The sequence below is a fragment of the Pseudomonas sp. 2822-17 genome (genome assembly GCF_002742485.1).
GTDB classification, from domain to species: domain Bacteria; phylum Pseudomonadota; class Gammaproteobacteria; order Pseudomonadales; family Pseudomonadaceae; genus Aquipseudomonas; species Aquipseudomonas cyclaminis.
The window spans coordinates 1-57,671 of sequence record NZ_LJRZ01000361.1; the positions used below are offsets into that span (position 1 = coordinate 1).

General features: G+C 58.7%; 39 protein-coding genes (1 of these 39 running past the window's edge). 29 read left to right on the forward strand and 10 right to left on the reverse strand.

Going from position 1 to position 57,671, the window contains the following annotated elements:
* The 14 genes from AOA60_RS09320 to AOA60_RS09385 form a co-directional block, all read left to right on the forward strand.
* Nucleotides 1-567, forward strand: a 567-nt coding sequence (locus AOA60_RS09320; RefSeq protein ID WP_178075340.1) for an ATPase, T2SS/T4P/T4SS family, incomplete at its 5' end; no start/stop codon positions are given.
* Complete coding sequence (gspF, locus tag AOA60_RS09325; RefSeq protein ID WP_099584169.1) at nucleotides 567-1,778, forward strand: type II secretion system inner membrane protein GspF; 1,212 nt, start codon at nucleotides 567-569, stop codon at nucleotides 1,776-1,778. The genes AOA60_RS09320 and gspF, both read left to right, overlap by 1 nt.
* Nucleotides 1,779-2,251: 473 nt before the next feature.
* Complete coding sequence (locus AOA60_RS09330) at nucleotides 2,252-3,433, forward strand: substrate-binding domain-containing protein (RefSeq protein WP_099584170.1); 1,182 nt, start codon at nucleotides 2,252-2,254, stop codon at nucleotides 3,431-3,433.
* 183 nt (nucleotides 3,434-3,616) lie between these two features.
* A complete protein-coding gene (locus tag AOA60_RS09335) occupies nucleotides 3,617-16,135 on the forward strand; it encodes a filamentous haemagglutinin family protein (RefSeq protein WP_099584171.1) in 12,519 nt (4,172 codons plus the stop codon).
* A gap of 548 nt (nucleotides 16,136-16,683) precedes the next feature.
* Nucleotides 16,684-17,277 (forward strand): transposase, encoded by a 594-nt coding sequence (locus AOA60_RS09340; protein ID WP_099584172.1) that lies wholly within the window; start codon nucleotides 16,684-16,686, stop codon nucleotides 17,275-17,277.
* A 59-nt stretch (nucleotides 17,278-17,336) separates the two neighbouring features.
* Nucleotides 17,337-18,920, forward strand: coding sequence for a ShlB/FhaC/HecB family hemolysin secretion/activation protein (locus tag AOA60_RS09345; RefSeq protein ID WP_099584173.1), 1,584 nt, complete (start codon nucleotides 17,337-17,339; stop codon nucleotides 18,918-18,920).
* Nucleotides 18,921-18,944: 24 nt separating this feature from the next.
* The gene (locus AOA60_RS09350; RefSeq protein ID WP_099584174.1) at nucleotides 18,945-20,744 is read left to right on the forward strand and encodes a DUF2341 domain-containing protein; all 1,800 of its coding nucleotides are present in this window, start codon (nucleotides 18,945-18,947) and stop codon (nucleotides 20,742-20,744) included.
* An 11-nt stretch (nucleotides 20,745-20,755) separates the two neighbouring features.
* Entirely contained in the window at nucleotides 20,756-21,181 is a 426-nt protein-coding gene (locus tag AOA60_RS09355; RefSeq protein WP_016980095.1) for a biopolymer transporter ExbD, read from the forward strand.
* 3 nt (nucleotides 21,182-21,184) lie between these two features.
* Nucleotides 21,185-21,889, forward strand: coding sequence for an energy transducer TonB (locus AOA60_RS09360; protein WP_099584175.1), 705 nt, complete (start codon nucleotides 21,185-21,187; stop codon nucleotides 21,887-21,889).
* Between the two features lie 42 nt (nucleotides 21,890-21,931).
* Complete coding sequence (locus AOA60_RS09365) at nucleotides 21,932-23,632, forward strand: putative porin (protein WP_099584176.1); 1,701 nt, start codon at nucleotides 21,932-21,934, stop codon at nucleotides 23,630-23,632.
* Nucleotides 23,633-23,650: 18 nt separating this feature from the next.
* Nucleotides 23,651-24,277: a DNA repair protein gene (locus AOA60_RS09370; RefSeq protein ID WP_099584177.1), complete on the forward strand. Its 627-nt coding sequence runs from the start codon at nucleotides 23,651-23,653 to the stop codon at nucleotides 24,275-24,277.
* 20 nt (nucleotides 24,278-24,297) lie between these two features.
* Nucleotides 24,298-24,759 carry a YbjN domain-containing protein gene (locus AOA60_RS09375; protein WP_099584178.1) on the forward strand — a complete coding sequence of 154 codons (462 nt, stop codon included), beginning with the start codon at nucleotides 24,298-24,300 and terminating at the stop codon, nucleotides 24,757-24,759.
* Nucleotides 24,756-25,697: a peptidylprolyl isomerase gene (locus tag AOA60_RS09380; RefSeq protein WP_099584179.1), complete on the forward strand. Its 942-nt coding sequence runs from the start codon at nucleotides 24,756-24,758 to the stop codon at nucleotides 25,695-25,697. Before AOA60_RS09375 ends, AOA60_RS09380 begins: the two co-directional genes overlap by 4 nt.
* A 51-nt stretch (nucleotides 25,698-25,748) precedes the next feature.
* On the forward strand, nucleotides 25,749-26,726 hold the full coding sequence (locus tag AOA60_RS09385; protein ID WP_099584180.1) for a LysR family transcriptional regulator: 978 nt from the start codon (nucleotides 25,749-25,751) through the stop codon (nucleotides 26,724-26,726).
* A gap of 17 nt (nucleotides 26,727-26,743) precedes the next feature.
* Here the strand turns inward: AOA60_RS09385 and AOA60_RS09390 are convergent, their stop codons facing one another.
* Entirely contained in the window at nucleotides 26,744-31,174 is a 4,431-nt protein-coding gene (locus tag AOA60_RS09390; protein WP_099584181.1) for a DUF6543 domain-containing protein, read from the reverse strand.
* Between the two features lie 347 nt (nucleotides 31,175-31,521).
* On the opposite strand from AOA60_RS09390, the gene AOA60_RS09395 reads away from it, so the two are divergent.
* From AOA60_RS09395 to AOA60_RS09405, 3 genes are read left to right on the forward strand one after another with little or no spacing between them, the layout of a single operon-like run.
* Nucleotides 31,522-32,112 carry a histidine phosphatase family protein gene (locus AOA60_RS09395; RefSeq protein WP_099584182.1) on the forward strand — a complete coding sequence of 197 codons (591 nt, stop codon included), beginning with the start codon at nucleotides 31,522-31,524 and terminating at the stop codon, nucleotides 32,110-32,112.
* Nucleotides 32,113-32,121: 9 nt separating this feature from the next.
* Complete coding sequence (cobF, locus tag AOA60_RS09400; protein ID WP_099584183.1) at nucleotides 32,122-32,877, forward strand: precorrin-6A synthase (deacetylating); 756 nt, start codon at nucleotides 32,122-32,124, stop codon at nucleotides 32,875-32,877.
* Between the two features lie 11 nt (nucleotides 32,878-32,888).
* A complete protein-coding gene (locus AOA60_RS09405; protein ID WP_099584184.1) occupies nucleotides 32,889-33,608 on the forward strand; it encodes an alpha/beta hydrolase in 720 nt (239 codons plus the stop codon).
* A 183-nt stretch (nucleotides 33,609-33,791) separates the two neighbouring features.
* On the opposite strand, the gene AOA60_RS09410 is transcribed toward AOA60_RS09405, so the two are convergent.
* Entirely contained in the window at nucleotides 33,792-34,346 is a 555-nt protein-coding gene (locus AOA60_RS09410) for a hypothetical protein (RefSeq protein ID WP_099584185.1), read from the reverse strand.
* 72 nt (nucleotides 34,347-34,418) lie between these two features.
* A complete protein-coding gene (locus tag AOA60_RS09415) occupies nucleotides 34,419-36,227 on the reverse strand; it encodes a monovalent cation:proton antiporter-2 (CPA2) family protein (RefSeq protein WP_099584186.1) in 1,809 nt (602 codons plus the stop codon).
* Between the two features lie 491 nt (nucleotides 36,228-36,718).
* Here AOA60_RS09415 and AOA60_RS09420 point away from each other — a divergent pair, with 491 nt between their 5' ends.
* Nucleotides 36,719-37,711, forward strand: coding sequence for a glycosyltransferase family 2 protein (locus tag AOA60_RS09420; protein WP_256592819.1), 993 nt, complete (start codon nucleotides 36,719-36,721; stop codon nucleotides 37,709-37,711).
* 45 nt (nucleotides 37,712-37,756) lie between these two features.
* Here AOA60_RS09420 and AOA60_RS09425 read toward each other — a convergent pair whose 3' ends face one another.
* From AOA60_RS09425 to AOA60_RS09455, 7 genes are all read right to left on the reverse strand, one after another.
* Nucleotides 37,757-39,460 (reverse strand): hypothetical protein, encoded by a 1,704-nt coding sequence (locus tag AOA60_RS09425; RefSeq protein ID WP_099584188.1) that lies wholly within the window; start codon nucleotides 39,458-39,460, stop codon nucleotides 37,757-37,759.
* Nucleotides 39,461-39,463: 3 nt separating this feature from the next.
* Nucleotides 39,464-40,618, reverse strand: coding sequence for a hypothetical protein (locus AOA60_RS09430; RefSeq protein ID WP_143522412.1), 1,155 nt, complete (start codon nucleotides 40,616-40,618; stop codon nucleotides 39,464-39,466).
* A gap of 54 nt (nucleotides 40,619-40,672) precedes the next feature.
* On the reverse strand, nucleotides 40,673-42,073 hold the full coding sequence (locus AOA60_RS09435) for an ABC transporter ATP-binding protein (protein WP_099584190.1): 1,401 nt from the start codon (nucleotides 42,071-42,073) through the stop codon (nucleotides 40,673-40,675).
* Nucleotides 42,070-42,921: an ABC transporter permease gene (locus AOA60_RS09440; RefSeq protein ID WP_099584191.1), complete on the reverse strand. Its 852-nt coding sequence runs from the start codon at nucleotides 42,919-42,921 to the stop codon at nucleotides 42,070-42,072. The genes AOA60_RS09435 and AOA60_RS09440 overlap by 4 nt, the downstream gene beginning before the upstream one ends.
* A 5-nt stretch (nucleotides 42,922-42,926) precedes the next feature.
* Nucleotides 42,927-44,480, reverse strand: a complete 1,554-nt coding sequence (locus AOA60_RS09445; RefSeq protein ID WP_099584192.1) for a hypothetical protein — start codon at nucleotides 44,478-44,480, stop codon at nucleotides 42,927-42,929.
* Nucleotides 44,481-44,696: 216 nt separating this feature from the next.
* Entirely contained in the window at nucleotides 44,697-45,182 is a 486-nt protein-coding gene (locus AOA60_RS09450; protein ID WP_143522413.1) for a hypothetical protein, read from the reverse strand.
* Nucleotides 45,139-46,206: a nucleotidyltransferase family protein gene (locus tag AOA60_RS09455; protein ID WP_099584194.1), complete on the reverse strand. Its 1,068-nt coding sequence runs from the start codon at nucleotides 46,204-46,206 to the stop codon at nucleotides 45,139-45,141. Before AOA60_RS09455 ends, AOA60_RS09450 begins: the two co-directional genes overlap by 44 nt.
* A 685-nt stretch (nucleotides 46,207-46,891) precedes the next feature.
* Here AOA60_RS09455 and AOA60_RS09460 point away from each other — a divergent pair.
* From AOA60_RS09460 to cysC, 11 genes are all read left to right on the forward strand, one after another.
* Nucleotides 46,892-47,872 (forward strand): NAD-dependent 4,6-dehydratase LegB, encoded by a 981-nt coding sequence (locus AOA60_RS09460; protein ID WP_099584244.1) that lies wholly within the window; start codon nucleotides 46,892-46,894, stop codon nucleotides 47,870-47,872.
* Between the two features lie 8 nt (nucleotides 47,873-47,880).
* Nucleotides 47,881-49,032 carry a LegC family aminotransferase gene (locus AOA60_RS09465; RefSeq protein WP_099584195.1) on the forward strand — a complete coding sequence of 384 codons (1,152 nt, stop codon included), beginning with the start codon at nucleotides 47,881-47,883 and terminating at the stop codon, nucleotides 49,030-49,032.
* A complete protein-coding gene (gene neuC / locus AOA60_RS09470) occupies nucleotides 49,029-50,183 on the forward strand; it encodes a UDP-N-acetylglucosamine 2-epimerase (protein ID WP_099584196.1) in 1,155 nt (384 codons plus the stop codon). Before AOA60_RS09465 ends, neuC begins: the two co-directional genes overlap by 4 nt.
* 3 nt (nucleotides 50,184-50,186) lie before the next feature.
* Complete coding sequence (gene neuB / locus AOA60_RS09475) at nucleotides 50,187-51,272, forward strand: N-acetylneuraminate synthase (RefSeq protein ID WP_099584197.1); 1,086 nt, start codon at nucleotides 50,187-50,189, stop codon at nucleotides 51,270-51,272.
* On the forward strand, nucleotides 51,269-51,961 hold the full coding sequence (locus AOA60_RS09480; protein ID WP_099584198.1) for an acetyltransferase: 693 nt from the start codon (nucleotides 51,269-51,271) through the stop codon (nucleotides 51,959-51,961). Before neuB ends, AOA60_RS09480 begins: the two co-directional genes overlap by 4 nt.
* A 460-nt stretch (nucleotides 51,962-52,421) precedes the next feature.
* The gene (locus tag AOA60_RS09485; protein ID WP_256592820.1) at nucleotides 52,422-53,675 is read left to right on the forward strand and encodes an N-acetyl sugar amidotransferase; all 1,254 of its coding nucleotides are present in this window, start codon (nucleotides 52,422-52,424) and stop codon (nucleotides 53,673-53,675) included.
* Nucleotides 53,672-54,433, forward strand: a complete 762-nt coding sequence (hisF, locus tag AOA60_RS09490; RefSeq protein WP_099584200.1) for an imidazole glycerol phosphate synthase subunit HisF — start codon at nucleotides 53,672-53,674, stop codon at nucleotides 54,431-54,433. Before AOA60_RS09485 ends, hisF begins: the two co-directional genes overlap by 4 nt.
* Entirely contained in the window at nucleotides 54,426-55,076 is a 651-nt protein-coding gene (gene hisH, locus AOA60_RS09495; RefSeq protein WP_099584201.1) for an imidazole glycerol phosphate synthase subunit HisH, read from the forward strand. The genes hisF and hisH overlap by 8 nt, the downstream gene beginning before the upstream one ends.
* A complete protein-coding gene (locus AOA60_RS09500; RefSeq protein ID WP_099584202.1) occupies nucleotides 55,073-55,780 on the forward strand; it encodes an acylneuraminate cytidylyltransferase family protein in 708 nt (235 codons plus the stop codon). Before hisH ends, AOA60_RS09500 begins: the two co-directional genes overlap by 4 nt.
* A gap of 421 nt (nucleotides 55,781-56,201) precedes the next feature.
* A complete protein-coding gene (locus AOA60_RS09505) occupies nucleotides 56,202-57,158 on the forward strand; it encodes a hypothetical protein (protein WP_099584203.1) in 957 nt (318 codons plus the stop codon).
* Between the two features lie 118 nt (nucleotides 57,159-57,276).
* A protein-coding gene (cysC, locus tag AOA60_RS09510) for an adenylyl-sulfate kinase (RefSeq protein ID WP_099584204.1) crosses the window boundary here: on the forward strand, nucleotides 57,277-57,671 show its 5' portion. It continues 226 nt past the right edge of the window; the window shows 395 of its 621 coding nt (coding positions 1-395); its start codon is at nucleotides 57,277-57,279; its stop codon lies off the right edge, out of view.

Consider the following 57,671-nt stretch of genomic DNA (forward strand, 5'->3'; position numbering starts at 1 on the left):
AGCCAGATCCAGGTCAACGCCAAGATCGACATGACCTTCGCGCTGGCATTGCGGGCGATCCTGCGCCAGGACCCGGACATCATCATGATCGGCGAAATTCGCGACCTGGAAACCGCGCAGATCGCCGTGCAGGCCTCGCTCACCGGGCACTTGGTGCTGGCCACCTTGCACACCAACGACGCGGTGTCGGCGGTCAATCGCTTGATCGATATGGGCGTCGAGCCGTTCCTGTTGGCATCGTCATTGCTGGGAGTATTGGCCCAGCGGTTGGTGCGGCGCCTGTGCCCCCATTGCAAGCAGGAGGACCCGGCCGCGCCGGGCACCTGGCGTCCGGTGGGATGTTCACATTGCAACCAGGTCGGTTACAGCGGCCGCACCGGTATCCATGAGTTGTTTTGCGTAGACGACGATGTGCGCAGCCTGATCCACCAGGGCGCCGGCGAGCAGGATTTGCGCCTCGCCGCGCGCCGGGCCGGGATGTTCAGCATGCGTGAGGACGGTGAGCGCTGGGTACGCAGCGGCGCCACCGCCCCCGAAGAAATCCTGCGCGTGACACGGGACACCTGATGAATCGCTATCGCTATGAAGCCGCCGACGCCAACGGCAACGTCGAGGCCGGGCACCTGGAGGCCGACAGCCAGAGCGGGGCGTTTGCCGTGCTGCGCAGCCGTGGCCTGACCGCGCTGCTGGTGCAGGTCGAAGGCCATCAGCAAACCACCGCCGGCAGCAGCCTGTTCGCCGCCAAGCTGTCGGACAACGACCTGGCCTGGGCCACGCGGCAACTGGCGAGCCTGCTCGGTGCCAGCCTGCCGCTGGAGGCGGCGCTGAGTGCCACGGTGGAGCAGGCCGAGAAAAAGCACATCGCCCAGACGTTGGCGGCCGTGCGTGGCGACGTGCGCGGCGGCATGCGCCTGGCGGATGCGCTGGCGGCGCGGCCACGGGATTTCCCGTCGATCTACCGCGCGTTGATCGCGGCGGGGGAGGAATCCGGTGACCTCGCCCAGGTGATGGAGCGCCTGGCCGACTACATCGAGGAACGCAACAACCTGCGCGGCAAAATCCTCACTGCATTTATCTACCCCGGTGTGGTGGGGCTGGTGTCCATCGGCATTGTGATTTTTTTGCTGAGTTACGTGGTGCCCCAGGTGGTCAGCGCGTTTTCCCAGGCGCGCCAGGACCTGCCGGGCCTGACCCTGGCGATGCTCAACGCCAGCGACTTTATCCGCGCCTGGGGCTGGCTGTGTTTTGCCGGGATCGTCGGCGGTTTCTGGAGCTGGCGCCTGTACCTGCGCAACCCGGTGGCGCGCTTGAATTGGCACAGCCGCGTGCTGCGCCTGCCGCTGATCGGGCGCTTTGTGCTGGGCCTGAACACGGCGCGGTTTGCCTCGACCCTGGCAATCCTCGGCGGTGCCGGCGTGCCGTTGTTGCGGGCGCTGGAGGCGGCGCGGCAGACCTTGTCCAACGAGCGCCTGAGCCAGTGCGTCAACGATGCCACCGCCAAGGTGCGTGAAGGCGTCAACCTGGCGCCGGCGCTGGCGGTGGAGAAAGTCTTTCCGCCGGTGCTGATCCACCTGATTGCCAGCGGCGAAAAAACCGGCTCGCTGCCGCCGATGCTGGAGCGTGCGGCGCAAACCCTGTCGCGGGATATCGAGCGGCGCGCCATGGGCATGACCGCGTTGCTGGAGCCGCTGATGATCGTGGTCATGGGCGCCGTGGTGCTGGTGATTGTGATGGCGGTGCTGTTGCCGATCATCGAGATCAACCAACTCGTCACCTGACGACACGCTGTAAAAAATGTGGGAGGGGGGCTTTGGTGAAAACATAACCTTAGCAAACGAGGCTCTTGTGGTGAGCGGGCTTGCCACAGAAGCCCCCTCCCACATTGGACCTTTTCTGTTCAGTTGATTTTTGGGCCGGGCCAATATCGCCAGACCCCAACCTCGGGTTCCTCATTCCGTCATATCCACGCCCCTTGTCACAGCCCGTGCAGCCTTGACGAAACCCACGCTGAAACCTCGCTGTCATCTGCCGCCAAACCGCTCAAAACCATGACCAAAACACCCGAGAATCTTTTTAAAATCAAGTGCTTCCTCCCGAGGTTTTTTCCTACATCTGTCATCGGAAACTGCGACTTTCTCTCCATGGTTTTCACCCCCGGCCACCCCCGCATCACGGCCTTGGGACCGAAGCCATGGCGTCATGCAAGAGCCATCTACCCCAAACGTACAAACACGACGAAAGGAGATTCTTCATGTTTAAGCGCAACGTTCTCGCGGTATCCATGACCCTCGCTGCACTGTGCTCGGCCCAGGCTGCAATGGCTGACATCAACGGCGGCGGCGCAACCCTGCCACAGCCGCTTTACCAGACCTCCGGCGTGCTCACCACTGGCTTCGCCGCCTACATCGGCGTGGGCAGCGGCAACGGCAAGTCGGCGTTCCTGAACAACGACTACACCAAGTTCGTGGCTGGCGTGACCAACAAGAACGTGCACTGGGCAGGCAGCGATTCCAAGCTGACGGCGGCCGAACTGTTGGCTTACAAAACCAACAAGCAACCGACCTGGGGCAAATTGATCCAGGCGCCTTCGGTGGCCACTTCGGTTGCCATTCCGTTCAACAAGGCCGGTGCCAACGCGGTTGATCTGAGCGTGAACCAGCTGTGCGGCGTGTTTTCGGGCCGCTTGACCGACTGGAGCCAGATCACGGGTTCGGGTCGCACCGGCGCGATCAAAGTGATCTACCGCAGCGAGTCCAGCGGTACCACCGAGCTGTTCACCCGCTTCCTCAACGCCAAGTGCGCTGAGACGCAGCCGTTCGCCGTGACCACCACCTTTTCGTCCAGCTACGGTGCAGGCTTGCCTGCTGGCGCAGTGGCAGCCACCGGCAGCCAAGGCGTAATGACCGCGCTGAACGCGCAAGATGGCGCGATCACCTACATGAGCCCGGACTACGCGGCGACCACCCTGGCCGGTCTGGATGACGCCACCAAAGTTGCCAAAGTGGGCGGTGTTTCGCCTGCGCCTGCCAACGTTTCCACCGCCATCAGCCAGATCCCTGCGCCAACCGAAGCCCGTGCTGATGGTTCGTTCATCGACGCGACCAACCAGGACAACTGGGTACCGGTCTTCGCGGCTACCGCCAGCGGCCCGGCGACTTTCGCTTACCCGTCCAGCGGCTACCCGATCCTGGGCTTCACTAACGTGATCTTCAGCCAGTGCTACGCCGACGCCACCCAGACCACCCAGGTCCGTGCGTTCTTCAACCGCCACTACGGCAACCTGATCAACAACGACACCGCCATCAACAACAACCGCTTCGTGCCGTTGCCAGCCAACTGGAAAAAAGCCGTGCGTGACACCTTCGCCACCGCTTCCAGCGCTCAAGGCATCGGTAACACCAGCGTCTGCAACGCCATCGGTCGTCCGCTGTAACCCAGGCTTTCAACGACCCGCAACACCGATCAGCAACGGCCCGTGCCGTTGCTGATTTTTTTGCGTTAGCAGCCCTTTATGAACTTTGCATGACAGAAGTTCAGTCCCGCCCCTCGCCAACCGCCTAACCCTCATACGTGAGCCTGTCTTGCGCCTGGCGATTACAAAGAAGGAAGATTCCCGATGGTCCGCTGCACACCCACGCTCAAGCTGAATGCCCAGGGCTCGCACGCCCAGACTGTGTTGCGCCTCAAGCCTCTGGCCCAGGTCATTGCCTTGTTGGTGGTGGCGGGCAATGCCCATGCGGCGACGGCGTTCAGCCCGGCCTGGTTCGCGGCCAAGGGGGCGACCCAGGCGACGACGGCGGCGCGGATCAATGCGGGGCAGATGCCGTCGGTACCGACGCTGAACCAGCAGGCGCGGGTCAACCAGCAGTTGGCGCGCTCCATCAGCACGCTCAACACCACGGTCGCGGCTATTGCGGCGCAACAGGCGGCGCAGGCGGCGGGTCGGCAGGCGGCGTTCGGTCAGGTTTCGACGATTCCCGATGGCCTCGGCAAGGGCGGCCTGCAGGTGGATAACAGCCTGACCCAGGGCTGGACCAACGCCAAGGCACCGACCCAGACCCAGGCGGGCGGCAAGACCACGGTGAGCATCGAGCAGACCGCCGACAAGGCGATCCTCAATTGGGAGACCTTCAACGTCGGGCGCAACACCACCGTGGATTTCCAGCAGCAGTCGACCTGGGCGGTGCTCAACCGCGTCAATGATCCTGATTCACGGCCCAGCGAGATCCAGGGCCAGATCAAGGGCGCCGGCACGGTGATGATCATGAACCGTAACGGCGTGGTCTTCAGCGGCACCAGCCAGGTCAATGTGCGCAACCTGGTGGCGGCGGCCGCGACGATCACCGATGACCAGTTCACCCAGCGCGGTCTCTATGTCGACACCAATGGCACACAACCGACGTTCACCGATGCGGCGGGCAAGGTCGAGGTACAGCGCGGTGCGTTGATCCAGACCCACAACGCCGCCACCTCCACCGACGCGGGCGGCTATGCCTTGCTGCTCGGCAGCGAAGTGGAAAACGCCGGCACGATCATCACCGCCAAGGGCCAGACCACCCTGGCCGCCGGCGACAGTTTCTACATCCGCAAAGGCGTGGGCACGGCGGGCAACGAGCGTTCCACCACCCGTGGCAATGAGGTCGCCGCCAGCCTGAAAACCGGCAGCACGGCGGGAACGGTGATCAACAACGGCCTGATCATGGCTGCCACCGGCGACGTCACCCTGACCGGGCACAATGTGCAGCAAAACGGCGTGGCCCTGGCCAGCACCTCGGTGGACACCCGTGGCTCCATTCACTTGCTCAATTCGGCCAGCGACACCACGGGCAGCATCACCCTGGGCGAGGGCAGCACCACTGCGATCCTGCTGGACGCCAGCGGCAGCACCGCCCTCAACAGCCAGAAAGACAACGGCCTGATCAAGCTCGACGGTACGCCCGCCAACCTGATCGGTGGGCAGTTCAACCACCTCAGCGCCGTGGCCGACCGCACTGACCAGTCGCGGATCGAGATCGTCAGCGGCGGCACCGTGGACTTCCAGAAAGGCTCGATCACCCTCGCCACCGGCGGCCAGGTGGCGGTCAGCGCGGGCCAGCGCAGCCTGGTGCGCGATGGCGCGATGATCGACGTGTCAGGCGCCGTGGGCGTCAAGGTGTCGATGGAAGCCAATAACATCAAGATCAATGTGCAGGGCAACGAGCAGCGGGATGCGCCGGTCAACCGCGACAATGGGCAACTGATCAACAACGACGTGTGGGTGGACTTGCGCGACCTGGTGTTTGTCCCGGCCGGTACCAATGGCTATGCCACCGACCGTTGGTACACCGCTGGCGGTCTGCTGGAAGTCGGCGGCTACCTTGGCACCCAGGGCCATTCGGTGGGTGAATGGATGGCCCAGGGCGGTACCGTGACGTTTACCGGCAAGGATGTGGTGACCCAGCAGGGCGCGCAGATCAACCTGTCGGGCGGCACCGTGGATGTGCAAGGCGGCTATATCCGGCAAACCTGGCTCAAGGGCCCGGATCGACGCTTGTACGAGTTGTCCAGGGCGCCGGGTGACATCCTTTATTCGGGTATCTACAAGGGCTATGAAGACACCAGCGTTCGCTGGGGCCAGACCGAGTACTACTACAACCCGATGATTGCTCCGCAAGGCCGTAACGAGGCCGGTTATATCGTGGGGCGTGACGCCGGCAAGCTGGTGGTGAGCACCGCCAGCGCGGTGCTGGAAGGCCAGATGATCAGCGCGGTGTTCCAGGGGGATCGCCAGACCCAGGCGCCAAACATCAACCTCGACGGTTACCAGCAATCCCAGAAGGCCATGGCCCAGCTTGCGCAGTTGATCATTGGCCAATACACGCCGATCTACAACAAGACCACCGGCACCTTGCGCTATGCCTTGGGGGCGAACGCCGACGAGGTGTCGCTCGACGGCAACCTGGCAAACATCGCCGATGGCCTGGACCTCGCCACCGCCTTGCCCCAGGAGCGCCAGGGCAAGATCCTGCTCGACAGCGGGCAGCTCAGTGGCAACCCGTTGGGCGCGATCAAGGTCGCGGCCCGGCAGCAGGCGACGGTCAATGGCGCGCTCAGCGTGGCGGATGGGGGCGACATCACCCTGTTCGGGCCGAGGGTTGATATCAACGCGAATCTGACGGCCCTGGGTGGCAGCATCAATGCCGGCAACATCCTCAGCCAGGTCAACCCACTCAAGGCCGGCGCGGTCGAAGACACGACCCTGGCCGGGGGTTCGAGTGTGAATGTCGCGGCCGGCGTCAAGCTCGATGCCCGTGGTCGCTGGAACAACCTGCTGCTTGACCCGGCCAACAGCACCGGCGTGGCGTATGTCAATGGCGGCAAGGTCTCGTTGCGCAGCTCGAACAACGTCAACCTGGCGGCGGGCAGTGAGGTGGACGTGTCTTCCGGCGCGACCCTTGGCGTAGACGGCAAGCTCATCGGCGGCAAGGGTGGCAGCGTGACGCTGGGCGCGCTCGGTGCCCTGGGCCTGGATGGCGACGTGCGCGGCTACGGCGTGAACGGCGGCGGCACCCTGGCGTTGCAGGCTCGCAAGGTGCAGATCGGCGACAGCGCGGGTGCGGTGGACAGCGACACGCTGCGACTGGCCGGCGACTTTTTCAATAAGGGGTTCTCGGCCTACGACATCACGGGCAACGAAGGGCTGATCGTCACCGACGGCACCCAAGTGGATGTCAGCGTGCCGACCTATCGCTTGGGTACGCAAGCGTCCACAGTGCCGACCGGCAGCGATGCCGCCACGGCCCTGGAGCAATGGACGCCGCCGCTGTACCAGGAGGACGCCACCAAGGGCGTGCTGACCCAGCGCCGAGGCGCCGGCTTGAGCCTCACCGCCGGCACGGTCTTCGCCGGCGCTGCGCAGATGGCGAGCACAGCCCTGACGGTGGGCCACGGCGCGGTGATCAACGTCGACCCCGGCCAAGCCATCCAGCTGCGCAGCATCGGGCAATTGACCCTGGACGGCACGCTCAATGCCTGGGGCGGCAGCGTCACCTTGGGTGGCTTGACCACTGGCGCGTCGGAGGCAGTGAACGCCAGCGGCCATGACCGCTCGATCTGGATTGGCGAACAGGCATTGATCGACGTGGCGGCGCGGGCGGCCACGGCAGTGGACTTCCGGGGGCGCACCTACGGCGTGGTACGCGACGGCGGCACGATCAACATTGGCGGCACCCTTGACCTGAACACCGGCCTGACCACGGCCAGCGACTTGTTCGTGGTGGTACGTGAGGGTGCGCGCCTGGACGCGTCCGGCACCCAGGCCTTGCTGAATGTTCCAGGGCAGGGCGCGGTGGCGGTCGCCAGCAACGGCGGCAGCATCAGCCTGGCCTCGAACAACGGCCTGTACCTGGACGGCAGCCTGGTCGCCAAAGCCGGTGGTGTTGGCGCGGCAGGCGGTAGTCTCAACCTGGTGCTGGAGAGCCCGTATTACCAGAAAGCCGGGCTCACCGACCGGGTGCTCAAGGTCCGTGACCTGGTCGTGAGCCAGGTGCATCAACCGACTGCGCTGGGCGACAGCCTGGAGTACGGGCATGGCCGCCTGGGCGTGGATCAAGTCACTGCTGGCGGCTTCGATAACCTCGCGCTGCTGAGCAATGGCCTGCTGAGCTTTGACGGCGATGTGAGCCTGGACATGGGCCAGAGCCTGCGCCTTTACAGCCGGGGTTATGGGCTCAGTGAAAACGCGGCAGGCAACTCCCGTATCAACCTCAAGGCGCCGCACCTGTTGCTGGCGGGCTACCTCGCGCCGCCCGAAACCGGCAAGGATCTGTATGTGCGTCCGGTGCCGGTGCTGCCGGCGCCGTCCCAGCGCGCAACCGAGGCGCAGTTCAATGCCGACGGCGACCTGGTGGAAGTGCGCGGCAACGTGATCTTCGGTAACCGCAGCAGTTTGTATAACGCCGACAATAGCCTGGCGAGCCTTGAGCGCCGTGGCTTTGACCACGTCAACCTGACCAGCCAGGGCGATCTGCGCTTTCTGGCCGGCGCCTCCGCAAACGACATCATCACCGGGGTCAGTACCCAGTTGCTGACCCAGGGCGACATGACCCTGCGGGCGGCGCAGGTGTACCCGAGCTCAGACGTCAGTGCCCGAGTGATCGCTGGCTACCTTGGCGAATCAACCACGCTGAATCTGGGCCTGGACTTTGATCCGTTGCGCACATTGACGATTGGCCGCGTCGGCAGCACGGACGCGCCCCTGCCGTATTCGGCATTCGGGCGTCTGCAACTGGGTGCGGCCACCGTCAAGCAAGGCGGCGTGGTGCGCGCGCCCCTGGGCTTGATCGATATCGGCAGCATGGGCAGCAGCCTGGTGCAATTGTTGCCGGGCAGCGTCACCTCGGTGAGCGGCAAGGGGCTGGTATTGCCCTATGGCGGCACGCTGGACGGGCAGGTCTACACCTACAACGGCAAGACCGTGACATTCCTCGGTCAGGGCGGACTGGCCAATACCAACAGCGACTTGAGCGTCGGCGTCATTCTGGGCGGCCAGTCGGTTGCGGTGCAGCCGGATGCCATCCTGGACCTGTCGGGCGGTGGCGAGCTGCTCGGCGCCGGTTTTGTTTCCGGGCGCGGCGGTTCCACGGATGCGCGTTACAACCCGCTGGTGCAATTTGGCGCCAACGGTGGGTTTGTGCTGCCGGGGCTGTCCACCAACCCGATCTACGCGATTGTGCCGGGCGTGCAACCCGGCGCGGCGCCGGTGGCCGCCGAGGGCGGTGCCGTGGCGCCGCTGGTGGGCCAGCAGGTGACCATTGGCGCGGGTGTGCCGGGGTTGCCGGCGGGCACCTACACCTTGATGCCCTCGACGTATGCCTTGATGCCCGGCGCCTTTCGCGTGGAGATCAATGGCCTGGCCGGGCTCGGCAGCGACGCCGCGACCACCCTGATGCGCAATGGCTCGTGGTCGACGGCCGGGCAGCTGTCGATTGCCCACACCGGGATCCGCAACAGCATCGCCAGCCAGTTGATCCTGACCTCGGCGGACACCCTGCGCCGTTATTCCCAATACAACGAAACCAGTTACGCCCAGTTCGCCAAAGCCGACGCGGCCAGGCTGGGCGTGCCGCGCCCACTGCTGGAAGTCGACGCCAAGACCCTGAAACTGGCATTGCGCCCCGGCCAGGGCGCCGATGCATTCGCCTTCGACGGTATCGGACGTTTTGATGCCGCGACGGGCGGATATGGCGGCACGGTCGCGGTGGTGGACCCGAGTCGCCAGGGTATCGAAGTGGTCGCCGCCGACGCCTCGGCGACCGCCGGTTTTTCCGGCATTACCCTTAAAGCCGACACCCTCAATGCCATCGGTGCCTCAAGGCTGATGGTGGGTGGCTTGACTGCGGTGGAGTATGGCCAGTCGGGTAACTTCATCGGCCTGGCATCGGGTGTGAATGCCGCCAATAGCAACGTGACCCTGCGTGCGGGCGCCACGCTGGCTGCGCCCGAGGTGTTCCTGGTGAGCAACACCGGCGCCATCGTGGTCGAGCAGGGTGCTTCGATCAATACCCTGGGGCAGGGCGCCGCCAGCTACGATGCCCGCGATGGTTTTATCTACCAGGTTGCCAATATGCTCGCGGTGTCCAACGGGTTGCTCAACGTGGTCGGTGCCGTCCAGCCCGCTGGCGTGATCAGCGGTGGTATCAACGTGGGCGCCTGCGGCAGTAGCGCATGCCTGGGCCAGACCGGGTTGTATTCCGATGGCAGCATCGTGGCCCTGACCGACAGCAGCTTCCAACTCGGCGACCAGGTGCGCTATGGCACCCGTCACCTCAACCTGGGCGTGAGCACCATCAACCTGGGCAGCGTCGAAGCCCTCGCCGCCGCAGCCGCCGCGAACCGCTTGCCAGCCGGCCTGACCCTCAACCAGACGCTGCTCGACCGCCTGCTGCGCGGCGATACGCAACTGGGCGCACCGGCCCTGGAGACCTTGCAGCTGTCGGCGCGTGACGGTTTTAACTTCTACGGCAGCGCCAGCCTCGACACCTATGACCCGCTGACCGGCAAGTCGCTGCTGAGCAACCTGATGCTGTCCACCCCGGCCATGTATGGCGCCGGCGGTGCCAGCGATGTGGCGACCATTCACACCGCCAACCTGATCTGGCTGGGCGCGACCAACGCCCCCGGCGCGGTGGTGACGGGCGGCGCAGGCACCGGCAGCGGACGCCTGGATATCAATGCCGAACGCATCGAGTTTGGCTACGGCGACTTTGGCCAGCCAAGCAACGTGAAAAGCTTCGACCGCCTGGCCCTGGGCTTTGCCAACGTCAACCTCAATGCCAGCGAGCGCATCACCGCCAACCACAAGGGCAGCCTGTCGGTCTACCAGCGCCAGGGCGCCTATGACCCGGTCAGCGGCTTCCAGTACAGCGGCGGCAACCTGACCATCCGCACCCCGCTGATGACCGGTGAGGCCGGTTCGGTGAACACGATCAAGGCCGGCGATGCGATCGATATCGGCGCTTCGGCAGGCCCCCGTGGCAGCGCCAGCGGCCAGGGCGCCACGCTGTCCCTGCAAGGCGACAGCATCCGTGTGGCCACTGCGGTGGTGTTGCCCAGCGGCAAAGTCAGCCTCAGTGCGCGGGGCGATGTGCTGTTGACCGATGACGCGCTGATCGATGTGGCCGGTCGTGGGATCACCTTCAACGACGTGACCCAATACGGTTGGGGCGGCGACGTGCTGCTCGACAGCCGCAGCGGCAATATCCTGCAGGCGGCGGGCTCGACCATCGACCTGTCCGCCAAGCACAACCAGGCCGGCAAGTTGCGTGCGGTGGCGACGGATGCGGCAGGCGGCATCGTCGATTTGCAAGGCAAGATCCTCGGCAGCAGCAGTGGTTATTACAACGCCGGTGGCACCTCGTTGCCGCAGCCGGCCGGTACCGTGGAGATCCAGGCCCAGCGCCTGGGCAGCAGCGGCGCTCTGGACCAGCAGTTTGCCGACCTCAACCAGCGCCTGAATCAGGGCGAGGTGTTCGGCGCGCGCAGCTTCCAGCTCAAGCAGGGCGACCTGACCATCGGCAACGGGCTCAAGGCCGGCACTGTCAGCGTGTCCGTGGACAACGGCAGCCTGCGCGTAACCGGGCTGGTGGACGCCAGCGGTGAGCGCGTCGGCAGCATCACCCTGGCCGGCAAAAACGGCCTGACCCTGGACAGCACCGCAGTGCTCGACGCCCACGGCAGCAAGCTGCGGGTGGACAGCTACGGCAAGATCATCGACTCGCCGAACCGCGCCATGGTGGTGCTGGGCTCCGGCAGCGGCCAACTGACTCTCGCCGATGGCGTGCGCATCGACCTGCGCCACGGCACCGGCGCGGCTGTCGGCAATGACGGACGCAATCGCGGCACTCTGGAACTGAACGCACCCCGGTTGGGGGGCAATGACGTGGCAATCGACGCCAGCGGACGCTTGACCATTCAGGGCGCGCGCTCGATCACCCTCAACGGCATGGCGAGCTACGACGATGCACCGCAGAAAAATGATCCGACCGCCAGTGGCAGGCCGTATCAGCAGATCACTCAGGATTATCTGAATGATAAGCACAAGCTGGCCGTTGATTTCATCGATGCCGCCTTGCTCAACACACAGCTGACGCAGAACAAACTCGCCGGCCTGAACAACGCCACCTACGCCGACGCCTTCCACCTGCGCCCCGGCGTGGAAATCGTCAGCAAGACCCCTGACGGCGACCTGGTGGTGCAGGGCGACCTGGACTTGTCCGGTTATCGCTATGCCAGCCTCAATCCCAATAGCCAGAAGGACAACAATGTCTACGGCTCCGGTGAGTCCGGCAGCCTGACCCTGCGCGCCGGCGGTGACCTGAATATCTACGGCAGCATCAACGATGGCTTCGCCAAACCGCCGCTGTCCGAAGATGACAAGGGCTGGGTGCTGCTACCCGGTGTGGACTTCAGCGGCGGCACCATCGTGGTGCCGGGCAATGGTGTGACCCTGGCGGACGGCACGGCTTTCCCGGCGGGCAGTACGTTGAACTACGACCTGCCGATCAAGGGCCTGACGGTCGCCGCCGGCACCCGTTTGCCGGTGGCCGCGACATTGGGCCAGGACGTGGTGCTGCCGGCGGGCAGTGTATTGGCGGCCGACATACGCGATGCCGGGGGCAATCTGTTGTTCGCCGCCGGTACGTTGCTCGGTGAGGCGCAGACCCTGGTGGCGGGCACCCAGCTGGGCGCCGGGACACTGTTGACCCAAGGCACCCGCCTGCAAGACATGACCTGGCCCAAAGGCGTGCCGCTGCCGACGGTGCACGGTGCGAACCTGGCCAACAACAGTGTGCAACTGAGTGGCACCAAGGACTTGCCGAAGGGCGCGCTGATCCCCGCCGGCACCGATGTGAAGTTGCCCAACGGGGCGGCCTCGGTGCAGTTGCGGGTCGGCGTGTCCGGCGACGCCGGCCAGGTGTGGGCCATCTCGCCGATGCTGGCCGAAGGCACCCAGTCGTGGTCGTTGCGCCTGGTGGCCGGTGCCGACACCGAGGCGGCGGACAGCCGTTTGCTGCAAGCCCACCCGCGCAGCGGTGATATTCACTTGGCGGACAATCACTACGGCATGTATGCCAAGGAATTGCCGAGCAAGGGCGTCCAGACCTGGACCGCCGCAGCGGTGGCGGTGCTGAGCGAGGCCGGGTTGGACATCAAAGAGGGCGACCCTATCGACCAGCAATTGCTCAATGACTTGAGCCTGGGGTCGATTGAAGATTTCTGTGCCGGTGCGCCGGAGTATTGCGCGATCAAAGTCACCTACGTGTGGACGCAGCAAGCGGCCGATGATCTGTTGAACCAGTCCGGCGTGATCATTCCCGTGGGGGCGGTGATCACCAATGAGTTCCTCGCCAGCCTGCAATTGCCGACGGTGGAGGAGGTGTGCGCCATTGCTCCCGAATATTGTGCGGCCCAGAGCAAGACCGAATATGCGGCGACGCCTTCGAGTACCCGCTTCAGTGTGATCCGCACCGGCAGCGGCGACCTGGAACTGTTGAGCGCGGGCAGCTTGAGCATGGATTCGCTGTACGGCGTGTATACCGCGGGCACGTCATCGACTGGCACGTTCGCCGGCGACCCTTACAACCTGCCCAAGGCGCAGCCGTCCGGCAGCGTGCTGAACGACCCAGGCAGCTACTTTGAACAGTTCGTCAACGGCTCACCCACCAGTCTCTACCGGGCCTGGTACCCGCAAGCGGGGGGCAATGTGACCCTGAATGTCGGCGGTGACCTGACCGGCAATATCACCAGCACCACCGCCAGCCGGACGCGCCCCAACCCTCAGGATGCCGGGGTGGACTCGGCGGCGGTCGGCAACTGGCTGTGGCGCCAGGGCAGTGGTGATGTCGCTACGGGCGGGCAGGCTCAAGCTACCGCGTGGTGGATCAATTTTGGCAGCTACACCGCCACCACTGCAGCAGACAAAATGCTCGGTTTCACCGGCTTCGGCACCCTCGGCGGCGGCAATCTGGACGTGAACGTGGGCGGCAACGCCGGGGTGCTGGATACCTTGGGTTACGACCTCAATGGCTCCGGAGCCAACCCCCATAGCCAGGGCCTGGTCCTGGCCGTCGGCAGCACGGGCCGGATTGCCAGCGATGGCAGCCAGCAATTGACCGGCGGCGGCGATTTGCGCGTGCGCATCGGTGGTGCGCTGAACCCGGCCAGCGTGGCTGCGACGGCGGACCATCGCGATGGTGTGCTGGTCAACCTGCGCGGTGATGTGCAGTTGCGCAGCCTCAGTGTGGGCAGCGTCGACTTGCTGTACGGCAGCATCGCCCCCACCCAAAGCCCTGGCGAAACCCGCGCGTTCGACCCCGAGGTTGCCACGCGAAGCGTTGCCCGTGGCGGCATGACCCTGGTGCCCGGTGATGCCACCTTCAACCTGCAGACCCTGGGTGACCTGGTGGTGCAGAACGTCGAAGACCCGGGCCGCGTTCAGCTTTCGCACGTATCACCCTTTGCGCAAGGCGCGAACCCCGGCAGCGGTTCAAGCTGGTTTACGCTGTGGACCCAAGACACGGCGATTGATCTGTTTTCACTGGGCGGCAACCTCACACCGTTCAGCCGCTCCGAGGCGACGGCCGACCTGGCGGTGGTCTACCCGTCCATCCTCAGGGCGACCGCAGCGGGCGGCAGCCTGTATTACGGTAAAGCCGCGCAGGCGCAGACCAACGGTGACAACACCTACAGCTACCCCTTGCTGCTGGCGCCTGGCGAGAACGGCCAGTTGCAGTTCCTCGCCCAGGACTCGATCTACGCCGGCGGCATGCCCGTCAGCCAGTCCGGCACGGCGAACAGCGCGATGGCGACGCCGTGGAATCCCGCGTATCAAGGCCGGGTTGGCAACGCGGTGGTCGCCAGTAACCTGTCGATCACGGGTAACGCGAGCAACCTGGCGTTGTTCGCATTCGGCGCCGGCACCACGGCGGCTTCATCCTCAGGCAGTGCTGAACCCGCACGGTTTTACGCGATGGACGGCGACCTGATCGGGGTGAGCAGCGGTCGGATCATCACCTTCCAGAAGAGCGCCGGCGCAGTGCATGAAGGTGAGACCTGGTATGAAGGCAATGGCGCGGTACGGATGATGGCCGGACGGGATATCGTCAGCAGTGGCCGTACCTTTGGCACCGATGGTTTTGCTGTGGCGGCGCCAAGTGACAATCTGTTCATTCACCAAAACACCAACGACATCTCCATCGTGTCTGCGGGTCGCGACATTCTCTACAGCAACTTCCAAGTGGCCGGCCCTGGCCTGCTGGAAGTGTCGGCCGGGCGCAATATCCTGCTGACAGGCACGGGCGGCGAGCACAGTGTGACCAGCCTCGGTGCAGTGCTGCCGGGCGACAACCGCCCTGGCGCGAGCATCGTCATGCAGGCGGGTGTCGGCGCCAACGGGCCGGATTACCAGCGGTTCGTAGAGAACTACCTGAACCCGCTCAACCAGGCACAAGCGGGCGAGTCCTTGCTGGGCGGCAAGGTGGCCAAGACCTACGAGGACGAACTGGCCACCTGGCTGGCCGAGCGTTTCGGCTTTGCCGGCGACAGCGCGCAGGCCCGTGCTTACTACGCCGCATTGCCCGCCGAGCAACAACGGGTGTTTGCCCGTGACGTGTATTTTGCCGAACTCAAGGCCGCCGGCCGTGAGTACAACCAGGACGGCGGCGTGCGCGAGGGTAGTTACCTGCGTGGCCGTGCGGCGATTGCGGCGTTGTTCCCGACCAAGGACGTGGCCGGCAACCCGATCACTTACCAGGGCGACATCACCCTGTTCAACGGCTCGGGCGTGCACACCAATGCCGGCGGCTCGATCCAGATGCTCACCCCCGGCGGCGGCCAGACCTTCGGCATCGAAGGCGCGGCGCCACCGGCCACGGCGGGTGTGATCACCCAGGGTGCCGGTGACATTCAGCTGTATTCGATGGGCAGCATCCTGCTGGGGCAGAGCCGCATCATGACCACCTTTGGTGGCTCGATCATGGGCTGGACCGCCGAGGGTGACATCAACGCCGGTCGTGGCTCCAAGACCACCGTGGTGTATACGCCACCCAAGCGCGTCTACGACAACTGGGGCAACGTGGGCCTGTCACCGTCGGTGCCGAGTACCGGCGCGGGGATCGCCACGCTGAACCCGATCCCGGAAGTGCCGGCAGGGGACATCGACCTGATCGCGCCGTTGGGCACCATCGACGCGGGCGAGGCGGGGATACGGGTGTCGGGTAACGTCAACATCGCCGCGTTGCGGGTGGTGAACGCGGCGAATATCCAGACCCAGGGCAAGTCGTCCGGGGTGCCGGTGACGGCCTCGGTCAACACCGGGGCCATGAGCTCGGCCAGTGCTGCGGGTGCGGCGGCGTCCCAGGCGGCAGAAGACGCGGCGCGCAGTCAGCAGGCGGCGGCGAAGCAGGGCAGGGCTTCGATTGTGACGGTGGAGGTGCTGAGTTTTGGTTCGGAGCCTGTGCAGCGGGGGCCTGAAGACGGGCAGAAAACGTCGGGGTATAACCCCAACAGCCCGGTGCAGGTGTTGGGTGCCGGGCCGCTGAGTGAACAGGCGCGGGCGCGGTTGACGGATGAGGAGCGAAAGCAGATTAGTTTGTAGATCAAGGACCTCTCGTTGGACTTTGGGGCGATCTTTGATCGCCCCGTTTTTTTTCGATGTTCAAATGTGGGAGGGGGCTTGCCCCCGATGGCAGTGGGTCAGGCAAAGATGTATTAGCTGGCACTCCCTCATCGGGGCATAGGTATCGACACAACTTCCAGTGGATGCTGAATCTATGGCAAATGGGCTGTTGTGGTGAGCGGGCTTGTCCCGCGCTGGGCTGCGAAGCAGCCCCAATAACAAACACCGCGTAGCATCAGCAAGAACCCGATCACCTGGTTTTAGGGCGGCTTCGCCACCCAGCGCGGGTGTAGCCCGCTCACCACAGTGTTATGTGTAAGCCTTTGAGAGTTGTGTAGATACCCATGCTCATCGGGGGCAAGCCCCCGCCCACATTGGATCTCCAAACATCAGAAAAATGAAGCTTTCATGACAAAAGTTCGGTAGCCCAAGCCCATCCCCGTCTCTCCTGTGTAACGCGCTCAAGAACACCGCGCAGGTGTTTTCAAAGCCGCCAGCAGGACGCCAGGAGTGGGGCAATGGGATCTATGGAACGTTATTCAAAAGTCGGCATGCAGGAGCTCGACCAGCGCCTGTCAAAGATCGTCGAAGCCGCGCGCAAGAAGCCGGTGTCGGTCTATCGCTACGGCGCACCCTGGGTGTGGATCGTCTCCCAGGACGATTGGCAGGGCGCGTTGAAGGAAGTCTCCAGCTATATCCCCGCCGGCCATTCCCTGGTGTTGCTGCGTCCGCAGATCGACGACGTCCTCGACCAGCACCGCGACTGGCTGGTGGCCGAGCCTTCGATGTTGATCGCGCCGCAGACCGTACTGCAGATCCTGCTGCTGCAACTGCTGTACTCGGTACCCAGCGAGCAGCAACTGCATGAACAGCTGAACTACAACCTGCTGTTCCGCTGGTTCGTCGGCCTGGACCTGAACCAGAAGGTCTGGAGCATCCATGTGCTCACCCGCGACATCGCCACGCTGCTCAACAACCCGCGGGCGGTGCAGCTCATCCAGAAAATCATCGGTGACGTGTTTTGTGGCGCCTTGCTGCACATGCCGGAGTTCTCGCTGAACTTCGCCTTGCTGCATACCTGGCTGGCCCGGCACGGCAACACTTCGATCGCCAGCAATTGAGCCGGCCGGGCGCCGTGCCGGTGGCAGCGGCGATAACCATTAGAACGTCAGGGGGCGGTGTGAAGCATCTGTTCAAATCAACGCTGGTGCTGTGCTGCTTGACGCTGGGGGCCATGGTCCACCCCGCGTTGGCGGAGGACGCGGCACCGGCACGCAAAGTGGACGTCAACGAGTACTTCGTGCGCGGCAATACCGTGCTCGATGCGGCCACCATCGAGGAGGCGGTGTACCCGTTCCTGGGCCCGCAAAAGACCCTCGACGATATCGAAGGCGCCCGTGAGGCGCTGCAGAAGATCTACCAGGCACGCGGTTACCAGTCGGTGTTTGTGGAACTGCCGGAGCAGAAGGTCGATGACGGCATCGTCTACCTGCAAGTCAGCGAAACCAAGGTCGGCCGGGTGCGGGTGGTGGGTGCCAAGCACTACTCGCCGGTGGAAATCCGCGAGCAAGTGCCGGGCCTGGAAGAGGGCGCGGTGCCGGACTTTGCCAGCGTGCAAACCCAGTTGGCCGGGCTCAACCGCAGTGCCGGGCGCCAGGTTACGCCGCTGGTGCGCGAAGGCCAGCGCCCCGGCACCATGGATGTGGATTTGCAGGTGGAAGACCAGAACCCCTGGCACGCCAGTATCGGCCTGAACAACGACTACAGCGCCGACACCGAGAAGCTGCGCTCGGTCGCGACCCTGGGCTATGACAACCTGTGGCAACTGGGCCACAGCATTTCCCTGACGTACTTCACCGCGCCCCAGGACACCGACAACGCCAAGGTCTGGTCGGGCTCCTACAGCGCGCCGCTGGATGAGCGCTGGACCTTGCAGTTTTCCGGTTACCAGTCCGACAGCAACATCGCCACGATCGGTGGCAGCAACGTGCTCGGCAAGGGCCATTCCTATGGGGTGTCGGCGATCTACAACCTGCCAGCCGCCGGCAATTGGGCCAATTCCTTCTCGTTTGGTATCGACTTCAAAGACTTCGACGAGCAGATGAAATTCGGTTCCAGCAGCGACCAGGTGCCGCTCAAGTACGCGCCGTTCACCCTGGGCTACAACGGCTATCGCTACACCGAGCAATCCCAGTTGGGCCTGGGCTTGAACCTTGTGGTGGGCACCCGCGCCTTCTTTGGCTACGGCAGCGACGCCGAAGAATTCGACTACAAACGCTACAAGGCCAGCGCCAGTTTCGCCGTGCTCAAGGGCGACCTGAATTACAGCTACACCTTCGCCAACGATTGGCAGTCGGCGTCCAAGGCCGGTTTCCAATTGGCCTCGGGGCCGCTGGTGTCCAACGAGCAGTACTCGGCCGGCGGCGCCACTTCGGTGCGCGGCTACCTGGCGGCGGAGCGCACCGGGGACGAGGGCTTGCTGCTGTCCCAGGAGCTGCGCACGCCGTCCCTGGCCAAGTTCCTCGGCAGTTATGTGCAGGAGTGGCGCTTCTATGCGTTCGCTGAAGGTGCGCGCCTGCGCCTGCACGACCCGCTGCCCGAGCAAGAAGACGAATACAGCCTGGCCAGTGTCGGCCTGGGCACCCGCGCCAGTTTGAGCAAATGGTTGTCCGGCAGCCTGGATTGGGGCTACCCGCTGCTCGATGGACCGAACACCCAGAAACAGGATTCGCGACTGCACTTCAGTGTGCAGGCGACGTTCTGACTTTTTCTTCCGGAGACTTCACCCATGCAACGCCTATTTCTGAGCCTGTTGATCTGCCTGGGCTTCGCGCTCCCGGCCACCGCCCACGCCTGGTGGCAGGACGATTGGCACTACCGCAAACAGATCTCGGTAGACACCACCGCCCAAGGCGCCGCGATCAACCAGGCCTTGGGTCGCACCGCGCTGCTGGTGCGCCTGCACACCGGCAATTTCACCTTTGACGGGGTCAAGGACGACGGCAGCGATCTGCGCTTTGTGAGTGCCGATGACAAGACCGTGTTCAATCACCAGATCGAGAGCTTTGATCCGTTGATGGGCATGGCGCTGATCTGGGTCGATGTGCCCAAGGTCGAAGGTGGCCAACGCCAGGATTTGTGGATGTACTACGGCAACCAGAAGGCGCCGGCCACTGCTAACGGCCAGCTGGCATTTGACCCCAATTACACCGCGCTCTATCACTTTGACGGCGCCAATGCGACGCCGCCACGGGACACCACCGCCTACGCCAACACCGCGTTGAACGCCACCGGTGCGAGCATCGACGGCGTGATCGGTCGCGCCTTGCAGTTCGGCGGCCAGCCGCTGATGTTGCCGGCCAGCCCATCGCTGCAACATGCCGCAGGTGGTGCGTTCACCTTCAGTGCCTGGTTGCGCCTGGATCAGGCCAGTGGCGAGCAAATCGTCCTGGCCCGCCGCGACGGCGCCCACAGTCTGTTGTTGGGCTTGAATCAGGGTATGCCGTTTGTGGACATCGACGGCCAGCGCGCCGTCTCGACCCAGCCGCTGAACCCCGGCCAATGGCAGCACCTGGCGTTCACCGCCGAGGGTGAAAAAGTCGCGTTGTATGTGAACGGCCGCGAAACCGCCAGCCTTGCCGTGGCCATGCCGGCGTTCAACACGTCGTTGGCGGTGGGCGCCGACCTGCCGGAAGCGGGCAGCACGCACTTGCCGTTCGCCGGTGCCATGGATGAGCTGCGCCTGTCCAAAGTGGCGCGCCCGGCTGCGCTGTTGCTGGCCGATGCCAGTGCCCAGGGCGCCGAGTCGAAACTGGTGGCTTACGGGGTGGATGAAGAACAGTCCGGCATGGGCTTCGGCAGCCTGGGCTTTTTGCTCAACGCCGTGCCGGTGGATGCCTGGGTGATCATCCTGGTGCTGGTGGCGATGATGTTCCAGTCGTGGGTCATCATGCTGCGCAAGAACCGCCAGGTCAGCCGCGTGAGCAGTGCTAACGAGGTGTTTCGCGAGCACTTCGCGCAGATCGGCACACGTCTGGAGATGTACGCCGACGACGCGCCACTGGGTGAGCGCCTGACCCATTCCTCGCTGTGGCGCCTGTACCTGGTGGCGGTCAAGGAGATCCGCACGCGCCGCGCCCAGGGCGCCGATACCTCGTCGGTGTCGGCGGCGACCATCGAAGCGATCCGCTGCTCCATGGATGGCGTGCGCACCCGCGAGAACCAGGCACTGAGTTCCAAACTCTCGACCCTCTCCAACGCCATTGCCGGCGGCCCGTACATCGGCCTGCTCGGCACGGTGCTGGGGATCATGGTGGTGTTCCTCGGCACGGCCATGGCCGGTGACGTCAACATCAACGCCATCGCCCCCGGCATGGCGGCCGCCTTGCTGGCCACGGCCATGGGCCTGTTCGTCGCGATCCCGGCGCTGTTTGGCTACAACCGCCTGATCACGCGCAACAAGGAAGTCAGCGCCGACATGCGCGTGTTTGTCGACGAGTTCATCACCCGCCTGGCGGAGATGCACGGCGAGAGCCAGCACAGTGAAACCGCGCACCGCCGCGAGCATCACGCGTCGGTTCCGGCCTGAGGAGAATTGCCATGGCTTCCGTAAATACTTCCCACGACGATGACGATGATGCGGCCGTCGACAGTATCAACATCACGCCGCTGGTGGACGTGCTGATGGTGGTGCTGGTGATGTTCATCCTCACCGCTACGGCCCAGGTCTCGGGCATCCAGATCCATCTGCCCAAGGCCAGTGCGTCGGTGTCGTTGTCGGAGGCCAAGACCAAGGCCATCTCCGTCAACGACGGCGGCCAGGTGTTCCTCGATGCCTACCCGGTGACCCTCGGCGAATTGGAAGAACGCCTGCGCATCGAGAAAGCGCTGAACCCGGATTTCCCGGTGATCGTGCGCGGCGACGCCATGGTGCAGTACCAGAAGGTGATCGAGGTGCTCGACTTGCTGCGCCGGCTGGAGCTGTCCCAGGTCGGGCTGGTCACCGGCAAACCGAGCCAGGGCTGAGTCATGACCGCACAGATCCCGATCTCGTCGTTGCCGGTCAAGAAAACGCCACCGCTGCGCCCGCTGAAGTGGGGCGCTGGCCTGCTGCTGGCGGCCGTGGCGGCCTGGTTTTTATGGCAGTGGGCCAATGACATGAGTGGCGTACGCCGTGAAGCGCCGAAGGTGCCGACGATTATTCCGTTGCCGCCACCGCCGCCACCGCCCCCGGAAAAGCCCAAGGAACCCGAGCCTCAGGTGGAAGAGAAAGTACCGGAACCGGTGCCCACTCCCGAGCCGGAAGAGGTCAAGCCAGCCGAAGAAGCACCACCGTCACCGGCCGATGATTTGGCCAACCCGATGCAGATCGATGGCGATGCCCAGTCGGGCAACGACGGTTTCAACATCGGTGCAGGCAAGGGCGGCGGCATGGCCGGTTCCGGCGGCGGTGGCCTTGGCGCGGGTACTTACAAGCAGTACCTGGCCGGGGTGTTTCAGCGCTTGCTGCGCGAAGACCCGGAGTTACGCAAAAAGGCTTACACGGTGCAGGCGGACTTGTGGCTGAACGCCGAGGGCGAGGTCACCCGTGCGCAGTTGGCTAAGTCCAGCGGGGATGCGGACACCGACGCTCAGGTCCTGGCCGCCTTGCGTGCGCCCCATGCCACACAACGGGTGCCGACCTCGGTGACGATGCCGGTACGCCTGTCCCTTAAGGGCCGACGCCCGGATTGAACGAATTCTTTTTCAACGGTTTTTTACAGGAGTTGCGTACACATGATTTCCCCCGTGAATCGACTGACCCTGGCGGTTGGCATGGTCATCGCGACCCTGGTCGGCCAAGCGGCGGCAGCCCCGGTTGCCCCTTCGGAAAACGTCACCATCAACCTGATCCGCCTGCTGGTGCAGCAGGGCGTGCTGACCCAGGACACCGCCAACGGCTTGATTGCCCAGGCCGAAAAGGAAGCCTTGCAGGCACGCCAGGCCAATGCGGCGCCGGTGGTTGCCAGCGGCCCGGCCGCAGCGCCGGGCGATGTGCGCGTGCAGTACGTGCCGCAAGCGGTACGTGACCAGATCCGCGATCAGGTGAAGGCTGAAGTCATGGCCACCGCCAAGCAGGAAAACTGGGCGCAACCCAACACCTTCCCGGACTGGGTGTCACGGGTGAGTTTTGATGGCGATATCCGTCTGCGCGACGAGTCGCGGTACTTTTCGGGCAAGAACGACGACACCATCACCGACTACGCCAAGCTCAACGATTCGGGCCCGTATGACGTCAACCCCGGCACCAATACGCGGTTCCCGCCGTTGCTCAATACCCGCGAGGACCGCGAAAACCTGTTCCGCCTGCGCGCCCGCCTGGGCATGAAAGCGGTGATTTCGCCGGAATGGACCGCCGGTATTCGCCTGGGTACCGGTTCGGACAACAACCCGGTGTCCACCACCCAGACCCTGGGCGGTGGGTTCGGCAAGAAAGACATCTGGCTCGACCAGGGTTACCTGAGCTGGAAAGCCTCTGACGCGGTGACACTGACCGGCGGGCGCATCGGCAACCCGTTTTATTCCACCGACATGATGTATTCCAACGACCTCAACTTCGATGGTGTGGCGGCGATTTTCAATCACAGCCTCAACAGCGAGTGGGGCCTGTTCGGCACCCTTGGCGCGTTCCCGGTCGAGTACACCTCCGACACTGCCAGCAGCAACGGTGTGGACAAGCAAGACAGCGACACCAAATGGTTGTTTGGCGGGCAGATTGGTGCGGACTGGAAGATCAACCGCAGCAACACACTCAAGCTTGCCGCTGCCTACTACCAGTTCCAGGACATCGAAGGCGAGCGTTCCAGCCCTTGCGAACCGTGGAAAGGTCAGCCCGGCTGCGACACAGACGGCTCGCGCGTGGCCTTCATGCAAAAGGGCAACAGCGTGTTCAACCTGCGCAACATTACGCCCAACCCGGCCACCCCAGGCCTCACGCCGGAGCCGCAATACGTCGGCCTGGCCTCCAAATTCAACGTGCTGGACCTCAACGCCGTCTGGGACAGCGAGTTGCCCAGTGACTTGAAGCTGCGCAGCCAGGGCAACTTCATCCACAACCTGGCCTACGACAAGGGCGAAATGCTCAAGCGCAGCGAAGGCCAGATCGTCAACAACCTCAACAGCGACGGCCAGTTTGAAAGTGGCGGCAATGCCTTGATGGTCTCGTTCACCCTGGGCAGCGCGCTGGAGATGCGCAAGCGTGGCGACTGGAACGTGCTGGCCGGCTACAAGTACATCCAGCCTGACGCCTTGCCTGACGGCTTCAATGACTCCTCGTTTCACCTGGGCGGCACCAACGCCAAGGGTTACTTCATTGGCGCCAACTACGGCATCGAAAAGAACATCTACGCCAGCGCACGTTGGTTGAGCGCGTCCGAAGTGTATGGCCAGCCGTTTGAAGTGGATGTGATGCAACTGGAACTCAACACGCGCTTTTGATGCGCACGGAGATGCCACATGAACACGCGAATCTGCGGGCTGCTGTTGTTGTTTGTCGCCAGCGGCGCTTGCGCCGAAGGCATGGAGGAGCGCCTGCGTACCCAACTGCGCAGCACCACCCAGCAATTGCAGGCGTTGCAAAGCGAGCAGGCCCAGGCCAGTGCCGCACGCATCGCTGCTGAAACCCAGGCCAGGCAGGCCCAGGCACAGATCAAGCAATTGACCGCCGAGCTGGAAAAGGCCCGTGGCGTGGCCGAGCAACTGGCCGGCCAGCAACAAAACCTGCACAGCCAGGCGCAAGCTCAGGTGAATGCGAGCAACGAGCAGATCGGCAAGTTCAAGAAGGCCTATGACGAGTTGCTGGTGCTGGCCAAGGGCAAGGAGGCCGAGCGCGCCCGTTTGCAGGCGCAATTGGGCGAGCGTGACACACAAGTGCAGCAATGTTCAGTCAAGAATCAACAGATGTACGGCGTGGCCCAGCAGTTGCTCACCGCCTACGAAAAAATCGATGTGGCCCAGGTGATGAGTATCCGCCAGCCCTTCGCCAGCAGCACGCGGGTCAAGTTCGAAGAACTGGCCCAGGGTTTTGGCGACGATTTGTACAAGAGCCGTTTTGATGCGCCCCAGGCGGGCGTCACCCACTGATCGACAAGGAAGAACAGACCATGAGCGAATTGATCACCAGCGTTAGCGTCCAGAGCCTCACCGAGCTGTTGCAGGAAGCCGGTTACCGGGTCAACCAGAGCGAGCAAAATGGCATCGTGCAGTTGCTCAGCGCCAGCCAGGGCATCGGTTTTGCCGTGCGCTTCGGCAACCCGACGGCCGAACAGGGCAGCTATGTGGACTTCACGTACAGCTGCGCGTTGCGGGTCCAGGGCGAGTTGCCTGAAGGCCTGGCCCAGGTGTGGAACGCCTCGCGCCGCTTTGCACGGTTGTCGGTGCAGGGTGAATTCCTGTTGATGGAGATGGATGTGGTGGTGGCCGGCGTCGGCGCCACGCACCTGCGCAGTCAGTTGGAACTGTGGGACCGTCTGTTGCAGGAATTCATTGTTTATCTGCGTGAGTACAGCCAGCACGCGGCGCAGTTGCAGGCCGCAGCGGTTGGGGAAGAGGCGCCTGTCCTGTGAAAAAGCCGACACTGATGGTCGGCGCGGGTGCGCTGGCCGTGCTGGTGGTGGCTGTGGCGTTGAGCCTGCGACCCGGTAGCGACCCGGTGGCGGCGCAACAACCGGCGCCGGTGATCAACCCGGCGTCAACCGGGCCGGCGGTGGCGCGCCTGGGTAACCAGCAGATCGACCTGGCGGAACTGAAAAACGTGCTCGCCAGCCTGCCGGCCGAATCCCGTGAGCAATTGCGCGGCAATCGCGGCGCCCTGGAAACCTGGATCCGCTCGCGCCTGGCGCAAAAAGCCGTGCTCGAACAGGCCGACGCCCAGGGCTGGCGCGAGCGCCCGGAGGTGGAGCAACAGACCCGCGCCGCCACCGAGCAAATCGTGTTTCGCGACTACATGCTGTCGGTCAGCCAAGTCCCGGCCGATTACCCCAGCGCTGCCGAGTTGCAACAGGCCTACGACAGCGGCAAGGCGCAATGGGTGACGCCGCCGTTGTACCGGGTGAGCCAGATTTTCCTCGCGGTAAACGAGCCGCAAGCCCTCGACGCCGTGCGCCGTCAGGCCCAGGAGTTGAGCCGCAAGGCCCAGGCCGCACCGGGAGATTTCGCAGCCTTGGCCACGCAGTTTTCCCAGGACCCGGACAGCGCCGCGCGCGGTGGTGATTCGGGGATGCAGCCGTTGCAGCAACTGGTGCCGCAAGTGCGCGAGGCGGTGTCGCGACTCAAGGTCGGTGCGGTGTCGGACGTGGTGCAGAGCCCGGCGGGGTTCCATGTGCTCAAGTTGATCGGCCAACAACCGGCGCGTACGGCAACCCTTGATGAACTGCGTGAACGCTTGACCCAGGCCTTGCGTGCCCAGCGTCAGGAGCAGATCGCCAAGGCCTACCTGGAGGGCATGCTCAACACCGCGACCTTGAGCATCGACGGTACCGAGCTGAACAAAGTGTTGGAGTAACGCGCGTCAACCCGCATTGGATGCATAGACCAACAAGACAGGGAGTCTCCTATGGCATTACTGGAACCGTCCAACCTTCAGGGCCCTGCCGCCTATCGCGCAGTGGCCGAGCCGCGCAGCCATTGGCTGGCCCTGGCCCATGAAATCGACCCGCAGGTGGCGCGCTACTTTCTGGTAAGTGCGCGCTGCGGCTGCTTCATGCAGGCCGCGCGCAGCCTGAATATCAAGGCGACGCTGCTGCGCAAGCGCCTGGCGCAGCTGGAAGCACACCTGTGCCATTCGTTGTTCAGCTATCAGGGCAACGGCCTGGTGCTGAGTCGCGACGGCCAGCAATTACAAGCGCAACTGATCGCCCTGGCCCATGAGCGACGCCTGCCGGTGGTGGAACAGCCGCTGATTCGCGTGGCGGTGGCCGAGCCGATCCTGCATGACATCCTCGGCCGCGATCTGATCGCCTTGCTGCGCCGCAACGCCAGCGTGCGCCTGGAAATCATCTCCATCGACAGCCAATTGTCCCTGCAAGCGGTGGACGTGGATGTGGTGGTGTGGCTGGCGGACAGCGACAGCCCGGTGCCCGGCCCGGGCTTTGTCACCGAACCGCCAAGGGCCCTGGCGCGCTTGCACTATTTGCCGCACATCGCCAAGCGCTACTCGCGGCTGACCACACGCCCGGACAGCGTGGAAGACCTGGCTGACTACATGCTGGTGCAATGGCAACCCGACGCCCAGGTTGACGTCTTGCAGCCATGGAACCAGGTGGTGGAGCAGCGCCTGGCCGCCGTGGTGCAGGTGCATGCCTATTCATTGATGCTGGAGATGATCCGCTGCGGTGCGTGTATCGGTTTGCTGCCGCACTACATGAGCAGCTTCGACCGCGGGCTGGTGGCGTTACCGGGTTTGTTGGCCGAAAGCATGCAGCGCCAGGTATGGCTGGCGGTGAATGCCCAGGTGAGCCACCCCGAGGCGGTGCAGATGATTGTGGCGTTGATCGTCAGCACGTTCGAGGGGCGGCGGGAGTGGTTTGATTAGCGTTGCAACAGGTGGCGCTAGCCTGCGCGGGCAGCAACCGTCAGCGTATCGAGGTATTCCAGTTGGGTTTTACCGCCCTCCACCTTGTAGGTGAAGACAGGATATGCCTTGCCGTCGAATTCATTGCTCGCTCGGTTAATGGTGTTCTGGAACTGTGGCTTGGCGGCCTCCCAGGTTTGACCGTTTGATCCATAAAAGACCAGGCCGACCAGGGCATCGGGTGGCACGCCAACCGTCTGGATTTCGCTGTTTTCCAGTGCACTGTCGGGGTGCTCGCTCTGTTGGTTTTGCAGGTCGCGCAATAGACTTTTCATGCTTTCACGGGCTTTCTCCTGGCCCAGGTAATGCGTGTCGGCCTGTATGTTTCCAGAGAAGGCGTCTTTTTCATGTATGGCGGTGATGTTGTCATGGAGTTTTTCCGGCATGGCCAATATTGCCATGTTTCGCGGCAGGGCTCCGGCGTTGTCACCCATTTTGTAGTAGTTGGGCAATAAGTCCGCTTGAGCCAGGCTCCATTTGCGCAGGCCACCGTGTCCTCGGTTTGTGTCGCCTTGTGCACGAATGCTTTCAAGGTTCTCCTGGGTATTGTGAAACTCCAGGTGCGCATTCCTGAGCTGCAGAGTTCTTATCAGTAAACCGCCCGTTTGGAAGGCTTCAACAATGGTGCGATAGGGCTTTCCATCCAGTTCACCGGGCACTGTTGCCTCTGTGGATGGCAGATGGTTGTCATTCAGAGCGGTTATTGCAGGGTTGGCGGGCAAGTTTGCAGCATCGTCCGCCAGCCGTGGTGGGGGGACGCGAGTTGGTTTAGGTGCTCGTCGTGTACTTGTATGAAGCACTAACGATGCGAGGTTTAGCAGCAGATCCGCCAGGGCAGGTTCCTTGTTGCTGTTTTTCTCATCGGCCAGGGTGTTGAGATCGCCGAGGATGCCTTGAGTCTGCAACGCCAAGCCGATAAGGGCTGCTGGCCCGCGAAGGGCCGGCAGTAAGGCGTTGAGTAACAGGAAGCTGCCCTCTTTCAGGGTCGCCCAACGACTTTGCGAATCAGAGACCGTCTGGCGCTCGGCCAACGACGTCAGTGCCTTGGCATTGGCGTCGTACAGATGGTTCAGCAACTGCCCGGTTTGCAGTTTCGTCGCGAGATTGTCGACGGTATCGCCCTCCGTAGCCAGAGTGGGGGCCGCAGGCGTGGACAGTACCGAGAAGTCATCGAGTATCAACCTGTTCCGCGGTAGATGGGGTTCTCTGAAACCATCGTTCTGATAGATTTTTCGGGTCGCGTCATCAGGCAGCCAGGCAATGATGTCGTCTTGAAACGGCTGTGATCGACGCAGATCCTCCATCAACGCCTGGCGCGAAGGAAACGCCATTAAGGGCTCATCCGCTATTAAGGGGCGATAGAGAATATGCGGGCCGACTGCGCTGTCCTTGGGTTCGATCAGGTACATGTTCTCGACCACATCGGGCTTCGCACCGGGCTCGCGTACAAATGCCAATGGGCGCAGCGTGATCTCGTTGCCATTCACGTATTTACGCCCCGGTGTGGGATCAAGTATTGCCTGGAGGTAGCGGAACCCCATGGCGTTGTCGAAGCCCTCTGCGCCTTTGGCAGTCAGTTCCAGGGCCTTCATCTTCAGTTCAATCGGTACTTGTTCCGCGAAGCGCTGTTGGCGCTCGGTTTTTTTGGCGGGGTCATCAAGCAATTCGAGTTTCAGCCGCTCGGGGTAGTTTTTGCCCACGTCGATCTTTTGCACCAGTTCAATGAGGGCGCCTGGCGCTTCCAGCCGGGGGACCTTCGCCTTCGTCTGTTTGTGACGCACTTCTATGCGGCCGCCGGGCAGCCCGGCAAGGTTCTGCATGAAGACGTCGCAGAGGGACATGGTTGTGGTCTGCACGGCCCCGAACCCGAATCCGGCGCCTGTGCCGCCATACGGCGTGTGAAAGACCACTTCCACTTCATCGAGGTCATACGCAATAGGGCGCGGTGACTGCGCGTTCAATTGGTCCTGGGTATAACTGCGGATATCGGGGATACCCCCGTTATAGGTCTGTTCTTTATGGCGGTGCATATAGCTCGCCAGTTCCAGGACAAGGTCGTGCAAAATGAAACGATTGGCGTCGCAGGTACTTCCTATCCAATCGGACACCTTGTTCCGGGATGGATCTGGTTGCTGCGGGCTCAGCAGTGTTGGGGTTGTGTTCACTGCATCTGCGTTGCGCAAATTGATGACAATGGTTGCCTGCATATAGAACGCATCAGCGTCGACCTTGGTCAGGGTGGTGCTGAACGTTTCGGTGGGGTGTTGAGCTTTGAGGGTTTCGTCCCATGCCTGTTTGGCGCTAGCCAGGGAAGCATACTCAGTCACCTTGCCGCTCGGTTCGCACGCCAGGACGATTGTGCGCCCCGCGATCTTGCGTTCGATGACCAGGCTGGGAGTTGGACAATTCAAGGTGTCTGGATCGGTACTTTTAGCGCTGGCAAAGCTGTGTACGGTCACCTCGGAGTTATCCGCGAGTTTGGGGCGTGTCAGGCCATGGGGGAAGTTCACGGCCAGCTCCAGGGTTTTGCGTTGCTCGTCATCCAGCCCAGGGTGTTTCAGGCTGGCCAGGCGCAGGTTGCTGCGCACCAGATCGCGCAGCATCAACCGTCGATCCCCAGCGAAAAGGGGGGTGATATTCACTGCAGAATCGGCGTCAGACCCTGGCACCGGTTCACTGAATGGCGGCTGGCTCCAATAGTTGAGCCGGGCTGTCTGAAGCGTCTCGTCCAGCTTGTCCGGCAACTGGCTCACCGCCACCTGGAGCGCAGGTTTATCGATGGCAAGCGCTGTGCCCGCAGGGTTGCCGGTGCGTGGCAACACATCAGCCCGGGTGTCGACAAATTTGCCGTCGCTGCTGAAAACTGGCGCGTCAGCACCGGCGATATGGTTCATTGCCAGATCCATCAGGCGTGTTTCCAGGAATTGACCGGGATTGGCCGTGTCGGGGGCGACGAAGGCCAACTGCTGAACATCCACGTCCAGCGAGGGGGATGACTTGCTGATAGCGTCCTTGAGTAAACCGGCTACCACCGTCTGCATGTTCGGTTCCCCTGCAAAGAGGCTCTGGACGATGCTGTTCACTGGCCCACCGGGCGGCGGTGCCTGTATAGCCGCGTTGGGCTGGAACGGTGACTCAGGCGTTGGCAAACTTGGGGAGGGCAATTCTTCCCTACGCGCCAAGCGCTGTTTAGCTACCTGTTGGCGTTCGCATACAGTAAGGGAGAGGGCGTCGTTCGCAGGGTTGTTTTTGAGCAGGGCGGGGAAACCATCGCGGATGAGTCCTGCGTTTTGTTCGAGCCAATGCGGTGAGTCGAAATGCTCGCGGACGCCGTAAAAATCCAGGACGCCCAGCATGGGGTAGCTCTCGTGTACGTAGTTGTAGTTTCCCAACATCTGCGTATCACTACCCCTTACCTCGCGGGCCGTTTTCAAAATGTCAGATTGAACGGCCGCCCACTGTGGATGTTCAACGGGGAATTGAGCCCATTTGGCGCGGTCGACTGTGCCCGTTGCCTGGAAAAGCAAATTCCCCTTTATATCGATCAATACAGTTTTTGGATCTATATTGCTTGCTTGCATGAACCTCTTGAACGCGTTGCTGGAGAGGGCCTCTTTATAGGCTTGCACTGCCTGCACGTAGGATGAGTCTTCGGGAATGTCGAAGACTCCCATTTGAGCAACGTCGTTTTTGGGGCCTGCGGCTTGGGCTGTCACCCATCTGCTGACTTCGCGAGCAAGGGCCCGGTCGCCTTTCTCGACACGTTCCGAGGCGGGCGGCAGGTGGCTTGCGTCTGCTATGCCTGCGGTCTGGTAGTAGGTTGCCATGGCGATGGCGTGCTCTGTTTCGACGAGTGCCTGCCGTACGCGTGTGGCTTGTGGCGTGAGTGGACCGTCGAAGGGCCTCAGGGCCTTGAATTTCGCTTCTTTCTGTAAGTCACGGATGCAATCGAGCTGCCCCCCTGCGTCGACCTCTCGACCTTCGCCATAGAAGTTGCGTACCACGTCAATGGAGGCGCTGTGTTCGCCGGTGTACTGGAAGGTTTCAAGTCCATCCGGCGCCACTTCTTTTGCTGCGGCTGCAACTGCGGCGGATGCATGTGTCCAGCCAGGCGTATGGCGCGAGAAGGAATGAATTTTGCCGTTGATGCTGCATTCCATCACGTTTGAGTCGGGGAACCACCTCAGGCTGGACATATCGATGTTGTGGGTTTGGGCAAAACTTGCAAACGGCTCTTCTTTGAGTGCCTGCGTGAGGCGTCCCCAGGCTTGGCCGAAGGTGGAAAACGGTGGAATGTTTGTGACGGTGGGTGGCAGATCCCCCTTTTTACGGACAACGTTCTTCGCTCTTTCCCGTAACATCAATGCGGCGCAATACTGGCTTGCCATCTCGACGTCGCTATCCGTCACAAGCTCTTTGCTATTTTCCAGGATGTGTTGAAAGCGTGTACCCGTAGGGGTGGGCTCTGGCGAATTTACAGGCCACTGTGTGACTTTATAAACAAGGGATCGTTTGGTTCTCGGATGTTCTGATGTGTCGCTTTTCTGAGTGTTCTCCTGGGGTACCGGATGCGGCCTGAGAGAAACTGCATGGGGAGCTATCTTCATAAGGGGTCTCGAAAAAGTCAGGGAAAAGGCGACACCGTTATTGCGCTTTGATGCGTGTGGCGTGTAGGTAGTGGTTTGTTTAAACTCGGCGGTTCCGCACGTGTATATCAGGGATATACGGGTGCCACCCCGATGCAGAGTAAGCAGTGATGCAGGCCACCCGCTTGACCCTCATTTGCCATGCCGCTACACCCGCTCAAAAATACGGGCGCTTTCCCGATAACGAGTCCGTGGTAATGGATTGGCAAGCCGCGGCGCTGTCCCTAGAAGGGCGCTATAAGAAAAAACTGCGTCTGGTGTGCGCACCCGAGGTACGCGCCTGGCAGACGGCGGGGTTGTTCGGGGGCCAGGCGTCAATTGAGGAGGCTTTGCGCGATGGCAACTTTGGCGACTGGAAGGGCCAGGCCATCAGCGAGTTGGACAGCGATGTGTTGATGGACTGGATGGCCCACAGCGCCAGCTCGCCCCACGGTGGCGAGTCAGTCGATCAAGTTTGCACGCGGGTGGCGCAGTGGATGAAAACCCTCGAGAGCCAACCCGGGCACATAGTGGCTATTACCCACCCCTTTGTGATTCGCGCTGCGCTGCTGCACGCCATGCAGTTTCCGATCTCGATGTTCTACCAGATCGACGTCGAACCGCTGTCCGCCACCGAGCTGCGCTTCAACACCGTGTGGCGCCTGCGCCTGGAGACTCACGCCCAAGCGCGGGATCATGGCAAAATCCACGCCCCGCAATGAGAGCAACCCATGAAACGCATCCTGATCATCGGCATTGGCGCCGGCAACCCTGACTACATCACGATGCAGGCCGTGAAGGCGCTGAACCGCACCGACGTGTTTTTCCTGATGGACAAGGGCCAGAGCAAAGACAAGCTGATCGACCTGCGCCGCGAAATCTGCGAGACCTTTATCACCGAGCCCGGCTACCGCTTTGTCGAGGCCGACTGCCCCGAGCGTGTACGCGGTGAAATCGACTACACCACAGCGGTGCAGGACCTCAACCGTGACAAGCAGGCCACCTTCGAGCGCATGATCAATGAGGAAATGGCTGACGGCGAAGTCGGCGCGTTCCTGGCCTGGGGCGACCCGGCGTTGTACGACAGCACCATTCGTATCCTGCAGGCGATTCTGGCCAGCGGCCGTTGCGCGTTCGAATTCGAAGTGATCCCCGGCATCACCAGCGTGCAGGCCCTGGCGGCCCAGCATAAGGTGGCGTTGAACCGCATCGGCAAGTCCGTTGAAATCACCACGGGACGCCGGTTGGCGGCGGGGCAGGCCAGCGATGCCGACACCTTGGTGGTCATGCTGGATGCCGAAGATTCCTACCGCACGGTGGCAGATCAGGATCTGGATATTTACTGGGGCGCCTACCTGGGCACGCCCGATGAAATCCTGATCAGCGGCAAAGTCAGCGACGTGGCTGAAGAGATCGAACGGGTGCGCAAGGCCGCGCGCCTGGCCAATGGCTGGATCATGGACACGTATTTACTGCGCAAACCTTGAGGTAACGTCCCATGTTTAAACTGTTCGCCCTCGTGCTTGCCCTGGTGGCCAGTGTCGCTCAGGCCGATGCGGAACTGCACACCGATTTGCCGCTGTCGTACCTGGAGCAGACCCAGGGCGATGCACGCAACCAGCCCCTGGTGATCTTTTTGCACGGGTTTGGCAGTGACGAGCAAGACCTGTTTGGCATCAAGGACGCGTTGCCGTCCACCTGGACCTACCTGTCGGTGCGGGCGCCGATGCCGGTGCAGCCCAGCGGCTTTCGCTGGTTTACCAAGACACCGGGTAACGGTGATTACGATGGTGTGACGGCCGATTTGCAGAGCAGCGCTGCGCTGATCAACGACTTTGTGGCCAAGGCCACCGCCAAGTACCACACCCGACCTGATCGGGTGTTCCTGGTGGGTTTCAGCCAGGGCGCGATCATGTCCTACGAGGTGGCGTTACGTGATCCCACGTTGGTGCGCGGTATTGCGGCGTTGAGCGGTAGCCTGCTGCCCGTGCTCAAGGCAGAACTGAAGCCGGATGAGCGATTGGGCGGGCTGGCGATTTTTATTGGCCACGGTACCCTGGACCAGGCACTGCCCTATGCGTCGGCGACGCGGGCGAACGAGGTATTGGTGGGGCTGGGGTTGAAGCCGGAGTTTCATGGTTATGCGGGGATGAACCACACGGTCAGCGAGGCGGAAGTGCAGGACTTGAAGGCCTGGCTGGAAACGAATTTGAAGTGAGCGCGCTGAATAAAGGTGGGAGGCGGCTTGATACCGTGACGGTCTGGCAGATGACCAAGCCTCGTTGGGTGTACTCAGTTCAAATGTGGGAGGAGGCTTGCCTCCGATGGCGGTTTGTCGGTGTACATAGGCTATCGGGGGCAAGCCCCCTCCCACCTTGATTGGTGTTATCAGGACTAGGGGTTACTTGCCGCCAGTGATCTGCTTCACCAGTTCAGCATGTCCTTTTGCATCATCCGCCCGTGAGATCGCCTGGATCACCAGCAGGTGATTGCCCGAACCGCCCAGGAACGTGGAGTTCAAGGTTTTGCCGCCGCCCTGGGTGGCGGTGCTGTCCACCTGGCGCAGGCCGATGCCCTTGAAGGTCAGTTTCTTCTCACTTTGCTTCTTGAAGTCGGGGAGGGCGGTGCTCTGGTCCTTGACGAAACCAGCCACTGCGCCGTCGAGGAACTGCGGGTCGTTGTCTTTGATGGTTACGCCGTCGTTACGCACGGTTTCGGCGACGATCACCACACTTTTCGTGGTCTGGTTGGCGTACATCGTGCCCTGGGTGTCGGCAGTGCCATCCTCGGCCTTGCCCGCCGGCAGGGTGTCGGCGGTGTAGGCCTTGGGCAGGCTGAAGGTGAACTTGCCGCCCAGGGTGGAGATGGTCTGCGTGGTCGGCTTGGCAGCGGCGAATACGCTGCCGGCGGTAAGCGCAAGGGCCAGCAGGGCGGCGGTCTTGATGAAAGTGGCCATGAAACGCTCCAGGGATGAACGAAATTGCGGAATATTCTGTCAGAAAATTCTCAATATCGTTCATCCCCATCTTCACGCCTTGTCGGACTCTTCCTCAAGTCTGTCCATCTCAAACAGCCGCGCCAACTCTGTACGGGCTTCCTGGGCGGTTTGCATCACTTTGGCGGCGTCGTCGTATACCGCGTGCTGGGCGGCGAGGACTTGCAGGTCGTGGTTCTTGAACCGGGTGATGCGCGCATCGGCCTGGGCCTGGCTCAGGCCCAGGCCGACCAGGGTGCGGCGGCTCATTTCCAGGCTGGAATAGAAGGTTTCGCGAACCGGCGAGGCGTCCAGGTCCACCAGGCGATGTACGTGCTGGCGGTTACGTGCGCGGGCGATGATTTTCATGTGCGGGTAGAGGCTGCGCACCAGCTCGGCGGTTTTGATGTTGATCTCCGGGTCATCCATGGCGATCACAAAGAACTCCGCCTGGTCGACCTTGGCCGCGTGCAGGATCTCGGGGCGTTGCGGGTCGCCATAGAACACCGGCATGCCGCCGAAGCTGCGGGTCAGTTCGATGGTCTCCACCGAGGTGTCGAGGGCGATGAACGAGATGTTCTGGGCGCGCAGGATCCGCGCCACGATCTGGCCCATACGGCCCATGCCGGCGATCACTACGCGCGGCGCATCGCTTTCGATGGCGCGGTATTCCTCGGGCACTTCCACCGGCTTGACCTTGGGCTTGAACAGCTTCGGGCACACCAGCAACAACAGCGGAGTTACCGCCATGGACAGGGTGATGGTCAGCACCAGGATGTCGTACAGGTGAGGTTCGAACAGGCCCTGGTCGCGGCCGATTTTGAACACCACGAAGGCGAATTCGCCGCCGGCGGCCAGTACTACGCCCAGGCGCAGGGCGCTTTCGCGATTGAGGTCGCCCACCAGCCGGGCCACGGCGTAGAGCAGCGGCAGCTTGAGGCCGATCAGCAGCAGGGTCAGGCCAATCACCACCAGGGGCGAACTGACCAACAGGCTGAGGTTGGCGCCCATGCCCACGCTGATAAAGAACAGCCCCAGCAGCAGGCCCTTGAACGGCTCGATCTGGGATTCCAGTTCGTGGCGGTATTCGGAGTCCGCCAGCAGCAGACCGGCGAGGAAGGCGCCGAGAGCCATGGACACGCCCACCAGCTCCATCAGCCAGGCCGTACCGATCACCACCAGCAACGCGGTGGCGGTGGACACTTCGCGCAGACCGGTCTTGGCAACGATGCGAAATACCGGCCGCAGCAGGTAGCGCCCGCCGATGATCACCACGGCGATGCTGCCGAGGATCTGCAAAACGTGCTGCAGGCCCTGGGCTTCGGTGGTCGGGTGATCACTGCCGGCCAGCAACGGCACCATGGCAATCAGCGGGATGGCCGCGATGTCCTGGAACAGCAGGATGGCAAACGCCAGGCGCCCGTGGGGCTGGTTCAGCTCCTTACGCTCGGCCAGGCTTTGCAGGCCAAACGCGGTGGACGACAGCGCCAGGCCCAGGCCCAGCACGATGGCGCTGTTCCAGGCCTGCCCAAATACCCAGAGCGCCACCGCGCCCATCACCATTCCGGTCAGCAGCACCTGGGCCAGGCCAACGCCAAATACCGATTTGCGCATCACCCATAAGCGCTTGGGCGACAGTTCCAGGCCGATGATGAACAGCAGCAACACCACCCCCAACTCCGAAAACTGCGCCACGCTCTGCGGGTTGCCTATCAGGCCCAGCACCGACGGGCCGATGATCACACCGGCAAACAGATAGCCCAACACCGCGCCCAACTGCAGGCGCTTGGCCAGGGGCACGGTCAGCACCGCCGCGAGCAGGAACACCACGGCTGCTTGTAACAGGTTGCCTTCATGGGGCATTGCGAACTCCAGGCTATTCAAAACCAGTCAACAGGCGGGTATTAGAGCGCTTTTTACATTTTGAAAATTGTGTTTTTGCGGTGAATGTCAATGAACGTGGGCTGAAAATCTCATTCACAGGAAGCGAGAAAAGTTCCAACCGCATTCAAATCATGAGTTTCGGAAGGGCGGATGTTCTTTCTTCTTAGAAGGTCTGCTGTCATATCTGCCAAATATTTCATCCGCGGCAGCTGATGAGTACTCGACTAGTGGCAATTTGCAATGTGTTAGAAAGTCAATTTTTAATCGCACTAGGATAGACAATCCTACAGTTGCCGTGGAAAATGCTAATTCGAGATCAGATTTTTCTGATACGCGATAGTAGCGCTTTGTGGGCATGGCCAATTTGACGTTTACGGCGAAAAATAGCTCGAAAGTATTCTCATTTTTTGTGAGGCGCTAAATTTTATTGCTGTCGGAGCTGATACTTAGATTTAGGGGATTTGCGAAACGTGACCGTAGACAGGATTTCAAAGGGTTTAGACTCCAATTTTTTGCCAATGGATGGTGTGGACTTGGCTGCTAGTGCTTCTGTTGCCGTATTAATGTGCACACGAGATGGTGAGCGCTTTATTGAAGAGCAAATAGCTTCAATTTCTCGTCAGACCCATCAGAATTTTAAGATCTATGTTTCTGATGATGGCTCAAGTGATTCTACGCGAACTATTGTTGCCGCCCATGTCGAGCGTTTGGGATATGAGTGTATTGAGCTGACTGACGGTCCCGTAAAAGGGTTTGCCAGGAACTTTTTATCTGTTAGTTGTCGCGCCAATGTAAAAGCCGACTATTATGCTTGGTGTGATCAGGACGATATTTGGAATGAAAATAAACTCCAGATAGCGGTAGATCGACTTGCCAGTGGTGATAGTTCTGTGCCGGCGCTCTATTGTTCTCGCACAGAACTAATTGATGAGTATGGCCAAAGTATAGGGCTTTCCTCCTTTTTTTCAAAGCCAGCAACATTTCAGAACGCACTCGTTCAAAATATTGCAGGTGGAAATACCATGGTTTTCAATCAGGCACTGATGGATCTGATCCGTGAGGCCGGTGATAGTGTGCCCGTGGCGTCTCACGACTGGTGGGCATACATGATTGTCAGCGGCTGTAATGGTCGAATTTACTATGATGCAACGCCCACGGTACGTTATCGCCAGCACAGCTTGAATTGCATTGGTACAAATCGTGGATTTCGCAATAATAGTAAGCGTGCAAAGGAGCTGTGGCGTGGACGTTATCAGCGTTGGATTGATAACAATATTGTTTCGTTGCAGGCAATCAGTCATCGGTTTACAGAGGACAACAGAAATACTCTTGAGCGTTTTTCTGAGGCAAGGAAGAATAGGTTTTTTGGACGTGTTTTGGGTTTTATAGGCTCGGGAGTATATCGTCAGACGCTGATGGGGAATCTCGGTTTGGTAGTCGCGGTAATTATGCGTCGTGTATAGGGACAGGCGGCGCGAGCCTGCTGGCAAGCGCCTGATGTATATATGCTAGAAAATGAAGTCACTAGGCGTGAGTTCCTCTTTCTTCATATTGAGCAGTAAGATTGAGTCATCTGCGTTCAGCGTGATAAGCAGGTCATCACCCACCTCTGCGGACGCATCCAGTACGTCTTCGAAGGTGGCTAAAATGCCCGCAAGGTCGATTTTATCTTGCTCACCCACACTGCCTGAAAAGTCTCCAATGATAGTTTCTCCGCCGCCGCTGCCTTTCCAGAAAATGAAAGTATCAGCGCCCGAGCCACCCCAAAGAATATCGTTACCGTCACCGCCATCAAGGACATCATCCCCTGGGCCGCCAAACAGTACGTCGTTTCCGTCATCGCCGTAGAGATAGTCATTACCCTCCATGCCTTCAATACGATCGTTGCCACTTCCACCAGCCAGTAAGTTGTCGTGGTCGTCGCCGAGGATGATGTCGTCGTATGAGGAGCCTTGGGCGCCACGAATGTTGATCAGGCGGTCGTTGCCACCGCCACCGGACGCTCGTCCTGCCATCAGGTCAATAAATACGGGGCTATCGGGTTTGCTCGGGTCGATCGGGGACCAATAATCGACCATGTTCCGCTCACCAATTCCGATGATGATATCGTCGCCATTGGTAGGGTTTGGCCTAGGAAGAAAGGCAGGGTTGGAGTGGCGATGCAGAGGAGAAAGATAGGTAAGGTAAGGAGGCTCCACCGTTTCGATCTGGCCCGGTGTTGCCCGCCCAGGCTTCAACTCAAGGGTTTGTTCATCTGATGTATTGCCTCCTAGATCTACGACTCTTATTCTCTCTTGATTTTCAGGAAGGTAATAAGGAATAAATGCATTGGTAACCCGGTTGCCAGAGAAAGAGCCCGATTCAGATCGTTTGAAAGTTATGCCCTGTTTAAAGTTGTTTATTGTATTGTTGCTGATGACAATATCTTGGACGCCATCACCGCCTACCCATATGCCGTATGTTGACCTCGATCTGTTTTGCCAGGCGGGAGAGCTGCTGCTTATTTCAAACTCTCGATTGGCTATTCTGTTATTGTCCACGACGCTGCCTTCACCATATCGGGAGAGTGAAATCCCTACGCCCTCACCTATATCCTGAATTCCTTGACCTCTTACTTCCATAATGCTGTTATTTTGAATGAGGATTTCTTTGCCATAAGTTTCGATTCCCATGGCGTATGCATTCTCAATGGTAGTGTCTCCGCCAATGTCTGAAATCACATTGTCAGAAATTACTGAGTTTTCGCCCTCAACCCGTATTCCCCTGAATGTGCTAAAGCGAACATCCATATTATTGACTGAATGATTGCGCCCTTTCAGCGTTGAAGAATCGGCGGCGAGATCGGAAAATCCGGAAAGATAAACGCCGTATTGAAAACCGCGAATCAAGCCGTTTTTTATAGTTATGTTACTTTGGCCGAAGGAAAATATACCAAATCCGATATTGTCACTTTCAGTTGGGCCATTGATTGTATTTTGATTGAGGTCGATGATGACGTTGCTGGCGAGAATTTCAATGCCGTTACGATCACTTTGCAGCGATCGTTCCAGCTTATAGTTTCCTGGCTTACTGATAGTGTAGGGGACGCTTTCAATGAGGGTAATGACGTTGTCTTTTTCTTCGTGTTGGGCAATCACTAGCGTTGGGAAAGCGAAAGCGGTCATTATCGTAATAAATACGAAGGGAACATTTTTTATATTGAGACGGAGCATTATTCAGTTCTTAAAGATGTTGGGGGGAAGTGCAGGTTGGGCATGTTTGGTTTTTTTTAATATTTGTTCGTTTGCCAGAGTCATATATTTTTTATGGTGGGGGCGAAAGAAAGTGTCAATATTTTCTGCAGTGAGTGCATGAATCAGACGGGGAGCATTCAGTAAGCTCAACAGCGCTGATGCGGACGACACGGAAATTATGCCGCACGATTCGAGTACTTGACTTAGGAACTCAATAGGCAAGCAATCCAGGCGGTCAGGAAGCTTTTCTGCTTTATAGTCGTCAAGACGCCGTAATAACTGCGTGACGAATGCAGCAGGCGTTCCCGCATGCCTTTTAATGTAAATTGTCCCACCCGGTACTATGTGCTTTCTGCAGATCTGGACATACAATTCGAGTTCATCCGACTCGACTGTCAGTTTACTGCTCGTGAAATTGCTGAGGATGAGCACCCAAGCGAGTTCCGTTTCCGACCTGGCGCCAATTTCCTGTTCAAGCCGTAGTGCAGGCGTGAAAAACCGCTTCAGCGTAGTGAGAGTCTGTACGAGAATCTCGCTAGGTATGACGGTGTGGTGAGGGTGGGGAAGGGACCGGTCCAGATCATCAAAATCGATCACGGTCAACGCCGTCTCCGCTGCAATCCATTGCGCTGCGATGTTCACGCGGGTGAACCAAAAAAAATTCTTTAGCCCGCGAAGGCTGAAATCAAAGGTCGGGGCAGGGGGCTTTGTAGGCGGATAGAGAAATCCCGGTGAGTCGCCATAACAAATATTTCGTTTTGCCGATAGAGCCTGCATGAATACCTGCGCAGTATGTTCCGAGCTAGCATCGTGCGCGTAATAGAACGCTGCACATTCTCCAGGAACAATGTTCAAATAATCCCTGAGCCACGCTGAGCGTTTTGACAATTTTTGGTACGCTGATAATGGCCCTTTACGCTCTTTTAGTGATGGCAGCATTGCGGTGATGAACGGAAAACCTTTGAGTGCGGCATCAAAGAATTGCCTGCTTTGCGAGTTTGGCGAGTGGTCTGTTACTTGATAGGACCACATCACAAGAGTGGCCGGGCTTTCTATTGCAAGGTTCCTGGCTTCTCTATCGAATCGAAGCGCGCAGAGAGCATGTAAAAGTTGATGTGGAGACGAGATCAAAATCACGTCTTGCCCCTGGAAGACTGGGGAAAGGGTGTGCGTATTGTCAACGACCACTGACTATCGCACCGGACGGTTTACGGGCGTATCAACGTCCCAGGATAGGTGAGGCCGCACCATGCAGTTGGGCCATGCGTTGGGCCAGTTCCCGCGAACCCCGGTCGGCTCACTGTCATCGGCAACCGTAAAGCTGATAACGGCCTGTTTGATGATGCGGTGATCGATTTCAGCGCCAGGCCAAAGGTCGACATCGACACGATAGTCCCCAACATTGAGCAACGGCGACTTCACAGTGCAGCGCTCGATATGTTGGCCCACCGCCCGCACTTCAGTGCCGGTGTACAAATTGTCCATGCTCACCAATACATAATGACCCGCCAGGTCTTTCAGATGAAGATGGACATTGATCGGCCATTTCGCCTCAAGCACTGTGAACTTGACCTCGATAACAAACTCTTCCTTCACATCAAATTCCGGGCTCGGTTTGCCGTTTTGATCAAGCACCATAATCGAGTCGAGTCTTACGCAGTCGTCGAACATCGGTGCGCTGGCCTCTGCCCAAGTGACTGCCGGTGTTAGCTGAATGCCTGAGCGTATATACGAGCGGGTGATGTCTGAAACGCTTTGGGTGGAAAGTAGTTTGTCCTCGACGCTTTTTGGCAGTTCGATCTTGCTGTCGTTGATGATCCGCCCGTGAGCCATATGTACGGCTCTATTGCAAATGCGGTTGACGGCATCCATGTCGTGGCTGACGAACAGCAGTGTGCGTCCCTGGTCCGCAACTTGAAGCATTTTTTCGGTGCAGCGTCTCTGGAACGCGGCATCACCTACGGCCAAAACTTCATCGACGATAAGGATCTCGGATTCGAGGTGGGCTGCCACCGAAAAAGCGAGGCGCACATACATGCCTGAGGAATAGCGTTTCACTGGCGTGTCGATCAGTTCGCCGAGTTCCGAGAATTCGATGATTTCCTCGATGCGGCGACTGATTTCCTGAGGCTTCATGCCCATGATCGAGCCGTTGAGGTAGATGTTTTCGCGGCCGCTTAGATCGCCGTGAAACCCTGTGCCGATTTCCAGCAGGCTGATCAGGCGCCCACGGAAACGAAATCCACCATGCGAGGGTGATGTGATTCTGGATAAGATTTTCAGCAGTGTACTTTTGCCACAGCCGTTGGGACCGATAATCCCGACTCGATCGCCTTGTTTTATCTCCAGGTCCACATCCTTTAGAGACCAGAAGTGGTTGGCGGGCGCATCTTGGGTCTGCATGGCGTCAAGAATAGTGTGCGATTCGTGAGTGGTTTCCACAGGTTTCGCGCTTTTCGACTTTTGCAGCGGGTTAATCACTCGGCCGAGCATCCACCGGATGCGCATATTGATCATTTCGGCAGCTGTAACGTTCGACTTGCCAATCCGGTAAAGTTTGGAAATGTTCTCGCAACGAATTGCCCATGTCATAGGGTATCTACCACATTTTTATCGAAGTGCTGGAATATAAACACGCCAACCGAGAAGCAAGTCACCGCAATGGCAATGAGCGTAAGCAGGGTGGATTGCGCGGGCCAGTGCCCGTGCATGGCGTCACGGTAGCCGGTAATCACCAGAGAGAGCGGATTGACCGCATACCAGGGTTTTGCCCACGGAGGGACGGCCGAGACCGGGTAAATAGCAGGAGTTGAGTAATAAAAAAGTTGTAATGCCAGCGGGACCAAGTGTTTTACGTCACGATACTTGGCATTCAAAGGGGCGAGCATCAGGCCTATGCCGAGGCCCGTCATGAGTGTACAGGCGAGTAGCAACGGCATGATGAGTAGCAATTGAATCGTCCAGACGTCATAGATAATGGCGAAAGGCGTGATCAGTAACGTGTAGGCGATCAGGAAGTCAACTGCCGCGCCTACAGCGTACGCACCGCCAATGAGCAGGCGAGGGAAGTAGACCTTGGTGATCAGGCCGGCGTTGCCTTCGATCATCTGAACCGAGGGATTGAGGACGTTCATGAAGGCGTACCAGGGTATGACCGCCACTAGGTAAAACATAATGGTGGGTAGACCATCAGTCGGCACCTTCACCATGATGCCAAACACGATAACGAATACGCCAACGGTAATGAGCGGGGTCAGAACGACCCAGCCCAATCCGAATATCGTCTGTGTATAACGTCCCTTAAGATCACGCTTGCAGAATACCCACAACAGTAATCGAAAGTCCCATAGGGTTTTGATCAGTCCGCGCAAGTCGAAACGGCGGGAATTATTGACAACCGTTTCCTTGAGATGCGGGCGGATTTTTTCTTCGGTACTCATTAGGGTCAGGTTCTGCTTGGGGGGGGGGAGAGAGGCTGAGCACCGGTCAGTTCGTCGAACAGCTCGATAATTCTCGCCATCGATTTACCGTCATGCAGGCCCCATTCATGAGCGCATTCAACTTGGTTGGCTCGCGCCTCGGCATATGCTTCCTTATTGTCAGTCAATTGCTCCAGGGTCGATTGGAAGACGCTGTAGCGGTTGGTGGTGACAAGGCCTTTCGCGTTATCGAAGTCGGTGTAGCCGTAGTCGTAGCAGTCATAGTTGATGGCTGGAATTCCACACGCTGTCGCCCAGCGCAGAGTTGACGACACGCACGCGACAAACAGATCGCATGCCGGAACGAGTTCAAGTGTGTCTATATCGGTGACCCGATGATGCAGGCGATAAGGTCTGAGGACTTCACTCAAAAGCTCGGGATCGGTAACGGGGTGTGGGCGAATTATCACATTGAAGTCAGTAAAGCGGCTGACACTCGACAGGGCTTTAGCCCAAGCTTTGCAGAGTGCTTTGTAGTCCTTGAACTCCATTGGAATGCTGCGTGAACCGTATTGGTCTGTCGGCCAGGCGCAGACGAGCAAAGGCTTTGTAGGGTCCAGGCGCAGTCTTCGGAAAATTCGCTCTCGGGCGGTTTGCGACTCTCTTGCAGCATGCATGACATCGTCGTATGCCGCCCCTGTCAAGCGCAACTGCTGCTCTGGGAAGCGCATGCGGCGATAGTAACGCTCCATTTCCGGGCTCTCGACGGCGATGCAAGTGACGTTGCTATTGTTGGGGATCCAGGGGTGTTCCGGCGCGAAACCGAAGGCTTCCAGTAAAAATATGCGCTGGCCGGGCAGACGAAGGAGCTTCTTCGAGGCGTAGTAGTTAACCCAGTGTGGAAACAGAAACGCTGCAAGTTTGTTAAGGATATTTCTGTCTGCTTCGTACATCGGTTTGTCGGAGAGGCTTTCAACCATTTCCTTGGCCGTGCCTACGGCGAACGGGACGATCAGTGTTGGGACGTTATCTTTGTTGCAGATCTTCGTCAGCAAGGTATTTACCGACCCCGGGAATTCCTGGCCGAAAACCACCATCGAAGGCTTGAGGGCGTTATACAGCTGGCGTGCGTAATTAAACGGTTGGAAATTTTTGCTGTTGGCTTTTTCCGCACGCTTTTGCTTGGAGCGGGTGGCGAAGTCATGCAGCTTGAAAAAGGGGCTGAGTACTGTTGTCAGAATCAGGCCGGCCCATGTGAATGCTCGACCTTTGGGGGTACCCTTTTGCACCAAGGAGTGAGGGATATAACCATTTTCAAGCTCCTTAGCGATATTTTCATACTTTATCGACAGTAGAGAACGCTTCAACGGACGCCCGGGATAGTAGGCACCGAAGCCGTTCATGCGGCAAAACGCACGATCAGGCTTGAGGTTGATATAGCCCGCTTGAACGAAAAGGAAGCTGACGTCGTAACCAGCCTTCTTGGCAGCTAGCGCTACACGGCGAAGCTCGACGAACTCCCCGGCTTCGTTTACGACAAAAAGCACATTTTTGCCGGGGAGTGGAGAGCCCAATTTCATTCCTCACCTTTTGTTGCGTGCATCGTCCTGACATCTCCGTCGCTAAGCTAATGAAGTCGTTATGTGGTTGAAAAAATAGAGCGGGAGTTCTTCGTCAAAAATTGCGGCGTGCGGGCCTTTAAATGTTCCTTTCGCTCTTTTGCACAATCTCGGTATGCCGACGAAGTCGGATCACTCATGGTGCCCGCCCTCAACACTTTTTTGTTAGGCTGCTATCTACTTAGCGTCCTTGATCGCTGCTGCGGCACGCAATTTTGCGCTCGTTGCCTTTTGGGCTGCGTCTTTCGCAACTTGTGACTGTGGGGCTGCGGCGGAGGCAGCCGAGGCAAGTTGTACGTAGGCGTTAAGCCTTAGCATTGCTGACTCCGGCGAGGACTTTATTTCAGACAGCGCCTTTTCGGAAGCTTGCATTGCAGCGACGGCAACGGTTTCCGGAGACTTCGCGGCCAGTTGTGCAGCACCCTCGGGAGAAGACAGAGAAAGTTCAAGCGCCTGATTTTCAAGGGTTACTGCGGGGGCCGCTTTGGCTGGCCTGCCGAGAGCCTGTGCTTGTTTGTCGGAGGTTTGATCGCATCCGGCAATGCTGCCGACGGTGGCGGTCAGAAGGGTCAGAAGCAAAAGCATTTTTTTCATGGAAAATTCACTGTACTGTTTGGCGTTAGTTTGCAGGCTGCCTGTCGGTTTTTTGCGCAGACCATTCATGTTGTGCTCGTTCGAATTCTTCGATGCGACCAATATCGAGCCAGTACTCACGCAGGGGAAATGCCGCAGTGGCCCTGTTGGCCGCGATCAAGTCCTCGAACATGGTGGGCATATCATAAAAAGTGCTCTCGGGAATCTGGTCGAGCACGGAGGGTGAAATGGCATAGATTCCAGCATTGACATAAAAGCTGTGTATCGGTTTTTCATCAATGCCGGTAATGGCTGTGCCATCGACCTTTACCACCCCGTAGGGCACCTGAAAGTCATACTCGCGTACCGTCATTGTGGCTTCGGCATTGTGGTCTTCATGAAACTGCAGCAAGTCGTCGAAGCGCGCATGAGTCAACAGATCACCATTCATTACCAGAATAGGATGCTCTGGGCGTTTGGACAGCAGCGATAGGGCGCCTGCTGTGCCTAGCCGTTTGTTTTCTTCAAGATAGCGTATTCGCACACCCCATTTGCTGCCATCTCCAAAGTGGTTACGCACCACCTCGGCAAGGTAGTTGACGGAGAGAAAGAAATTGCGGAAACCTTGCTCAATGAAACTCTCCAGAATGCACTCCAAAATGGGCTTTCCGGCAATCATCAGCATCGGTTTTGGGCAGTGCTCGGTCAGAGGGCGTAGCCGCTGTCCCAAGCCTCCAGCCATCAATATCACCCAGTTGGGTCGCTCAAGTATTCCCGTCAGGGCATCAAGTGTGGCTAAACCTACCACACGCTGTTCGTCATCCAGCAATGGCAGATGATGCAGAACGCCTCGGCGCATCAGGTTCAATTGCTCACTACTCGACGATGCAGCGTGGGCAGTCTGTGGCGCGTTATTCATCACCTCGGCAACAGGCGTCTCCAGGTGGACTTCCTTAAGAATTGCCCGGCGCACGTCACCGTCGCTGAGTAGCCCAACCAGCTTTTCGTCATCATCGAGCACCAATGCCATTTGCATTCCACAGGCGTCGATGCGAACAATCGCCTCACGTAACGGGGTGTTCGGCGAGACTACGGTATCTCTCCAATCCTTCACTTTTCGACTTCCTAATCTGACTGGAGTACCTCGGAGCAGAGCGTCCCTGTCTACTGTATCTACATCGCTCCGAATCTTTTGAGTGGCCGATCTGTAGCGCAGTCGCAGCTGTCGAACAGGGGCGAAGTAAGCGTACACGAGAGGTCCGGTAAGTCAATAAGAGTGATCAGTGGCAGACACGGTCGCGTGGAGGGCTGCGAGTATCAATGATTGTTTTTGTGATAAGAGTAGCCTTGGGATGTTTTTCAGCGCTCTTTGAGCTGGTATGCTCCACCGATTAGTGCAGGGATGCATTCTCATCGATTTCTTGCCAAGCGCTTTTCAGGCGACACGCAATAGATTCTGGCAAAGCTTCCTTCACGTAACGCGAGGGAACGCACTCCCTGTTTGAATTTTTATAAAGACCTTTGCTTGACTGCGTGACAGGGCGAGCTGTGGCATCGTAGCTGCTTGAGCTTTGCCTGGCGTACTGATGGCATGAGTTGTGCGGTTCGGTGCAAGATGTTCGCCAGTGGGGCCTTGCCGCACGCGCTGCTAATCGGCGATCTCTAGGGCGTCCGGTGTGGTCACGGGTGAGTGTGTCGCATTTTTTTGAAGCAAGGTCCGTTTCCAGGATTCATGCGTAAGTGGTTTTTTTGTGCCTTGGGCCTTGGAGCTTCAGGGCAAGTACGTTAAGGGCTGAATGATGACTACAGTTTTAGTAACCGGCGCGGATGGGTTCATTGGCTCGCATTTGACCGAGCTCCTCGTGCGTGAGGGTTATAAGGTCAAGGCGTTGTCTCAGTATAATTCTTTCAATTATTGGGGCTGGTTGGAGGATGTCGACTGCCTGTCTCGAATTGAGGTGCTTAATGGCGACGTGCGTGACCCGCACTATTGCAAGCACATCACCAAAGACGTTGACATCGTTTTTCATTTGGCAGCTTTGATTGCGATTCCTTATTCGTATGTCGCACCAGACAGTTATGTAGACACCAATGTCAAAGGTACTTTGAATATTTGCCAGGCTGCATTGGAAAACGGTGTAAAACGCGTTATCCATACATCGACCAGTGAGGTCTACGGTACTGCCCAGTATGTGCCTATCGATGAAAAGCACCCGCTTCAGGCACAATCGCCATACAGCGCTTCAAAAATTGGCGCTGATGCGATGGCAATGAGCTTTTTCAACGCATTCGATCTCCCATTGACCATTGCCCGGCCATTCAACACCTATGGACCCCGCCAGTCTGCTCGGGCAGTTATCCCGACGATTATCAGCCAGATTGCTGCTGGCCAAAAGCAAATCAAGCTGGGTGATGTAACGCCTACTCGCGACTTCAACTACGTCGCTGATACTTGCCGAGGCTTCCTGGAATTGGCCCGTTGCGAGAAAGCGATTGGTGAAACAGTGAACATTGGTTCGAATTTTGAGATTTCGGTGGGTGATACGCTCAATCTTATCCGGGAGTTGATGAATAGCGATGTGGAGTTCCTGGCGGATGACCTGCGCCTGCGTCCCGAAAAGTCCGAAGTTTTCCGCTTGTGGTGTGATAATTCCAAGATTCATGGCCTGACTGGTTTCGAGCCTGAGTATTCGATTCGTCAAGGTTTGGAAAAGACCGTCGAGTGGTTCTCTCAGCCTCAAAATCTCAGCAAATATAAAGCCAATATTTATAACGTTTGAGGCTCGATATGTTTGAAGCCATCGTCCGGTTTGTACGCGATCAATACGGAACAAATGAATTTATTCCGTTGCATGCCCCAGTGTTTTCCGGTAATGAGAAAACCTATGTAGCAGAAACGATCGAATCGACTTTCGTCTCCAGCGTAGGTGCTTTTGTAGACCGTTTCGAGAACGACATGCAGGTTTACACAGGCAGTGAGCGTGCAGTGGCAACCGTGAATGGTACGGCAGCGTTGCACATAGCCCTGCTGTTGGCGGGAGTGAAGCCGGGTGATCTGGTCATTACTCAGTCCCTGACGTTTGTCGCTACATGCAATGCTATTGCCTATTGTGGCGCTCAACCTGTTTTCGTTGATGTCGACCGCGATACATTGGGGCTTTCGCCGTTAGCCTTGGATGCCTGGCTTGAGTCCGAAGCGTTTGTCGACGCTGATGGCGTTTGCCGCCTGCGCAATGACCATCGAGTGATCAGGGTCTGCCTGCCAATGCATACATTTGGCCATCCCGTGGCGCTCGATGCCCTCATGGAAGTCTGTAATCGTTGGGGCTTGGCCCTGGTCGAGGATGCTGCAGAGTCTCTGGGCAGTACTTACAAGGAGCGTCATACCGGAACATTCGGGCTAATTGGCACACTCAGTTTCAATGGCAACAAGATCATTACAACTGGCGGTGGCGGTATGCTGCTCACCAACGAGGTGCTGGGCGCCAAAGCCAAGCATCTGACAACTACTGCCAAACAGCCTCATGCCTACGAATACGTACATGATGAAGTTGGCTATAACTACAGATTGCCTAACCTCAATGCAGCCCTGGGTTGTGCGCAGTTGGAGCAATTGAAGGCGTTCCTCGTATCCAAACGAAAGCTGGCTATGAATTATCAGCATGAGCTGGCGCGAACGGACTTGCAGTTTTTCACCGAGCCGGCGCATGGCAAATCCAACTACTGGTTGAACGCGGTTGTTTGCAACGATAAGGCGCAGCGTGACGCGCTCTTGAAAGCAACCAACGATAGTGGCGTGATGACCCGGCCCATCTGGAAATTGATGAACCACCTGCCGACTTATGAGCACTGCTTGAAGGGTGACCTCACCAACTCGCATTGGTTGGAGGAGCGTATCGTCAACCTGCCAAGCAGTGTGCCGCCTGCGGGGCGCTCATGACGCGTCGCGTCGCCGTATTTACCGGTACTCGGGCTGAGTACGGTCTGCTCTATTGGCTGATGAAATGCATTCAGGCCAGCGACCTGCTGGAGCTGCAAACCATCGTCAGTTGCATGCACCTTTCCCCTGAGTTTGGTGATACTTGGCGACAAATCGAGCAGGATGGGTTTGTCATCGATTCCAAGGTTGAGATGCTTCTATCTTCCAACACCGACGTAGGCGTTGCGAAGTCAATGGGTTTGGGCACCCTGGGATTTGCTGATGCTCTGGACAGGCTGCGTCCAGAGGTGCTTGTGGTACTGGGTGATCGATTCGAGGCGCTGAGTATTGTTCAGGCTGCTTTGGTCATGCGCATTCCGGTTGTTCATCTGCATGGAGGTGAGCTGACTGAAGGCGCCTATGATGACGCCATTCGACATGCGATCACGAAAATGTCATATCTGCATTTCGTGGCAGCTGAGGCCTATCGGCAGCGTGTCATTCAGATGGGTGAAAGTCCCGAGCGGGTTTTCAATGTCGGAGCGGTGGGGCTTGATCACATCAAGCGCACGCCACTGATGACGGCACAAGAGCTAGGCGATAGCCTCCAATTTGCTGTGGATTCGCCGCTCATTTTAGTAACTTATCACCCTGTTACGGCGCTTGAAGAGGACCCGGTGAGGAGTTTTACCGCCTTGTTGCTGGCCTTGGAGGAGTTCGCGGATTATCGCGTCATTCTTACCTATCCGAACGCCGATAATGGCGGTCGCGCGATCATTCCACTACTTGAGCAATTTGCTGCTCGCCACGCTGATCGGGTATTGGCGATCCCTTCATTGGGTTTTCGGCGTTACCTTAGTGTCGTCGCGCGCTCTGCAGCTGTCGTCGGCAACTCTTCCAGTGGGATCATCGAAGTGCCGTCTTTTGGTGTGCCGACCGTCAACATTGGTATGCGTCAGGCCGGTCGGCTTTGCGCCGACTCCGTGCTGGCTTGCCCGGCCGATAAAGATTCTATCGTCGCAACGCTCGCGTTGGCACTTAGTGAGCCTTTCGCCCATTCCTGCCGCGATACAGCCAATCCGTACGGGCAGGGTGAGGTGGCCGAGGCTATTGTGGCCGTTCTTGAAACTTGTGATCTATTGAGTCACAAAAAATTTCATGACTTGAGTTGACGTATGAAACTATCCAAAAAAGATGCTGTGTACGTTATTGCCGAAGCGGGTGTGAACCACAATGGTGAACGCGAGCTGGCTTTCGAACTGGTCGACGTGGCCGCGAGCGCTGGGGCAGATGCGGTAAAGTTCCAGACTTTTGATGCGCGGAAACTGGCTTGCGCAAGTGCACCCAAGGCGTTGTACCAGCAGGAAAATACCGACGCGGCTGAAAGCCAGTTGGCGATGTTGCAAAAGCTAGAGCTGCCTCGCGCGTGGCATGCAGACTTGCAAAGCCATGCGAACGCCCGTGGCATTGAGTTCATTAGCACTGCCTTTGATAGCGATAGCCTGGATTTTCTGTGTTCGCTGGATATTCCATTTTTCAAGGTTCCTTCAGGGGAGTTGACCAACGGGCCGCTACTTTGGCAGTTTGCCAGGACCGGGAAGGCGCTCATCCTGTCGACGGGCATGGCGACACTGAGTGAGGTCGAGCAAGGTCTGGCCATTGTTGCGCACGCATTGTGCAATGAGGCCGAGCCAGCGGATATGGAGGAGGTTTGGCGGTGCTGGAGTGATGATGAGGCAAGCAGCCGATTGGTTGGTCATGTCACGCTGCTGCACTGTACTTCGCAGTATCCTACGCCAATGTCGGAAGTTAACCTTCGGGCCATGGATACATTGAAACAGGCATTCGGACTTGAAGTCGGGTACTCGGACCATACGGAGGGTTTACTCGTACCCGTTGCCGCAGTTGCCCGTGGCGCAACCGTAATCGAAAAACATTTCACGTTGAATCGCTCCATGCCGGGTCCCGATCACAAGGCATCGCTGGAACCCTCTGAACTCGCTGAAATGGTGCGGCAGATAAGGGCGTTGGAACTGGCTCTCGGAAAAGCGGGTAAGTCGCCGCAACCCAGTGAGTGGGATACCCGCAAGGCTGCTCGTCAGCAGGTTGTTGCTGCGCGCGAAATTACTTCTGGGCAGAGACTCTCCCGAGCCGATCTCACTACCGCGCGTTCTGGCAGTGGCTTGGCTGCGATTGAGTTGTGGCAGCGTGTCGGGGTGGTGGCTCCTCGCAACTATCGTGCCGGTGAGATTATCGAATGACTTGGTCAGGTCACGACGCCTTCCAGCTTCCATTTGTCATTCTTGGCGCGGGGGGGCACGCGAAGGTGCTATTGGCACTTCTTCAGTCCGTTGGTGCGGTCGTGGAAGGGGTCTGCGATCCTGTTCTGGCACAGAGCGGTATCGAATTCTGGCGTGGCGTCAGAGTGTTGGGCGGGGATGAGGCGCTTGATGAGCTGGATCCGACACAAGTTGCGCTTGCTAATGGCCTGGGACAAATTGTTGGCAATGATCGTAGGATACAGGTATTTCTGGCGTTGACGGCCAAGGGTTTTCGTTTTCCACCGCTCGTGCATTCGGCTGCGTGGATCGACTCCACTGTGGTGCTTGAGCCGGGCGTTCAAGTCATGGCTGGGGCCGTGATTCAGCCCGATTCAGTCGTTGGAGCCAACACAATAATAAATACCGGGGCCAGAATCGATCACGACTGTATAATCGCAAGCCATGTACATATTGCTCCCGCGGCTGTTCTATGCGGTGGGGTCAGAGTGGCCGCCGGTGCTTTTATAGGCGCGGGGTCAACCACGATACAAGGCCTTAGTATTGGCGAGAGCGCCATCGTGGCAGCGGGAAGTACGTTGGTCAGGGACCTGCAAGCAGGGCATTTGGTGGTGAGTTCTCCAATGCGGATCCATGAGTCTAAATTCAAAGTTCAGCCAAAAAAATCATGAGCTCAGTTGAACAACATCTGTGGGAAAAAGCGCCTGTCAGGCCCTCGCTCGCACCCCATGAGTTGGGCTGCGCGGCGATTTTGTGCCTGACGCATTCCAATGATTTCGCCAGTTTTCAGATTCGGCCAGGTGGAGCGAAAGGAAGAAATATTATCCGACTGAAGATACAAAAAATGCCGGCCTAAATGAATGGCCGAAAAACAGAAGACACGTAAGCGCTGGTATCTGCGTGTGGCCCCGTCGTACTCGATGGATTCGTTTGCTGCGGGTCAGAGCGATATACCAATGTTGTTTGAGCGCGTGCAGCAAGCGGGGTGGTAGCGATTGCAGACCCAACGACTCGCTGTTGGCACGTACAAGTACACTGTTCAATAAATAATTTCGTGATTGGAGATTGGTTTTGAAAATTGCCCCGGGTTCATCTATAGATCTTTCAAGGTTCAGCAAGCCAAAAAGTGAATTGGAAGTTTATTACGGGTTGCCGCGCGACGTTAAGTTCTGCAAGAAGTGCAACATGTCGAACCAGCAGCCGATGTCGAGCAATGAGTACGCGCACAGCCATGGCTCGACCAAGACAACCTTGAGCTTTGACGAAGAGGGTGTATGTCACGCTTGCCGTTTCAACATCCTCAAGGAAGACGGCGAAATCGATTGGGATGAGCGTGAGCGCGAACTCGTCGAGTTGTGCAACCAACATCGCAAGTCCGACGGCACCTATGACTGCATCGTCGGTGGCAGTGGTGGTAAAGACAGCGCGATGCAGTCTCACTTGCTGAAATACAAATACGGCATGAATCCTCTGACCGTGACCTGGTCACCGCATCTGTATACAGATATCGGTTGGAAAAACTTCCAGCAGTGGTTGCATGTCGGTGGCTTCGATAACTATCTGTATACCCCCAATGGCAAGATCCACCGCTTGCTGACCCGCAATGCGACAATCAACCTACTGCACCCTTTTCAGCCATTCATTTTGGGGCAGAAGACGTTCGTTGCCAAAATGGCAGCGCAACTGAATATTCCGTTGATCTTCTACGGGGAGATGCCAGGCGAATACGGCGAAAAGATTTCCCATAAAACCTCAAGCTACGCTGCCGCCAATGAAGTGGCGGAAAGCGAGGGTTTTTCGCTGGATTATTTCGGTGGTAAAGACGTTCGCGATGTTTATCTGGGCGGCAAGAAAATTGGCGAGTACCTGGACGAAGGCGTTCCACTGGTCGATCTGAAAAGTTATCTGCCAATGCCTGCTGAAGTGCTTGAACGTAAGGGTATCGATTTCAAATACCTGGGCTACTACAAGAAGTGGGTACCGCAGGAAGCCTACTACTACGCCGTAGAAAATACCGGCTTTGAAGCCAATCCTGTTCGTACCGAAGGGACGTACTCCAAGTACAACAGCCTTGATGACAAGGTGGATGGTTTCTTCTACTTCACTCGCTGGATCAAATTTGGCGTGGGCCGCTCGATGATGGACTCCGCTCAGGAAATTCGTAACCACCACATCGACAAGGACGAAGCTATCGCCTTGATGCAGCGTTATGAAGGTGAATATCCATCGCGCTACGAAAAGGAATTTCTGGACTACATCAGCATGACCCGTGAAGAATTCCTGGAAACCTGTGACCGTTTCCGTTCTCCGCATCTGTGGCATGTGGTTGATGGCGAGTGGAAGCTGCGTTACACGCCTTGGAATCCTCAGGTCAGCGCTGAATGAGTAACACGCGACTGATTGCCCGCCTTGATGTCAAAGGTGCCAATCTCATTAAAGGTATTCATCTTGAGGGGCTCCGCGTCATCGGCTCCCCTAACGAACATGCTCTGCGCTACTACGAGCAGGGCATTGATGAGTTGATCTATATGGACTGCGTTGCCAGTCTTTATGGGCGCAACAGCCTGAGTGAGTTGATCAAGCAGGCGGCAGAGAATGTTTTCATTCCTCTGACCGTCGGTGGAGGGGTGCGGTCTACTGACGACGTCGCTCATTTGCTCAGATGTGGTGCTGATAAGGTCGCCGTCAATACCGCTGCGGTCAGCAATCCACAGTTGATCACTGAGATCGCTCGACGCTTCGGCAGCCAATGCATGGTTTTGTCTATTGAGGCGAAAAGCGTATCGCCGGAACGTTGGGAAGTGTTCACCGACAATGGTCGTGAAAGCACCGGTATTGACGTCGTCGACTGGGCAAAGAAGGCTGCGGCGCTGGGGGCCGGAGAGATTCTGCTGACCTCTGTCGATCGTGAAGGAACGCGCAAAGGTTTCGATCTGGCGCTTGTTCAGGCGGTGACCGATTCAGTCAATATTCCTGTTATTGCCAGCGGCGGCATGGGCAAAGCCCAGGATGCCGTCGAGGTGGTCAGGGTGGGGGCGGATGCAGTCGCTATGGCTGACATCCTTCACTATAAGCGAGCATCGCTGGCTGACATCCGAACAGAAGCCTCTGCGGGCGGGATCCGGGTTCGAACCTATGAGTAATGTAGTTACTGTTATTGATTATGGCGTCGGTAACCTGTTCAGCGTCCGCCGGGCGCTTGAGCACTGCGGCGCTACCGTAAACTTGGTATCCGATCCCGATGCGTTGCAGAACGCCACTAAGGTTCTATTGCCTGGTGTGGGAGCATTTTCCAACGCGATGACGATGTTGTCTTCGAACGGAATGGATCAGGCAATCAAAGAGTACGCTTCATCAGGTGCGCCACTTTTCGGTATTTGCCTGGGAATGCAGCTGTTGCTGGATTGCAGTCACGAGTTCGGTCTTATCAACGGCTTGGGGTTGATCCCAGGTAAGGTGGAACCCATACCAGCCCTTGATAACAGCGGTGCGCGTCTGAAAATTCCTCATATCGGTTGGTCTAATCTGGTTTGTGCCGCAGGGCGCGCTTCTTGGAATGAAACTTTGCTGGACTCGATAGAGCCGCATAATAGTGCCGTCTATTTTGTGCACTCCTACATGGCTGTGCCCGAGGATAGCGCTCATCGCGTTGCGGATTGCGTGTATGGCGATACTGCCGTGGCGGCTGTCATCGGGCGCGACAATGTGTGGGGGGCTCAATTTCATCCTGAAAAGAGCGGCAAGGTGGGGTTGTCGATGTTGAGCAACTTTGTGGCGTTGAAATGAAAATCCTTGCAATCGTACCCGCAAGGGGCGGATCCAAACGTTTACCCGGAAAGAACATCAAAGTTTTGGGTGACCGACCATTGATTGCATGGACTATTGAAGCTGCGCAGCAAAGTGGTGTTGTCACCGATGTCGTGATCTCAACGGATGATGTGGCGATTGCGGATATTGCTCGTACGTTTGGTGGCAGTGTTCTCAGTATGAGACCTGCGCATTTGGCCACGGACACCGCCGGCAGCTTTGACGTAGTGGTGCAGGTGCTGGATGAATATGAAGCTGTCCATGGGGCCGTGGATGGTGTCATGTTGCTTCAGCCAACCTCTCCCTTTCGTTCGGCAGAGTCCATTCGGCGCGCGGTATTGCAGTATCAGCAGGATGTTTCCTGCGCCGTTGTCAGTGTTACTGCAGTCACCTCTCATCCAGCTTGGTGTTTCAGGTTGGAGGGGAGCACCATGACGCCTTTCCTTGGTTGGGAGCGCCTGTCGACGCGCTCTCAAGACCTGGAACCGGCTTTCACGCTGAACGGTGCCATTTACCTGATCGCACCAAGTGTTCTCCGTGAGCAGAAGCGCTTTGTAGGCCCCGGTACTGTGCCGTTAGTAATGACGGACAGTCGCGAGTCGCTTGATATTGATACCCCCGAGGATTGGGATGTTGCGGTACGTATGCTCAAGCAGGCAGGCATGCGGAACCACACTTCATAAGCCGGTTAAGTCTAAGAAATCCGTCATTGTCATTGGGGTGACGGTATTTTCGTGCGTGCGCGAGGGCGTGCAGGTTATTTGCAAGTGCAATCTGCCGGGCTCGCATAATAGTACGGTAAAAAAGCGTATATCTCTTCATAATAATAAATTCAGAAATGTCTTGATGGTTTTTTGATGAATAATAAAAAAGGAGGCTTTGTGTAAGTAATAGATTGACCATTCGTCAGTCTGCTATGCTCAATACGATACGTGCGTTTGCCGCTTTTGTAGTTCTGGTAGGGCATACGTTTTCGTTGGTAGTTCTTGGCAGCTGGTTCGCTAAGGTAATGCCATTTCAAAGTTTGGCGGCAGTTGTGTTTTTCTGGCTTTCAGGATTTCTAATTGGCGTCGATCATTTCGTGGCACCTCGACAGGATATGTAATGAAGCTGATTCATATTGGCCTCCCCAAGTCAGCGTCAACCTATATACAGGCCGCAGCACAGCAACGAGGTGATGTGCAGGTGCTGCAATGGCACAATTACGCACAGAACATTGTCCACGCAGCTTCGCTGGAAGTTTATCTTTGCGGGCCGGGGGATTCGAGTATAGCGCCACACCAACTACGGACTGACGCGCCTGTTTTCGTGAGCAGTGAAGAACTCTGCGGCTGGGCTCCGAGACCGGTAACGACACGTGAAATCCAAGCGTACCAAAGCCTGGTAGCTGCGGCGTTGAAGCATGAGTTGCCCGACGCTAAAGTGCTGATTGTTACGCGAAGCCCCCTGTCGTTTGTGGACAGCTACTACAATCAGGCGGTAAAAGAGGGGGCCTCTGAAAACCCGGGTGTATTTGCCGAACGCTGGCATGCCATGTTGCTCGAATTATTGAATTACACGAGGCTTTATGATCTTTACGCTTCCCAATTTGGCGCCTCAAATGTCCTGGTGATTCCCGTAGAGTTATTACGCGACCAACCCGATCGTTTCTACGACATGATTGAGGGCCACGCAGGCTTTACCTTGAGGCCCCGCTCCCCAGAAAGCATTCAACATAACCGTTCTCTGGCCGGCCATGAACTTCAGGCCATGCGAGTGTTGAATCGAATTGTAAAAGTACTTTCAGCAGATCAACAGGGAAAACCCGAGCAGTTCCTGCTTCCTCACTTGAACTCGATAAAGCGTAGTTTTCTGTCGTACTACATTGAGAACGACCCCGACTCCACGAGGCGGAGCCGACGATTGCTTCGCGCCGTAGGGGTTAGCGTTGATAGACGCCAGGTCTCCACGGTATTCCTCGAGAAATGGCGTGAGGAAATCATTTACGGTTTGAGCGGATTGGGACGATACTCTTTTCCGAGCGAATATTTATCCACTTACCTGGCAGAAGTGGGTGGATGATCGCCTCACAAGCTCTTCACGACCGATGTGCGCTGGGCTATTTTCCACAACCGAACGATGTTGAGCAGTACGCTTGGCGAGTTCTAATTCGTGCGTTGGGAGACGCGGGATCACTCTTATGAAGTTGCCTGTCGATACCTCTACCCTTACGCCTGTCAGTCACCACGTTACTCAGGCTGATCGCGCCCATTACATGGGGGCACAAGGCGCTGTGATTTGGTTTACGGGCCTTTCTGCGTCCGGAAAGTCGAGTTTGGCGATGGCCTTGGAGGCGCATATGCTCAGGTCTGGCTATGCTTGCTACACGCTGGATGGAGACAATGTTCGCCGAGGACTTAACGCCAATCTTGGATTTTCGGAAGACGATAGAACAGAGAACATCCGGCGGGTCAGTGAGGTGGCGGCACTGTTTGCTGATGCGGGCATCATTTGCATCACGGCGTTTATCTCCCCCTATCGCGAGGGGCGCGCTCGTGCTCGTGCCGCAGCCAGTAACACGTCTTTCCACGAAAT

Excerpts from the sequence above, each read along its gene's own strand:
- AOA60_RS09330 (WP_099584170.1), top strand. The coding sequence starts at position 2,252 with ATGTTTAAGCGCAACGTTCTCGCGGTATCCATGACCCTCGCTGCACTG.
- AOA60_RS09405 (WP_099584184.1), top strand. The coding sequence starts at position 32,889 with ATGTTTAAACTGTTCGCCCTCGTGCTTGCCCTGGTGGCCAGTGTCGCT.
- AOA60_RS09395 (WP_099584182.1), top strand. The coding sequence starts at position 31,522 with ATGCAGGCCACCCGCTTGACCCTCATTTGCCATGCCGCTACACCCGCT.
- neuC (WP_099584196.1), top strand. The coding sequence starts at position 49,029 with ATGACGCGTCGCGTCGCCGTATTTACCGGTACTCGGGCTGAGTACGGT.
- AOA60_RS09435 (WP_099584190.1), bottom strand. The coding sequence starts at position 42,073 with ATGACATGGGCAATTCGTTGCGAGAACATTTCCAAACTTTACCGGATT.
- AOA60_RS09335 (WP_099584171.1), top strand. The coding sequence starts at position 3,617 with ATGGTCCGCTGCACACCCACGCTCAAGCTGAATGCCCAGGGCTCGCAC.
- AOA60_RS09410 (WP_099584185.1), bottom strand. The coding sequence starts at position 34,346 with ATGGCCACTTTCATCAAGACCGCCGCCCTGCTGGCCCTTGCGCTTACC.
- AOA60_RS09375 (WP_099584178.1), top strand. The coding sequence starts at position 24,298 with ATGAGCGAATTGATCACCAGCGTTAGCGTCCAGAGCCTCACCGAGCTG.
- AOA60_RS09480 (WP_099584198.1), top strand. The coding sequence starts at position 51,269 with ATGACTTGGTCAGGTCACGACGCCTTCCAGCTTCCATTTGTCATTCTT.
- AOA60_RS09425 (WP_099584188.1), bottom strand. The coding sequence starts at position 39,460 with ATGCTCCGTCTCAATATAAAAAATGTTCCCTTCGTATTTATTACGATA.
- AOA60_RS09340 (WP_099584172.1), top strand. The coding sequence starts at position 16,684 with ATGGAACGTTATTCAAAAGTCGGCATGCAGGAGCTCGACCAGCGCCTG.
- gspF (WP_099584169.1), top strand. The coding sequence starts at position 567 with ATGAATCGCTATCGCTATGAAGCCGCCGACGCCAACGGCAACGTCGAG.
- cobF (WP_099584183.1), top strand. The coding sequence starts at position 32,122 with ATGAAACGCATCCTGATCATCGGCATTGGCGCCGGCAACCCTGACTAC.
- AOA60_RS09450 (WP_143522413.1), bottom strand. The coding sequence starts at position 45,182 with ATGAATGGTCTGCGCAAAAAACCGACAGGCAGCCTGCAAACTAACGCC.
- AOA60_RS09350 (WP_099584174.1), top strand. The coding sequence starts at position 18,945 with ATGCAACGCCTATTTCTGAGCCTGTTGATCTGCCTGGGCTTCGCGCTC.
- AOA60_RS09500 (WP_099584202.1), top strand. The coding sequence starts at position 55,073 with ATGAAAATCCTTGCAATCGTACCCGCAAGGGGCGGATCCAAACGTTTA.
- AOA60_RS09445 (WP_099584192.1), bottom strand. The coding sequence starts at position 44,480 with ATGAAATTGGGCTCTCCACTCCCCGGCAAAAATGTGCTTTTTGTCGTA.
- hisF (WP_099584200.1), top strand. The coding sequence starts at position 53,672 with ATGAGTAACACGCGACTGATTGCCCGCCTTGATGTCAAAGGTGCCAAT.
- neuB (WP_099584197.1), top strand. The coding sequence starts at position 50,187 with ATGAAACTATCCAAAAAAGATGCTGTGTACGTTATTGCCGAAGCGGGT.
- AOA60_RS09365 (WP_099584176.1), top strand. The coding sequence starts at position 21,932 with ATGATTTCCCCCGTGAATCGACTGACCCTGGCGGTTGGCATGGTCATC.
- AOA60_RS09370 (WP_099584177.1), top strand. The coding sequence starts at position 23,651 with ATGAACACGCGAATCTGCGGGCTGCTGTTGTTGTTTGTCGCCAGCGGC.
- AOA60_RS09360 (WP_099584175.1), top strand. The coding sequence starts at position 21,185 with ATGACCGCACAGATCCCGATCTCGTCGTTGCCGGTCAAGAAAACGCCA.
- AOA60_RS09385 (WP_099584180.1), top strand. The coding sequence starts at position 25,749 with ATGGCATTACTGGAACCGTCCAACCTTCAGGGCCCTGCCGCCTATCGC.
- hisH (WP_099584201.1), top strand. The coding sequence starts at position 54,426 with ATGAGTAATGTAGTTACTGTTATTGATTATGGCGTCGGTAACCTGTTC.
- AOA60_RS09505 (WP_099584203.1), top strand. The coding sequence starts at position 56,202 with ATGAAGCTGATTCATATTGGCCTCCCCAAGTCAGCGTCAACCTATATA.
- AOA60_RS09415 (WP_099584186.1), bottom strand. The coding sequence starts at position 36,227 with ATGCCCCATGAAGGCAACCTGTTACAAGCAGCCGTGGTGTTCCTGCTC.
- AOA60_RS09440 (WP_099584191.1), bottom strand. The coding sequence starts at position 42,921 with ATGAGTACCGAAGAAAAAATCCGCCCGCATCTCAAGGAAACGGTTGTC.
- AOA60_RS09465 (WP_099584195.1), top strand. The coding sequence starts at position 47,881 with ATGTTTGAAGCCATCGTCCGGTTTGTACGCGATCAATACGGAACAAAT.
- AOA60_RS09460 (WP_099584244.1), top strand. The coding sequence starts at position 46,892 with ATGACTACAGTTTTAGTAACCGGCGCGGATGGGTTCATTGGCTCGCAT.
- AOA60_RS09355 (WP_016980095.1), top strand. The coding sequence starts at position 20,756 with ATGGCTTCCGTAAATACTTCCCACGACGATGACGATGATGCGGCCGTC.